The organism is Paenibacillus puerhi (genome assembly GCF_009846885.1).
GTDB classification, from domain to species: Bacteria; Bacillota; Bacilli; order Paenibacillales; family NBRC-103111; genus Paenibacillus_G; species Paenibacillus_G puerhi.
Genome location: NZ_WUWM01000041.1, coordinates 1 through 48,131, shown reverse-complemented (window position 1 = coordinate 48,131; position 48,131 = coordinate 1). Strand labels below are relative to the sequence as shown.

41 protein-coding genes are annotated in these 48,131 nt (G+C 55.5%); 7 read left to right on the top strand and 34 right to left on the bottom strand.

The window, feature by feature from the left end; translation table 11 throughout:
- Positions 1-625 precede the first annotated feature (625 nt).
- The 3 genes from GSF01_RS26395 to GSF01_RS26385 all read left to right on the top strand — a co-directional run bounded on the left by GSF01_RS26395 (position 626) and on the right by GSF01_RS26385 (position 4,005).
- A complete protein-coding gene (locus tag GSF01_RS26395; RefSeq protein ID WP_159888252.1) occupies positions 626-1,789 on the top strand; it encodes an epoxide hydrolase family protein in 1,164 nt (387 codons plus the stop codon).
- Between the two features lie 42 nt (positions 1,790-1,831).
- A complete protein-coding gene (locus GSF01_RS26390; protein WP_159888251.1) occupies positions 1,832-2,989 on the top strand; it encodes a winged helix DNA-binding domain-containing protein in 1,158 nt (385 codons plus the stop codon).
- A gap of 80 nt (positions 2,990-3,069) precedes the next feature.
- Positions 3,070-4,005, top strand: a complete 936-nt coding sequence (locus tag GSF01_RS26385) for a helix-turn-helix transcriptional regulator (RefSeq protein ID WP_159888250.1) — start codon at positions 3,070-3,072, stop codon at positions 4,003-4,005.
- 246 nt (positions 4,006-4,251) lie between these two features.
- On the opposite strand, the gene GSF01_RS26380 is transcribed toward GSF01_RS26385, so the two are convergent.
- The 30 genes from GSF01_RS26380 to GSF01_RS26235 form a co-directional block, all read right to left on the bottom strand.
- Positions 4,252-5,028 (bottom strand): PPK2 family polyphosphate kinase, encoded by a 777-nt coding sequence (locus tag GSF01_RS26380; RefSeq protein WP_159888249.1) that lies wholly within the window; start codon positions 5,026-5,028, stop codon positions 4,252-4,254.
- A 222-nt stretch (positions 5,029-5,250) separates the two neighbouring features.
- The gene (locus tag GSF01_RS26375; RefSeq protein ID WP_159888248.1) at positions 5,251-6,204 is read right to left on the bottom strand and encodes an ABC transporter permease; all 954 of its coding nucleotides are present in this window, start codon (positions 6,202-6,204) and stop codon (positions 5,251-5,253) included.
- 4 nt (positions 6,205-6,208) lie between these two features.
- Positions 6,209-7,282: an ABC transporter permease gene (locus GSF01_RS26370; RefSeq protein ID WP_159888247.1), complete on the bottom strand. Its 1,074-nt coding sequence runs from the start codon at positions 7,280-7,282 to the stop codon at positions 6,209-6,211.
- On the bottom strand, positions 7,279-8,802 hold the full coding sequence (locus GSF01_RS26365) for an ABC transporter ATP-binding protein (protein WP_159888246.1): 1,524 nt from the start codon (positions 8,800-8,802) through the stop codon (positions 7,279-7,281). The genes GSF01_RS26370 and GSF01_RS26365 overlap by 4 nt, the downstream gene beginning before the upstream one ends.
- 117 nt (positions 8,803-8,919) lie before the next feature.
- Positions 8,920-10,041 carry a BMP family lipoprotein gene (locus GSF01_RS26360; RefSeq protein ID WP_159888245.1) on the bottom strand — a complete coding sequence of 374 codons (1,122 nt, stop codon included), beginning with the start codon at positions 10,039-10,041 and terminating at the stop codon, positions 8,920-8,922.
- Between the two features lie 449 nt (positions 10,042-10,490).
- Positions 10,491-10,829 (bottom strand): 4Fe-4S dicluster domain-containing protein, encoded by a 339-nt coding sequence (locus GSF01_RS26355; RefSeq protein ID WP_159888244.1) that lies wholly within the window; start codon positions 10,827-10,829, stop codon positions 10,491-10,493.
- Positions 10,826-12,442, bottom strand: coding sequence for an FAD-dependent oxidoreductase (locus GSF01_RS26350; RefSeq protein WP_159888243.1), 1,617 nt, complete (start codon positions 12,440-12,442; stop codon positions 10,826-10,828). Before GSF01_RS26350 ends, GSF01_RS26355 begins: the two co-directional genes overlap by 4 nt.
- Before the next feature lie 174 nt (positions 12,443-12,616).
- Positions 12,617-13,993: an MFS transporter gene (locus tag GSF01_RS26345; RefSeq protein ID WP_159888242.1), complete on the bottom strand. Its 1,377-nt coding sequence runs from the start codon at positions 13,991-13,993 to the stop codon at positions 12,617-12,619.
- Positions 13,994-14,172: 179 nt separating this feature from the next.
- Positions 14,173-16,689: a beta-mannosidase gene (locus GSF01_RS26340; RefSeq protein WP_159888241.1), complete on the bottom strand. Its 2,517-nt coding sequence runs from the start codon at positions 16,687-16,689 to the stop codon at positions 14,173-14,175.
- Positions 16,690-16,716: 27 nt separating this feature from the next.
- Positions 16,717-18,297: a response regulator transcription factor gene (locus tag GSF01_RS26335; protein WP_159888240.1), complete on the bottom strand. Its 1,581-nt coding sequence runs from the start codon at positions 18,295-18,297 to the stop codon at positions 16,717-16,719.
- Positions 18,275-20,050 carry a sensor histidine kinase gene (locus GSF01_RS26330; RefSeq protein ID WP_328803709.1) on the bottom strand — a complete coding sequence of 592 codons (1,776 nt, stop codon included), beginning with the start codon at positions 20,048-20,050 and terminating at the stop codon, positions 18,275-18,277. The genes GSF01_RS26335 and GSF01_RS26330 overlap by 23 nt, the downstream gene beginning before the upstream one ends.
- A gap of 76 nt (positions 20,051-20,126) precedes the next feature.
- The gene (locus GSF01_RS26325; RefSeq protein ID WP_407945802.1) at positions 20,127-20,954 is read right to left on the bottom strand and encodes a carbohydrate ABC transporter permease; all 828 of its coding nucleotides are present in this window, start codon (positions 20,952-20,954) and stop codon (positions 20,127-20,129) included.
- A 66-nt stretch (positions 20,955-21,020) separates the two neighbouring features.
- Positions 21,021-21,863, bottom strand: coding sequence for a carbohydrate ABC transporter permease (locus GSF01_RS26320; RefSeq protein ID WP_201305490.1), 843 nt, complete (start codon positions 21,861-21,863; stop codon positions 21,021-21,023).
- 102 nt (positions 21,864-21,965) lie between these two features.
- Positions 21,966-23,291: an extracellular solute-binding protein gene (locus tag GSF01_RS26315; RefSeq protein WP_159888238.1), complete on the bottom strand. Its 1,326-nt coding sequence runs from the start codon at positions 23,289-23,291 to the stop codon at positions 21,966-21,968.
- Between the two features lie 169 nt (positions 23,292-23,460).
- Positions 23,461-23,982, bottom strand: coding sequence for a DUF2179 domain-containing protein (locus GSF01_RS26310; protein WP_159888237.1), 522 nt, complete (start codon positions 23,980-23,982; stop codon positions 23,461-23,463).
- Positions 23,979-24,893 carry an ectoine hydroxylase gene (gene thpD / locus GSF01_RS26305; protein ID WP_407945800.1) on the bottom strand — a complete coding sequence of 305 codons (915 nt, stop codon included), beginning with the start codon at positions 24,891-24,893 and terminating at the stop codon, positions 23,979-23,981. The genes GSF01_RS26310 and thpD overlap by 4 nt, the downstream gene beginning before the upstream one ends.
- Positions 24,894-24,908: 15 nt before the next feature.
- Positions 24,909-25,301 (bottom strand): ectoine synthase, encoded by a 393-nt coding sequence (locus GSF01_RS26300; RefSeq protein WP_159888236.1) that lies wholly within the window; start codon positions 25,299-25,301, stop codon positions 24,909-24,911.
- The gene (gene ectB, locus GSF01_RS26295; RefSeq protein ID WP_407945801.1) at positions 25,298-26,611 is read right to left on the bottom strand and encodes a diaminobutyrate--2-oxoglutarate transaminase; all 1,314 of its coding nucleotides are present in this window, start codon (positions 26,609-26,611) and stop codon (positions 25,298-25,300) included. The genes GSF01_RS26300 and ectB overlap by 4 nt, the downstream gene beginning before the upstream one ends.
- 28 nt (positions 26,612-26,639) lie before the next feature.
- Positions 26,640-27,146, bottom strand: coding sequence for a diaminobutyrate acetyltransferase (gene ectA, locus GSF01_RS26290; RefSeq protein WP_159888234.1), 507 nt, complete (start codon positions 27,144-27,146; stop codon positions 26,640-26,642).
- A 46-nt stretch (positions 27,147-27,192) separates the two neighbouring features.
- Positions 27,193-27,972 carry an ectoine/hydroxyectoine ABC transporter ATP-binding protein EhuA gene (gene ehuA, locus GSF01_RS26285; protein ID WP_328803708.1) on the bottom strand — a complete coding sequence of 260 codons (780 nt, stop codon included), beginning with the start codon at positions 27,970-27,972 and terminating at the stop codon, positions 27,193-27,195.
- Positions 27,969-28,691 carry an ectoine/hydroxyectoine ABC transporter permease subunit EhuD gene (gene ehuD, locus GSF01_RS26280; protein ID WP_159888233.1) on the bottom strand — a complete coding sequence of 241 codons (723 nt, stop codon included), beginning with the start codon at positions 28,689-28,691 and terminating at the stop codon, positions 27,969-27,971. Before ehuD ends, ehuA begins: the two co-directional genes overlap by 4 nt.
- Positions 28,692-28,696: 5 nt before the next feature.
- Entirely contained in the window at positions 28,697-29,350 is a 654-nt protein-coding gene (gene ehuC, locus GSF01_RS26275; RefSeq protein ID WP_159888232.1) for an ectoine/hydroxyectoine ABC transporter permease subunit EhuC, read from the bottom strand.
- 1 nt (position 29,351) lies between these two features.
- Positions 29,352-30,236: an ectoine/hydroxyectoine ABC transporter substrate-binding protein EhuB gene (gene ehuB / locus GSF01_RS26270; protein ID WP_159888231.1), complete on the bottom strand. Its 885-nt coding sequence runs from the start codon at positions 30,234-30,236 to the stop codon at positions 29,352-29,354.
- A gap of 455 nt (positions 30,237-30,691) precedes the next feature.
- Positions 30,692-30,874 (bottom strand): hypothetical protein, encoded by a 183-nt coding sequence (locus GSF01_RS26265; protein ID WP_159888230.1) that lies wholly within the window; start codon positions 30,872-30,874, stop codon positions 30,692-30,694.
- A gap of 741 nt (positions 30,875-31,615) precedes the next feature.
- Entirely contained in the window at positions 31,616-31,816 is a 201-nt protein-coding gene (locus GSF01_RS26260) for a hypothetical protein (protein ID WP_159888229.1), read from the bottom strand.
- Between the two features lie 175 nt (positions 31,817-31,991).
- On the bottom strand, positions 31,992-33,389 hold the full coding sequence (locus GSF01_RS26255; RefSeq protein WP_235941750.1) for an ABC transporter substrate-binding protein: 1,398 nt from the start codon (positions 33,387-33,389) through the stop codon (positions 31,992-31,994).
- A 106-nt stretch (positions 33,390-33,495) separates the two neighbouring features.
- Positions 33,496-35,265: a cache domain-containing sensor histidine kinase gene (locus GSF01_RS26250; RefSeq protein ID WP_159888228.1), complete on the bottom strand. Its 1,770-nt coding sequence runs from the start codon at positions 35,263-35,265 to the stop codon at positions 33,496-33,498.
- 195 nt (positions 35,266-35,460) lie between these two features.
- Positions 35,461-36,273, bottom strand: a complete 813-nt coding sequence (locus tag GSF01_RS26245; RefSeq protein WP_159888254.1) for a carbohydrate ABC transporter permease — start codon at positions 36,271-36,273, stop codon at positions 35,461-35,463.
- A 131-nt stretch (positions 36,274-36,404) separates the two neighbouring features.
- Positions 36,405-37,295 carry a carbohydrate ABC transporter permease gene (locus GSF01_RS26240; RefSeq protein ID WP_159888227.1) on the bottom strand — a complete coding sequence of 297 codons (891 nt, stop codon included), beginning with the start codon at positions 37,293-37,295 and terminating at the stop codon, positions 36,405-36,407.
- A gap of 148 nt (positions 37,296-37,443) precedes the next feature.
- The gene (locus GSF01_RS26235; RefSeq protein WP_159888226.1) at positions 37,444-39,060 is read right to left on the bottom strand and encodes a helix-turn-helix domain-containing protein; all 1,617 of its coding nucleotides are present in this window, start codon (positions 39,058-39,060) and stop codon (positions 37,444-37,446) included.
- Between the two features lie 241 nt (positions 39,061-39,301).
- Here GSF01_RS26235 and GSF01_RS26230 point away from each other — a divergent pair, with 241 nt between their 5' ends.
- Positions 39,302-39,907: an AAA family ATPase gene (locus GSF01_RS26230; RefSeq protein WP_159888225.1), complete on the top strand. Its 606-nt coding sequence runs from the start codon at positions 39,302-39,304 to the stop codon at positions 39,905-39,907.
- Here the strand turns inward: GSF01_RS26230 and GSF01_RS26225 are convergent.
- The 3 genes from GSF01_RS26225 to GSF01_RS26215 form a co-directional block, all read right to left on the bottom strand.
- Positions 39,870-40,439, bottom strand: a complete 570-nt coding sequence (locus GSF01_RS26225; protein WP_159888224.1) for an NUDIX hydrolase — start codon at positions 40,437-40,439, stop codon at positions 39,870-39,872. The genes GSF01_RS26230 and GSF01_RS26225 overlap by 38 nt on opposite strands.
- A 116-nt stretch (positions 40,440-40,555) precedes the next feature.
- Positions 40,556-41,584, bottom strand: coding sequence for an alpha/beta hydrolase family protein (locus tag GSF01_RS26220; RefSeq protein WP_159888223.1), 1,029 nt, complete (start codon positions 41,582-41,584; stop codon positions 40,556-40,558).
- A gap of 125 nt (positions 41,585-41,709) precedes the next feature.
- Complete coding sequence (locus GSF01_RS26215; protein WP_159888222.1) at positions 41,710-42,591, bottom strand: helix-turn-helix domain-containing protein; 882 nt, start codon at positions 42,589-42,591, stop codon at positions 41,710-41,712.
- Positions 42,592-42,720: 129 nt separating this feature from the next.
- On the opposite strand from GSF01_RS26215, the gene GSF01_RS26210 reads away from it, so the two are divergent.
- From GSF01_RS26210 to GSF01_RS26200, 3 genes are all read left to right on the top strand, one after another.
- On the top strand, positions 42,721-44,673 hold the full coding sequence (locus GSF01_RS26210; RefSeq protein ID WP_201305488.1) for a glycoside hydrolase family 127 protein: 1,953 nt from the start codon (positions 42,721-42,723) through the stop codon (positions 44,671-44,673).
- A 238-nt stretch (positions 44,674-44,911) separates the two neighbouring features.
- A complete protein-coding gene (locus GSF01_RS26205; RefSeq protein WP_159888221.1) occupies positions 44,912-45,772 on the top strand; it encodes an aminoglycoside phosphotransferase family protein in 861 nt (286 codons plus the stop codon).
- Between the two features lie 220 nt (positions 45,773-45,992).
- Positions 45,993-47,021 carry an aminoglycoside phosphotransferase family protein gene (locus GSF01_RS26200; protein ID WP_159888220.1) on the top strand — a complete coding sequence of 343 codons (1,029 nt, stop codon included), beginning with the start codon at positions 45,993-45,995 and terminating at the stop codon, positions 47,019-47,021.
- Between the two features lie 268 nt (positions 47,022-47,289).
- Here the strand turns inward: GSF01_RS26200 and GSF01_RS30495 are convergent, their stop codons facing one another.
- Positions 47,290-47,658: a phosphotransferase gene (locus GSF01_RS30495; protein WP_159888219.1), complete on the bottom strand. Its 369-nt coding sequence runs from the start codon at positions 47,656-47,658 to the stop codon at positions 47,290-47,292.
- Positions 47,659-48,131 lie beyond the last annotated feature (473 nt).

Genomic DNA, 48,131 nt, shown 5'->3' with positions numbered 1-48,131 from the left:
TCTTTCATGGCTACTGCCAGCTTTTCAATTTCTTGTTCATGTGTCATTCTGATCTCCGCCTTTTCGGTCCTTTGATATCTTTTACCCGATTTGTGCGGCTCTCAATTTTATGAGTTCAATCTATATAGACTGAAAAATATAGTGATAGACTAGGAAAATATAGTTGCAGACTGAGAAAATAAAGTATTTTCTTAGTGCTTAGGTTAAGATAAGTCTCTTGTTTAAGCACTACATGCTACCCGCGTACGTTCTTTAGTAGGTAATTGGAAATGGAATATAATGAGGAGGACGTAGCCCCCCGAAGGCGCAGGAACGTTTTTTTTATTAAACGGGCAGCATAGCTCAACGAACGACAACAGATAAGCTCATCGCTTCAGCTAAGCACTCAAAACCGTCATGGAAATGGGAATAGAAAAAGGAATCACTGAAACCTATGCTCGTCTCGCCGAACATCTGGAATCCGTTCTATAAATCAGCAAAGTCGTACGGTGGACAGCCGGCGGCTTATTTATTATTAAATTTTTTTGCCTTATGTTGCACCCTGACATAATGTTGTCAAGGTGGGTGGTTTAATATCAGTAATGTAAGCAAGACAAACGACAACCCATTCGAGGAGGAAAATCAAATGACCACTATTAACCCAAGTTCTTACGATGTAAGTGCAGCGATCCAACCATTTCATATCGCCGTGCCGCAGGATGATCTTGATGATCTTCGGTATCGCCTGTCCCGGACGCGGTGGCCTGAAGCGATGAACGAGGGCGGCTGGAAATACGGCGTTTCGCTCGACTACATAAAAGAGTTCGCTTCATACTGGCAGAATGAGTACGATTGGCGGAAATACGAGGCACAATTGAATGAGTATCCTCAGTTTATAACTACGATCGATGGAGCTCAGATACATTTCATACATGTTCGCTCGCCGGAGCCAGGTGCATTTCCATTACTGCTTACCCACGCTTGGCCCAGTTCGATTGTCGAATTTCTGGAATTGATCGGCCCGCTTAGCGATCCGCGCAACCACGGCGGCGATCCGGCGAATGCTTTCCATCTCGTCATTCCTTCCGTTCCCGGATTCGGCTTCTCTGGCCCGGTGCTCGGCTCGGGATGGAATATTGCCCGCATTGCAAAGGCGTGGGATACGTTAATGAAACGTTTGGGATATACAGAGTACGGAGCACACGGCAGCGACTGCGGCGCTCTTGTATCGAGAGAGCTTGGTATACAAAAGCCGGAAGGCCTTCGCGGCATACATGTGCTCCAGCTATTTTCTTTCCCTTCTGGAGATCCTGCCGAGATGGGGGAGTTATCGGAAGAAGATCAGAAGCGGCTCCAATTTCTGGCTAATTTCCATGAACGGGCGGGCTTCAATTCCATCCAATCAACCCGGCCGCAGACGCTCTCCTACGGGCTTGCGGATTCGCCGGCAGGTCAGCTCTCTTGGATAGCCGAGTTATTTAACGGATTCGGCGATCATGTGGACTTTATTGACAGGGATGCATTCCTGACTAACGTCACTCTGTACTGGCTGACCAATACGGCAGAATCGTCCGCCCGGTTATATTACGAGAACGCTCATCAACAACAGGAGCCGCAAGGACCGAATACGACTCCGACAGGAGTGGCAGTGTTCGGACATGACTTCAAATCGATGAAACGGTTTGCCGAACGCGACAATACAAATATTGTGCAATGGTCGGAATTTGAGCGTGGCACCCACTTTGCCGCTATGGATGCGCCGGATCTTCTGATTCCCGACATCCAGTCATTCTTCAGCCGAATCCGCTGAGATAAACCAAGATGACGATAAACGAGATGGGAGCTGTTGCACATGAAAAGAGTGGAAAAAGTAAGAATCAAAGAAGAGCAGACAAGTGAGCCTGTCAAAGTACTAGGCAAGCGTGCATTGAATCGTGCGTTGCTTGCCAGGCAAATGCTGCTGAGCCGTGTACAGCTCCCGGTCTTGAAGGTCATCGAGAAACTGGTCGGCATGCAGGCGCAAGCTCCGAATGCCCCTTACTTCGGTCTATGGTCCCGCATGGAAGCCTTTCGACATGAGGAACTTAGCCAACTATTGCGGGACAGACAAGTTGTGCGCATGGCACTAATGCGCTCGACCCTGCACTTGGTCTCCACCCATGATGCTTTACAGCTGCGCCCGTGGGTGCAGAGTGTAATGGACCGCAGTCTGAACGGCGCTTTCGGTAAGCAACTTAAGGGGATAGACACAGATGCGCTCTCCACCGCCGGGAGAGCATGGGTCGATAAGGAGCCGATGACGTTAAGCGAATTAGGGAGACGCCTTTGCGAACAGTGGCCGCAGCTTAACCCGGAGACTGCTGCGTCCGTGATTCGGAATCGGGTGCCGCTTGTGCAAGTACCGCCGAGGGGGATATGGGGCGAAAGCGGCCAGGCGGTGCATACATCAGTCGAAGCATGGCTAGGCAGACCTCTCTCTGCTAATGCTGAAACAGAGTGGATTATAAAGAGATACTTGGAGGCGTTCGGGCCGGCAACGATGAAGGATATTCAAGTATGGTCGGGAGTGTCGCGTTTAAATGAAAGTATCGATTCCCTTCGTCCGGAGCTTGTCACGTTCCGTGATGAACTGGGAGCGGAATTATTCGATTTACCGGATGCCCCCCGCCCAGATGCCGAAACACCGTCAGTCCCGCGGTTCCTCGGCGAGTTCGACAACATGTTGTTGTCTTATGCCGATCGCAGCCGTATTATCGATGAAATGTATCGCAAACGTGTATTCACTGCAAACGGGATCGTCAGGCCAACCATTCTCCTCGACGGTTTCGTCACCGGAACCTGGAAGTTGACTCGTGAACGATATCGTACTGTTTTGTGTATAGAACCCTTTCGCAAACTCTCTGAACAAGATCGGGATGCCTTATCATATGAAGGAAAGGGGCTTCTCCAATTTGCCGCATCCGATGCCCCTTCCCATGATATTTGTTTTCATTGGCCGGAAGGGGATTAGAAGGGTTCCAGTTTATGGTGTAGAATATGAGTAAGGCAGAACACACACATTTGCAGGATTCCCGGATTGGAGGTCGTCCCATGAAGTTGGATCGTTTACTCGCGATAACGATGACACTATTGAATCAGCCGCGCGTAAGTGCAACCGAACTAGCCAAACGCTTCGAGGTTTCGATGCGCACGATCTACCGCGATATGGAAGCGATCAATCAAGCCGGAATTCCCATTGCGTCTTTTGCCGGATCGGACGGTGGGTATGAGATCATGCCGGGCTATCGATTGGATAAGCAAGTGCTTTCTCTGGAAGATTTCTCGTCGATCTACTCCGCGCTGCGCGGGGTGCGCTCCGCAACGGATCATTCCGAAATAGACCGGTTAATTGAAAGAATTGGCGCATTAATGCCTGCTCATACGAAAGCTACAGATCAAGTTTATGTCGATCTTGATTTCAAGCCGACGCCTAACGATAAAGAGCATATCGGGCTCTTGCATCAGGCAATCAGAGATTTAGAAATCGTCCGGTTCATATATTTGGACAACAAGGGAGCGGAAACCGAGCGCAAGATCGAACCGATGGGTCTCTTTCTCAAAGGCTATGTCTGGTATGTGTACGGCTACTGCCTGACCCGAATGGACATTCGTGTGTTTCGTTTGTCACGCATCGATCTGCTAAGGATTTTGCCGGAGCATTTTGTTCGCCGGGATTATACACTGCAGGACGTTGAACGGCAATTTATGAGCAAAGCCGATTTTGCAAAAGTGCAGGCGGTTCTGAGGTTCCAGCCGGAGGCTAAAACTCGGATCCGTGACGAGTTCGGCTTCGACCAAGTTATAGTGAACCCTGACGAAACCTTGTCGTTGACCACTCACTTCTCATCCATGGACCGGGCGGTTCGGAAAATGATGAGCTACGGTAGTCTTGTGAAGGTGCTGGAGCCCCCGGCATTAATAGCGGAGATGCAGCGGGAGATCCGAAGGATGGCCGAGCTGTACGAGCTTCAAAACTTGCCTTGTTAGTCCGTTATAGAATCGAAAGGAAACTTCATAAAACTCCAAAAGGATTCAATTAATACCGAAAATTTTGATGCCAAAAAGCGTGTTGCTGATTCCGCTAACGGGGACGTTAGCTTAATGGCCAGCGGCAGTCTAGGACTTATTTTCTCGTCCTGGGCTGTCGCTGTTTCTTTTTCTAGGGTTAGTCAAATATTTTATTTTCTGCTGACCTTTTTCATATCATGCAAATTTAGTCCGCTCTTGACACGCCTACGACAGCTTCGGATAAGAAAGGGGAAGCTTCCTCATGGCGTCTGTGATTATGCTCAGCACGAGATAATCACGGAACCAGCGGTGATCGGACGGTATGATGAACCAGGGGGCATGTCTGGCGCTGCAATGCTCGAACACATCCTCATGAGCCTGGCGATAGGCTTCCCAATAGTCGCGCTCCGCCAGATCAGAGGGGTCGAACTTCCAGGCCTTGGCCGGATCGGCGAGCCGCTCGCGGATCTTGCCCAGCTGAAATTCCTTGGAGATATGCAGGAAAAATTTCAGAACGACGGTATCGTGCCCTGCAAGCAATTCCTCGAAATGACGTATCGATTCGAACCTCCGCTTGGCTTCCTTCTTATCGATCTGTCCGTGTACGCGCGTAATGAGAACCTCTTCATAATACGATCGGTTAAAGGCCGTAATAAAGCCCCGGGCCGGCGTCTCCCGATGGGCTCGCCACAGGAAATCATGAGCGGCTTCCTCGGGATTCGGCTTCTTGAAGGAAACGGCTTGGAATCCGTGGGGGTTGAGTCCGCCCAGTACATGTCGGATGGTTCCGTCTTTCCCGCTGCAATCCATACCCTGAAACACCAGAAGCAGCGAGTAGGTCTTCTGGGCGAATAATTGCTGCTGAAGCTCGTCCAGCTCTTCCCGCAGCTTCGCAGACTGCTCGCTCACATCCTCTTTGTTCTTGATCAAGCAGGTGTCGGCGGGGCTATAATCGCTCAGCCGTTTTTCCTTGCCAGGCTTCCATATGTACGTTTTGATCATCCCTGCCGACCTCCCGGGCTCAACTCAATTAGCAGAATCTGCTCTTGGACATTACCCGGCCGAAGCCGGCTTTAAACCTCTCCCCTTCAGCTTAGGCAGACTCGGCGCATAAGGATGCGTGCTTATCCGACCGACAAGCAGCAATCAGAAAAAGCAGGGCCTGCGCCCTGCTTGATCCGTACAGGATTGGGCGTCAGCCCGGTTCCTGTCATCTGCTATTCGTTAACGTTTGCCCGAATCGAACACTTCTCCCGCTGCCTTAGGCGCCTGAGACGACTTGGAGAATACCACAAGCGCGATAAGGGTCACCACATAGGGAAATACCTTTAAGATGATCGGCGGAATGACAGCGAGCGTCGGAATCACCTGGGAAACGTTCGCTATTGTGCTCGCGAAGCCGAAGAACAGCGTTGCCGCCAGCACACCGAGCGGCCGCCATTGACCGAAGATCAAGGCCGCCAATGCCAGGAAGCCCAGTCCCGCTACATTCCCGGTAAACTCTCCGGCGATCGTTACGATCAATATGCCGCCGCCAAGCGCAGCGAAAGCTCCCGAGATCATCACTCCGATGTAGCGCATCTTTCTCACATTCACGCCGGCTGCCTCCGCGGCTTGCGGATACTCCCCGCAGGAGCGCAGGCGAAGGCCGAAGGCCGTTTTCTTCAGGATAAAGGCGCTCAGAACGACCACCGCCAGAATGATCCAGGTCGTCAAGTAGGTCTTCGTAAAGAAGAGGTCGCCGATCACCGGGATCTTCGAGAGCCACTTTACATCGAAAGGCGAAAGCCCGTTCTGAATCCGGATATTGCCGCTTCCCGTCATATTCCGGGCCAGGAAGACGGTCAATGCGCCCGCGATCATGTTGATGGCCGTGCCGCTGATCACCTGGTTCGCGCTCAAGTTGATGCTCGCAAACGCGTGGAGCAGGGAAAATAGCAGACCCGCCAGCGCGCCGGCGGCCAAGCCGAGCCATACGTTTAGCGGACTATCCGGGTACAAGCCATGGAGCTTGACGATGACGAACGCGGTCACGAAGGATCCGACGACCATAAGCCCCTCCAACCCGATATTGACAATCCCGCTTCGTTCACTGAACAAACCGCCGAGTGCGGTAATGAGGAGGGGGATCGTAAACATGATCGCATACGGGAAAATCTGCTGAATCGTTGTCCACATACCGCTACTCCCCCTTCCCCTTGGCTGTGCCCGCAGGCTCTGATTTCCTTCTTCTGGCGATGAACCAGCGGATTAATCTATCCATCAGCACGCTCGTCGCCGCAAAATAAATGATAATCGCAATAATCGAATCCGCAATCTCGGGCGGAATTTCCGTCATGGCATTCATAAAGCCTCTGCCCGAGTACAGCAGCCCGAAGAACAGCGCAGCCAGCAGGACGCCGGCCGGAGCGTTTGCCCCGAGCAGAGCGACGGCAATCCCGTCGAAGCCTTGCGTCGGCAGCTGACCGATCTGTATATTCGTGGCGTTGCCCGTATAATGCGCCACGCCCGCAAGGCCCGCGAGACCGCCCGAGATGACCATCGACAGCACCACGCCGCGGTTCACCGCAATCCCCGCATACTCTGCCGCGTGCTTATTGTAGCCCACTGCTTTCAGCTCGTAGCCAAGCGTCGTCTTGTTGATAATAAAAGCTATGACGATCGCCGTAATGACGGCCAGAAACAAGCCCAGATTGATGTAGGAGCCACCGAACATCTCGGTCAACACCGGCACGCGGAGCGTGGCTGCCTCCGGCAGCGGCCTGGACTCTGTCTCCAGAAACTCCGCCTTCAGATAGGCGGGAACCGCGTAATAGATCGTCCAGTACGCGATCCAGTTCATCATAATCGTCGATACGACCTCATGCACGTTATACTTCGCCTTCAGCACTCCGGGGATCAAAGCCCATAGCATCCCGCCCACGATACCCGCAAGTACCATCAGCAGAAGCAGCAATGGTCTGGCTACATCGAGATTCAGCCCGACCGCCGTCGCGCAGAAGCCGCCGAACAGCATCTGCCCTGCCGCTCCGATATTAAACAAGCCGGTCCGGAAGGCGAACGCTACGGACAGTCCCGTAAAGATCAGCGGCGTGCCCGTAGCCAGCGTATTGCCGAAGCGCTCGAGATTTTTCAAGCCTCCCTCGAACAGATAGGTATAGCCGAGCAGCGGGTTGTGTCCCGTCACCATCATCAGTACGGCGCCTGCCAGCAGGCCGAATACGACGGCCATCAGCGAAATGGCGATATTCCTCATCCCGTTTCCCCCCGTTTAACGCCGGCCATCATGAGGCCCATTTCATTTTCTGTCGTCTCCGCCGTTAGCACCGTGTCTACAAGCTCCCCGTTGTTCAAGACAGCTACCCGGTCGGTCACATTCAAGATTTCGTCGAGCTCCAGCGAGACGAGCAGGACCGCATTGCCTTTGTCGCGGTGTTCGATCAGCCGCTTATGGATGTATTCGATCGACCCTACATCCAGTCCCCGGGTCGGCTGAACGGCTATAAGCAGCGTCGGATTCAGTTCGATTTCACGCCCGATAATCGCCTTCTGCTGGTTCCCGCCCGACAGGGATCGGGTCACCGACACAGCACCTTCGCCTGACCGCACATCGTAGCTTGATAAGATTCCCTCGGTGTAGGCGCGAATCTTCGGCTTATTCAAAATTCCGTTCTTCGAGAAGGGAGGCCGGTTGTAAATCTCCAGCACCATATTCTCCTCCAGCGAGTAGTCGAGCACCAGCCCCCGCTTCTGTCTATCCTCCGGAATGTGGCCGATACCGCTTTCAATGCGGCTTCGGATCGACAGGTCCGCGATGCTCGCCCCTTGGAATTCGATCATTCCCGACTCAATCCTGCGCAGTCCGGTGATTGCCTCCACAAGCTCGGATTGCCCGTTGCCGTCGACCCCCGCTATGCCGACAATCTCACCTGCCCGCACCTCCAGGGAAACGGACTTCAGACCTGGAACGTTCTTGGCTTTATTCACCGTCACGCGGTCCAGCTTCAGCACCACGTCGCCCGGACGGCTTGGGGACTTATCTACTTTAAAGGAGATTTGACGGCCGACCATCATCTCGGCCATCGTCTGCTCGCTTGTTGTCGCGACATCGACCGTTCCGATCGTTTTGCCGCGGCGGATAACGGTGCAGCGATGGGCCGCCGCTTTTATCTCCTTCAGCTTATGGGTGATGATAATGATGGATTTGCCTTCGGCAATCAGGCTTCGCAGGATGTTCATCAGCTCATGAATCTCCTGCGGGGTCAGAACAGCCGTAGGCTCGTCCAGGATAAGCACCTCCGCGTCGCGATACAGCATCTTCAAAATTTCCACCCGCTGCTGCATACCTACGGAGATGTCTTCAATCTTGGCATAGGGGTCCACATTAAGCCCATACCGTCTGGACAGCTCCTCAATGCGCTTGGCTGCGTTCTTGAGATCCAGCGTGAACCATCTGCGCAGCTCGTTGCCGAGCATGATGTTCTCCGTCACGGTAAAGTTGCTGACCAGCTTGAAATGCTGATGCACCATACCGATGCCCAGCTTGCCGGCTACGTTCGGATTAGCGATTTTGGTCTCCTGCCCGTTGACCTTGATGACCCCGCGGTCCGGCTGGTACATGCCGAACAAGATGCTCATCAGCGTCGACTTGCCCGCCCCGTTCTCGCCGAGAAGCGCATGAATTTCCCCTTTTTTTAGCTGCAGGGTAATATCGTCATTGGCTACAATACCGGTGAATTCTTTCCTAATCCCGAGCATTTCGACTACATAGTCCATCAATGTCTACTCCTTCCCAAACCGCGCCCCGGGTTTACCGGTTCAGTTTAAAAAAAGAGACGGCAGGTCCCGTCTCTTCGGTTGATTCGTTTCAATGGATGCTTGGCCAAACTCCGGTTACTTGATCAGAGAGCCTTTTTCAGCTGAGACTTTGATCTCGCCGCTCTTCAGCTTGGCCGTCAGCTCCTTCACCTTGGCAACTGTCTCGTCGCTCAGGTTAGGGTTCTTCTCAGGAATGCCGATGCCGTCGTTCTTCGCATCGAAGGTCAAGGTTTGGCCTCCAGGGAATTTGCCTTCCTTCTCTGCCTTGACCATGTCATAGGCTGCATGATCGATCTTCTTCATAGCGGATGTGAGGATAATCGACTTGCCGTCTTTGTATACGCCGTCGGCAAACTGATCGACGTCTACCCCTACGATCCATGCCGTTTTACCCGCATTGGCCCGGGTTTTCGCTTCATTAATAGCACCGACGCCGACGCCGCCCGCTGCCGCAAAGACAACCTTGACGCCCTTGTCAAACATCTGGGCAGCCAACTGAGAGCCTGCCGCAATATTATCGAAGCTGCCTTGATAGATTACGTTCTCCGGCTTGATGGTCAGCTTTGTGCCCAGCTTCTCGTTAGCGTAGTTGACGCCCTGCTGGAAGCCCCAGTTGAACTTCTGTACCGCCGGAATCTCCATACCGCCGATAAAGCCCGCTTCGCCTTCCTTCAGCTGAAGCGCGGCAGCCGCGCCGGCCAGAAAGCCGGACTCGTGTTCCGCAAAGAAGATCGCTACCGTGTTTTCCTTCACGACCGGCTTGTTGTCGCCCGCATGAGGAGCGCCGTCGATAATGACGAACTTGGCATCCTTATACTTGTCCTGCGCTTTGAAAATCGCCGTTTCAAACTTAAAGCCGGGTGCGCCAATAAATTTGAATCCGGCATCGTACAGATTTCCGATTTCCTTCAGATACTCCGCTTCCGTCGTTCCCGCAGGCTTCAAATGTCTGGTTTTCAGCCCGAAGTCCTTGCCTGCTTTCTCCAGTCCTTCCCAAGTGCCCTGGTTGAACGACTTGTCATCGATCGTACCGGCATCGGTTACCATGCCTACCTGGAACTTCGCCCCCGCTGCCGGGGTGCTTGTCCCTCCTGCGGGCTCCTGCTTACCTTCGCCGCCGGAACCGTTGTTGCCGCAGCCGACGACGGCCGACATCATCGCGCTTACAATGGCCAATGAGATTAACCCTTTTTTCATGTGATCTACCCCTTTTGTATAATAGTGATAAATGTGTTGCCTCTGAGCGCTTGGCACAGTCCTTATAAATTTACTCCAAAACGTGACGCCAGTACAACCCCCTGCCCGATTATTTTGAACAAGGTTCTAAACAGACGGACACATCCTTGCCACCGGGAACAAAGAGTCAGCCTTAATTAAGGTGATGAACTAAATATAAGTGGAACCCGGGAATTTGTAAACCGATTACATCTGTGTATTTCTGGAGATCGCTTCTTCCTATCCAACCTTTTCCCTTTTGTTACTATTAACCAATCGAGACCCGCTTACTCGAATAAAATTAAAAAAAGACCTCCTGGCTTTGCTATTACGCAAAGTGGAGGTCTGTTCTTCACTTGTTCTGGCGCCGTTGACGCTTGGACTTGTATTCGCATATTCCGTCAGACATCGATCCGTCCGATGCCGGCAGCCTAATGGGAAGCTCTCATCCGCTGAAAGATGATATAGGAGCCGTCCGCCGAAGCCGTCGACTTCCTCCCCTTGCCCCAGCCCACTTGCTCCCGGTAGCTGCCCAGCAAGCCTTGGGCGTCAAGAGCTTCTTCGTTCACAGCCGTGTTCTCATCCGCAAGCGGAGCCACGTAGAGGGCATCGGTCGGGCAATACAGCTCGCACATGAAGCAGCTTTGGCAATCGGATTGCCGGGCGATGACGGGAATACCGTCCTCCCTGCGCTCGAATACGTTGGTCGGGCAGACGGATACGCATTGGTTGCAACTGATGCATCTTTCCTTGCTGAGCAGCTCGATCATAGGCTTACCGCCTCCTTGATCTTCGTTTCGCCGGTTGCCTGCGGCTCCAGCGGCCGCGCCCATGGACGATCCAGCCCCCCGCTTACGATACGGTAGTGCTGGGCCGCATCCTGAGCCGGGAAGTCCTCCCGACGATGCATGCCCCGTGTTTCCTTACGCTCCAGTCCGCTGGCATACATCCATCTCGCCGTCGCCGTCATCGCGGCCGCCTCGCGGATGCGGACGGTATGGCCCTCTCCTGAGCTCAGACCTTGCTTGACTTCCTGCCATACCTGCTCCAGCCGGTCCAGCGATTCCTTCATCCCCTTGCCGCTCCGGAACCAGTTGCGGTCGTAAGGAAATACCTCGCTCTGTACGCTGCTCACGATATCGCGGACATCAGTCGCTCCGGCCGAAGCCGCAGCCTGCGTCGGCACTCCGCTAGCCTCGGACAAGCCCTTGGCCTTGCGCTGCGCTGCGCGAGGGCCTTGGCCAAGCGCATAGACGGCCGCGCCTTCGCCCGCCCAGTAGCCGGAGGACATCGCCCAGGCCGCGTTGTGGCTGCCGCCTCCGGTGAAGCCTCCGCAGATCAGCTCCCGCGTAGCTGCATCGCCGGCGGCATACAGGCCGGGCACCTTCGTCGCGCAGGTCTCATCGACGATGCGAATGCCTCCGGTGCCGCGCACGGTACCTTCGAAGCGCAGCGTGACCGGGAACTTCTGGGTAAACGGGTCGATGCCGAGACGGTCGAAGGACAGGAAGAAGTTCGGCTGCGCTTGGCGCATGGCCGCCTTGACTACCTCATCCGCCTTGTCGAGGAGCGCATAGACCGGCTCCTTCTGCAGCGTGCGGGCGATGACCGAACGGCCCCGCTGCGAGCCCGCTCCCTCGATCACCCGTCCATCCTCGTAGTAGAAGGTAGCCCAAGTATAGAACGCCGACTTGGTTACGGGCGAGAAGGCCGGAGCGAGCGAATACGCCGTGGAAAATTCCATGCCCGAGAAATCCGCGCCCGCCTCTGCGGCCAGCAGGTAACCGTCTCCCGTCAGCACATTCGTGCCCAGCGCCTTGCTCAGGAAGGCGCAGCCTCCGGTAGCGATCACCACGGCGGCCGCCTCCACCTTCCAAGGCTGCTGCGTCTGATTATTCACCCCGGCCGCGCCAGCTACGCCATGCTCGTCGGCTAGCAGCTCCAGCGCCGGACTGTGGTCGAGAATGCGGACGCCCGCCTTCTGCACCTTGCGGCGCATCAGCTTCATGTACTCGGGCCCCTGGAGACTTCGGCGATGAGGCGAGCCGGCCTCGTCCACCGGGAACGGGTAGCCCCAGGCGGCGATGCTATTGATGTTATCGTACGTACGGTCCAGCACGCGCTTCATCCAGCCCCGGTCCGCCAAGTAGCCGCCAAGCCCTTCCCGGCTGGCCATCGCCTCCTCGCGGGATTTCGCGTCGGGCTCCACATACCAGACGCCCGTCCCCGAAGGCGCCGTCGCACCGCTCGTCCCGCAATAGCCCTTGTCGACCAGCACGACAGCCGCTCCTTGCTCCGCAGCGGTCAAAGCCGCCCAAGCGCCCGCCGGTCCCCCTCCGATAATCAGTACGTCCGTTTGCAAATGAATAGCATGCTCACTCATTCTCATGCCCCCCGGTTGAATAAAGTTTCCCTGCAACGAGCAAAAAGACCTCCGGCTTGGCAGTGATGCCACGAGCTGGAAGTCTCCTCTCATAAGGTCGACCCTTAACATATTATTCTTAGTTAAATACTTGGTTATTAGAATATATCACCGAATGACCGGACCGTCAAGCCGTCAATTTGACGGCTTGACGGTCCCCGCCCGCGCAGGCAGCCGAAGCGAAAGCCATAGGATCAGGACGCCGATCACCGCGCAGGCAGCTGCGAGTCCATGCAGCTTGCCGGTCGTAATCCCATGTCCAAACGCAGCCCCGAGCAGACTGGAGGACAGAATGGTCCCCATAAATCGGCTCGTCATAAACAGCCCCGAAGCGATGCCCGTCTCTGACGTGGCCACGGACGCAAACAGTGCCGTCTGCAGGCCCAGATTATGAAATCCGCCGCTGATGCCCAGCACAGCAAGCACGAGGAAAATCCAGGCCGGGGAGCTGTCATCATGCAGCGTAAGCAGCAGCAGCGCCCCAGTCAGTACGATCAGAGAGCCGGTGATGAGCGGCGTCTTGGAGCCCTTCCGATCGATCCAGCGGCCGACAAGCGGCGTAACGAATACGCCGAAGCCCGAGATGGCCAGCATCAGCAGACCTACCTGCTGCGAGTCGAAGGCCCTCACCTGCTGCAAATAGGACGGGATGCCGAACATGACCGAATAAAACACAATATTGACCAGAATAAATTGCAGATAGACGAGCGTTACCTGCCGGTTGGCCGCCAGAAATCGCACATCGACGAAAGGATGACGACGCCTGGCCTCAAACACATAAAACCCGGCGGTCAGCGCAAGCGCTGCGGCCAGCAGCCCAAAGCTGACTCCCGTCTGGAAGGACAGGAAGAAGAAGAGCCACGTCACGATCAACACAATAAAAAAGAGAATGCCCCAGCCGTCGAGCGCCCCGGGCGCGGGCTTCTGCGCCGCTCCGTCCTTCGGCATCCAGCGCACAGCCAGAATGAAGGAAACGAGAATCACCGGGAAATTAATCAGGAATATCGCCGGCCAGTCGCTGTAATGCAGCAGAATGCCCCCGACGGAAGGGCCAAACGCGGCCGACGTGGAGGCGAAGATCGACATGACCCCCAGCGTCCTCGCCAGCTTGGAGGTCACCACCTGCCGGATGATCCCCATGCCCGACGGATACAGCGCGGAGGTCCCGATCGCCTGGATGACGCGAAAGACCATCAGCCAGCCGATACTGGCGGAGAACGGAGCAAGCATCGAGGATACCGTAACCAGCCCGAGCCCCGCTAGAAATAACCGCTTGCGCCCAAACAGATCGCCAAGCTTGCCCATCACCGGCTGGGCGACCGCGCTCGCGACATAATAGGTAGCGATCAGCCAGGAGATCGCGCTGTAGTCTACCGCGAATTCCTCCTGCAGCCTGGAGAACGCTACCGCAATCATCGACGTGTTCAGCGGATTCAGCATCGTGCCCAGCGCGATAGCCACTATGAGCCCGAAGTGTCCTTGCGCAGACCGTTCTGCCTTCGTTACTGCCATGTTCCGCATCAGCCCTCCCCATTGCTTGCATTTGCAACTATCGGGCGTATCAGCCTCGCAACAGGTGCGCTGAGCTGAAGCCGCCGATTGGTTGCACTCGACAAGTTTATGGGTATTAACCTAGCATGGCTCCCCGTAATTTGTCAATTGACGGGAATATACGGAAATAGGAATGCCCTTTATAAGGGGCATTCCGCATTCAAAGCCGAAACCCGCAGCGCCTGCAGCGATACCGGTACGCCTCGAGGGTTCACCAGGCGTACGGTCCTTTGCTCGCCTGGCAGCAGATCGAAGAAATTATCGCTGAAGCGAACGCCGCCGAGCGGCAAATCCAGCTTGATCATCCGCGCCAGCGCGCCTTGCGCCGTGATGCGGATGACCTGCTCCTGCTCGTCCGCCTCGATCATGAGCTCTGCCTCGGGCAGCTGCATATCCTTCGGATCGCGTAAATAATAGCCGTTCGCCGGCGCTCCCCAGTCGGCAGCCTCCAGCCGGATGTATATTTCCTCGGCTCTGCGTCCCTGAAGAACTCTCTCCTCTGTCAGGCTTCCCAGCCGTACGGACGTATTGGCCGCCACTTCGGCGGGAAAGACATGCGAACCGACGCGATGGCCCTGGAGATCATAGACGGTCAGCGTCACCTCGCCGCTATAAGCTTCCAGCCGGTCATTGACGACCCAGACCCGCAGATCCTCCCCCGGCTCATGGTCGATGGAGAGCAGCAGCGGGTGGTAGAACGACTTGGCATAATAGAACGAGGCCTTCGGCAGCAGCTCGTAGTCGATCAAGGACCAGCTGGTGCCCGGCCAGCTGTCGTTGAGCTGCCAGACAAGCGTCCCGCTCGTCCGCTCCTTGTTGCGGCGGTAATGCTCGATCCCGTACTTCAGTCCTTCCGCCTGGGTCAGCATCGAGAAGTTCATGTACTCCTCGATATCGTTCGGAATGCCCGTGAAGCCCTCCATCAGCAGAATCCCCTTCTGATGATTGGTGTCCTTGTTCCGGTAGGCCATCTCCACGCTGCCCCAATAAAACTCGCCGGGCGGCATATTCTTCTCCAGCGTATACCGGTTGGCCGACGCGTGCATGCCGAATTCGCTGCTGAACAGCGTAAAGTCCTTCTTGTAGTTGCGGAACGTAACGCCCTCGATGCTGTAGTCCAGCAGAGGCGGCTCGCCGAACTTCCGCGGATAGACCGACCCGTGCCATACTTGCCAGTTGTGGCGGTCGCCCACTTCGGGATCGTTTGCGTCGCTGCCTCCGAAAGGTGAAGACGGCCAGTAAGCCCGGCTGTCATCCAGCTCCTCCAGCACCTCGGGCAGCAGCTCATGATAGATAGCCTCGCCATAGAACGGGCAGGTGATATCGCCGCCGGCAGACTTCATATCATAGAGCCAGTCGATCTCATTATTGCCGCACCAGAGCGCCAGCGAGGCATAATTGCGCAGCCGCTTCACGTTGTAGACCGCTTCGCGGCGCACGTTATCCATGAAGTCCTTGTTGAAGTCCGGGAACAGCGCATTGGCAAAAGCGAAATCCTGCCACACCAACACGCCCTGCCGGTCGCATTCCTCATAGAAAATATCCTTCTCGTAAATACCGCCCGCCCAAACCCGCAGCATATTCATGCTTCCTTCCACCGAGAGCTCGATCAGCTCCCGGTACCGGCTGTCCGGAATCGCCCCGATGAAGTGGTCCGCCGGAATCCAGTTGGCCCCTTTGGCGAACAGCTTCACGCCGTTCAGCAGGAAGGCGAAGGCATGGCGGCCCTGCTCGTCCTGCAGCTGCAGTTCGACGGTCCGCAGACCCAGCGGCTCCCGGTAACGGTCTACCTCTTCTCCGCCGGCCAGCAGCACGACCTCCAGCTCGTACAAGTAGGGCTCGCCCAGGTCATGGGTCCACCACAGACGCGGCGCCTCGACCCCGAGCTCGAACTGCCCCTGCTTCCCCTGGATCTCGCCGTCGCATGACGATACAACCTCTCCTTCCCGAGAGACCAAGCGCAGCTCGCAAGTCCTCGGCTGATCGCGGCAATACACGGCCAGCTCCACATCTACAAGTACTCTTGCTTCGGCTGCCTCGGCCGATGCCGTACGGGCGAAGATGCTCTCCAGCCTCGCACGGCGGCTGCGCCGGATACGAACGCCTCCCCAGATGCCGACCGTGACCATGCGAGGTCCCCAGTCCCAGCCGAAGTTCATCGCTGCCTTTCGCAGCCAAGGTCGCTCCTTGGTGTAGGAGGACCACTGGAAAAGCTCCTTGTCCCGGTTATGCAGATATAGCGGGTCGAACTTCACCGCAATCGTATTTTTCCCTTCCTGCAGCACCCGCGTAACATCAAAGGCATGCCCCATCAGCATATTGTCCGTCCGGCCGATCTCATGCCCGTTTACATACACCGTAGCGAATGTATCCAATCCTTCGAAGAACAGCTCATGCTTCTCCTCGCCGTCCCCGATCCGGTATTCGAAGCTGGTGCGGTACCACCATTCCTTCTGCTCGATCCAGCGGCTCTTGGCGTCGTTATGGCCGTAGTACGGATGGTCGATCAAGCTGCGCTCGATGAGAGCCGAGTGCACGTCCCCCGGCACGCGGGCCGTTACCCAGAACCGGTCATCCAGTCCGGCCGCCGCTACCTCCAGCGGCTTCATCTGCCCGACGTCATAGTGCTGGATTTTCCACAAGCCTGTCAGTTCCATCCCGTTGTTCTCCCTCCATGCTTCTCTCTAAAGCGGCCGGCTCGCCACAGCCTGCGCCGCTTCCTCGCGGTATTCGCTCGGCGTTTTTCCCGTAAATTTCTTAAAGACCTGACTGAAATACTTGACGTCTTCGAATCCGACGCGAGCCGCGACTTCACTGACCTTGGCCGGAGAAACGGACAGAATCTCCATCGCCCGCCGCATCTTCTGCCGGGTCACATAGTCGCCGAACGTCATGCCGACTTCCTTCTTGAATACTTCGCTGAGATGATTGGGGTGCAGATGGACGAAGCGAGCGACCTGCTGAAGCCCCACATCCTTGCCCATATGCTCCTCGATATAAGCCATAGCCTTCTGCGCATGGGTGGCCTGGCCTTGTCCGAGCTGCTCATGGTACAGCTTCATGATGCCGTTCAGATGCTGATAGAGCACATCCACTGGGGAGTATCCCCGCTTCAGCAGCAAGCTTTCCTTCGGCGACGCCGCGGTCCCTTCGGCACGGCCCGTTGCCGTAAGCACCCGCTCCAGCCAGCGGTGAGCCGAGAGCGCCGCCGACCGGATCAATGACTCCAGCGATTCAAGCGTCATATCCGGATCTTCAAGCTGCTCCTGCACATAGCGCTTCACCCATGCTTTGAGCAAGACCGGATCATCCTCCAGCAATATCGAGGACAGTTGCTGCTCCTCTTCCTGGGTGCAGACCGTCTTGCCGCCCTGGCGCTTGACGATCCGGGCGTACTCCAGCATGCTCTTGCCGAGCAGCCCCTTGTAGCCGTAAACGTAGTCCGCCGTGGTGAACGAATGGTGCAGCTCCGCAGAAGAGGATACCGTATCGCCGCATGCGATGAACAGACTGCACTTTAGCTGACGTTCGATTTTCGCCAAAATCGCTTGATGCTCCGCCGCGTCTCCCCGAATACCGGACTCCAGCTCGACGGCGGCCACGATCCGGTTCTTTTGAATAAGCGTGTCGCAGGGGAGCAGTTCGCCCAGCATGTTATTCACCGCAAAGAGCAGCAGAGCTTCCGCCGAAGGCGAGTCCCCCCAGCCCTCGGCCGACACAATCAGCGTCTGCAGCCGCCGGTTCCCTGAGCTTTCCCTGTTAAGGCGAGGCAGGTACTGGGCCAGCAGCAGCGGATCCGTTCCGTCCGTCTCGCCCTCGATCACCCAGCGCTCGAACAATCGGTTGCGCACTTCCTTGTTCTTATAATGGTCCTGGTTCGAATGCCTCCACTTCTCCTCGATCCGCTGACGCGCCTTCAGCACCGTCTTCATGATCTCGTCCGGACGGCTGGACTTGAGCAGATAGTCGCCAACCTCCTGACGGATGGCTTGCTGCATATAGGCAAAGTCATCATAGCCGGACAGCACGATGACCTCCAGCTCCGGCAGCATCCGCTTCGCTTCCTCAGCCAGCTCAAGGCCCGTTTTTCCCTTCATCCGGATATCCGTCAGCAGAATATGCGGCCGCTCCTGCTTCATCCGCATCAGCGCTTCCTCGGCAGAGGCCGCAGGCTCCAGCAGCTCGATCCCGATTTCATTCCACTTGATGACCTTGGCCAGCCCCGTCCGGATAATCACTTCGTCATCCACGATCATGATTTTCATGCGGCCCCTCCAATCTCGGAATTTTGAAAGAAATACGCGTGCCGACCCCTTCACGGCTCTCGATCTGCAGCCCGGCATCCGGTCCGTAATGCAGCAGCAGCCGCTCATGCACATTGCGCAGCCCATAGCTGGCATCCGAAGCGGGCTCGCCCGGCGAGGACGGATGCATGCTGCTTCGGACCTGCTCCAAGCGTTCCTCGGACATGCCCGCCCCATCGTCCAGCACGATGAAGCTCATGTCGGCGCCCTGGCGCTCGACATGGATCGAGATTTGCCCCTTCCTGCCCTTCTTCTGGATCCCGTGAATCATCGCATTCTCCACCAGAGGCTGGAGCAAAAGCTTGAGCATGTATACGCTCCCCAGCTCCTCGTCCACCGTATAGTCCACTTCAAATTCATCCGGGAAGCGGATCGACTGGACGACCGCATAGTTGCGGATATGCGCCAGCTCCTGGTCGACGGAACAATATTCCTTGCCCCGATTGAGACTGAACCGGAGGAAGTCGCTGAGCGCCCCGACCATCTCGGCGATCCTCTGCTGGTCCTCCATCAAGGCAATCCAGTGAATCGAAGAGAGCGTATTATATAAAAAATGCGGGTTGATCTGCGCCTGCAAAGCCCGCATATCGGCTTCCTTCTTCCGCGACTCCTGAAGAATAAGCCGTTTTTTCAACGATTCGATATGCGTGCCCAGCCGGTTATAGCTCGCCGCCAGACGTCCTATTTCATCCGCCGCGCCGATCGGATAGGTCGGAAGCGGCTCGTCGGGATTGATCTTCGAGAGCAGGCGGGTCAACGCCCGCAGGGGATTGGTGACGCGCTGAACGACGAACAGGGTCAGCCCCACCGTGAGCAGGACCGATACGATCACAGCCGCTCCCGTCAGCACCAGGATAAAGCGGTTCTCCGCCCAATACAGGTCGAACGGAATGACGCCCACCAGCGTCCAGCCTGTCGCCTCATCCCGGTAGTGAAGCAGCGTCTTCCTGTCCTGCCGCTCTCCATACGTCAACGCCCCCGAGCCCGATCCCATGCTTCTGATAAGTTCAGCCGCGGGGAAGGGTTCCTGCTCCGCAAGCAGCCTTTTGTCGGTAGCGGACAGAATCTCGGCCTTTTCGTTCAGGAGGATGACCTGTCCCTGACCTTCGTTCAGCCGCGGCTCCGTCCAGTTGCGCGAGACGGCCTCTTCATCCAGACTGATGACGAGCCAGCCGAACGTCAGATCATAGTTGTTCACGCTGCGCAGCGGACGGATGAAGGATATCACCTGCCGAGAGCCTGCATAGTTTTCGATCCCGTACCGTCCGGTCCATTGCTTCTCCCGCACCTGGGTAAAGTCCAGCTTCAGCTCGGACGAATAGCTGGCCGATGTCGAGATCGGCTCCTTTCCATCCACCGGGTAGATGGTGATGCTCGAAATATAAGATTTGGAATAGACCAGATTGGTCATCGTGCCCAGGATGCGGGCTCTGGCCTGGGCGTCCTCGGCCTGTCCCTTCATCCCTTCCTGTATGTCCTGCTGGCCGATCAGATAGATGGACATATTCTCGACATCCTTGACGATGAAGCGAAGCTTGGCTCCCATCTGAGCCAGCGTATTGATGCCGGATTGCTTCGTCTTTTCTTCCGTACTGCGCGAAGAGATGATGTAGGCGAAGCAGCCGAGGGAAATTAGCGGCAGCAGCGTAGTGATCAGCATAAACAAAGATAGCTTGCGCCGCAGCGAATCGTTTATCCATTTCAATATGCCCATCCTTTGCTCCCCCCAGCTGTCCGATCCTCTCAAGCGCGCGGATTATGCGCTAGCCTGATTGTAAGCTAGCCCTAGTTTACCCCTTTACGGCCCCGGCTGTCATGCCTTTCATCACATGCTCCTGAAACAGCATATACACGACGATCGTCGGCAGCACAGCCAAGGTCATCGCCGCCAGCGTCAAGCCGAAGTCCGTCTGGTAGCCATCGGCAAAGTTAGCGATGCTCAGAGGCAGCGTCTTGAGGCTCGACTTGCTGATGAACACGAGGGCGAAGGAGAAATCATTCCAAAAATGCAAAAAGCTCAATATCGTAACCGTCGACAGCGCGGGCAAGGAAATCGGCAGCATAATGCGCCAGAAGACGCCCCATAGACCCGTTCCGTCGATGAAAGCCGCTTCCTCAATTTCCTTGGGGATCGTGGCCAAATAGGCCGTCAGCACGAAAATAGCCGTAGGCAGCGCGAAGGCCGTATAGGGCAGGATCAACGCCCAGTAGCTGTTCAGCAACGAGAGCTGCTTCATCATGATGAACAGCGGGACAAGCGTGCTATGGATCGGAATCAGCATACCCACGACAAAAAAGGTAAGAATCCAGCCCTTGAAGCGAAACCTCAGTCTGGCCAGCGCGTAAGCCGCCAGCGAGGTGATAAACAAGGTAAGAGCCAAGCTTACCATCGATACGAGCACGGAGTTCGTGAACGCCACTCCCATCTTGGATGATTTCCAGGCGAGTACGAAATTATCAAAGCCCCATGAGGAGGGAAGTCCGAACGGACGGCTGTAGAACTCGGCATTCGTCTTGAACGCGCTGATAAAGAGCCAAAACAGCGGATATAAGCTGAGCAGCGCATACGCCGTCAACAACACCCATAACAGGCCCTGCCGCCATTTTTTGATCGCGATGCCATATCCGGGCGCCGCAGCTCTCTTGGGAAGAACCGATGGATTCACAGTTGCCGCCTCCTTTCCTTATGCATTCGATTTGCGGTTGGTCAGCCATTGGCTGATGCCGATGAACAGCAGGCTGATCAGGACGATCGACGTCGAGATCGCGCTTCCGAAGCCGTACCGGTACGAAGAGAATGTCGAGTTGTACATGTAGGTGGCGAGCAGTTCGGTCGCGTGCGCCGGCCCTCCCTTGGTCATGACGTAGACGAGATCGAAGGACTTCAGGCTGCCGGAAATGCACAGCACGATCGCGACCTGCAGCGTCCCCCAAATCATCGGAAGCGTGATGGACACAAGCTTGCGGAATCCGTCCACGCCATCGATCTTGGCCGCGTCATGAATCTCACCGGGGATGTTCTGCAGCGCCGAGATAAACAGGATCAGGTACAGCCCGACGAAGCTCCAGATCAGAGGAGGCGTCAGCGAGAAGATCGCGATCGCCGGATCGGACAGCCACTGCAGCTTCCATGCGGATAACCCCAGCTTATCCAGAAGGAAGTTGAGAATGCCGATCTGCGGATGGTACATGTACTGCCACACCATCCCGATGACGACGGAGGAAAGCACCATCGGCATAAAGACGGCGGAGCGGATAAAGCGCTGCAGGCCGTTATTTTTGGACAGCAGAATGCCGAGCACCAGGGCAATCGGCAGTTGGCCGAATACGGAGGCCAGCACGAAGATCAGATTATTTTTCAGCGTTCTCCAGAAGATCGGATCCTGCGCAATTTCCACGTAGTTTTTCAAGCCGATGAATCGGGCCTCGCCGATGCCTTTCCAGTCGAAAAATCCGTAGTACGCCGACCAGATGACCGGAACGAACACGAACAGCGCGTATACGAGAATCGCAGGCGCCAGGCACATCACGATAAACCTGCGCAAATAGGGGACGTTCACGAAGCTCACTTCCTTCTCCCGAATGTAGTCAGCCCTCCATACGGAGGGCTGTCTGCCTGGTGCGATGCCTTACTTGCCGAGCGCGCCGGCTTGGGCATCCTGAATTTTCTTGGCGATCGCCTCCGGATTGCCGCCCATCAGCAGCTCTTGGAGAGCGTTGTTCGTTACTTCGACCGCGGCCGAGCTCAGCTTGGAGTCGTAGACGGGCGAGATTTTGACCGACTTCATCAGCTCATTCAGCTCCACAAACAGCGGATGGGCCTTCGACTTGTCCACCTCGATCTTGTAGCTGACAAGCGTGCTGCTGTCCAGCGTCGCCTTCTGACCGTCCGGACCGGCAAGTGCATAGAACAGTTGCATAGCGGCATCTTTCTTCGCTCCCGAGAGCTTCTTGCTGACGCCAAGACCTGTTCCGACTACGCCCGCTGTGGATTGCGCTTCCCCCTTGCCCCCCTCAACCGGCGGCAGGATCGTGACGTGCGTCACATCGAGCACTTCCTTAGGCGCATTCTTCACGACGTCGGCCATCGCCCAGCCGCCGTCGATGAACATAGCCGCTTTGCCTTGGAAATACAGCTGGCGCATCTGATTCTGATCGATGCTGTTGAAGCCTTCCTGGAACGCCTTGGATGAGCCCAGCTCCTGCAAAACTTTCAGCGCACTTACGAATTCGGGATCGGTGAACTTGGCCCCCTCCTGCTTGACTGCCTTGAGGAACCATTCCGTGCCGGTCACCCGGTCGCCGATGGTGCTGAAAATCGTGGACTGCGCGGCCCAGTTCGCTTTATTGCCGAGCGCAATCGGGATCACGTTGTTTTTATTGAAGGTATCTACCGCCTGCTGCAGCTCGGCCCATGTCTTCGGTACCTTGACCCCGTGCTTGTCGAAGACCGACTGGTTATAGTAGATGAAGGAAGAAGGCGCCAGGTTCATCGGAACCGAGTAGATCTTCCCGTCCACCGTATAGCCGTCGAAGGCGTTGTCGATAAAGTTGTTTTTCCACTCCGGCTTGCTGTTCAGGAATTCGTCCACCGGCTGAAGCAGATCGCCGCCCACAAACTCCTTGGTCATGGCATCCGGCCACATGACGAACAGATCCGGCATATCATTGGCGGCCGCAACCGTTCTTAGCCGTGTCTTCAGGCCGTCTGTCGGCAGACCTTCAACCTCCAGCTTGATGTTAGGATGTTTGGCAGTGAAGTCATCGAGAATTTGCCGCATAGCCACCGACTTGGCATCCTGCCCGGTCCAGTTATGCCAGATCGTCAGGTCGACCTTCTCCCCGCCTCCTCCAGCCGCCGCTCCCTGCTCGGCGGGCTGATCGGTATTTCCGCACGCGGCCAGTACCGATACCGCCGTCATCAGGCTGAACCCTATTTTCAAATAATGCTTCATTCTATTTGCCTCCCCTTTGGTCTTATCTTGTCTTTATTGTACGGCTTCCTTACGGTTTCAGTAAGGCGAATTCGATAAGGAGGAGGGTAGGAAAAGATCGGATATGAAAAAAGCGCTGCTCCCCTATAGAGGGAACAGCGCTTTCCGGCCGGGCTTGATGATGTTCGATTTACTTGCCGGTCAGCTTCGTCCAGAAGCCGCCCTTGAAGTTCTTGGGCTCATGCGAGATGACAAACGCCTTGGGCGCCAGCTCGGCGATGGTATCCATCAGCCTGCCGGCATTTTTGCGCCGCACCAGCACCTGCATCACCAGCCGCTGCCCGTCGCGCCCGTCGGCCGACCAGGAGGTCACGCCGTAGCCGAGCTCGCGCAGCTTAAGAGGCAAGGAGGATTGGGGGGAGTCGACGATCACCTGCACGACCAGGTAGCCCAGCGCCAGCTTCTCCTCGATCCGGCTGCCGAAGTAAACCCCCATTCCGAACCCCAGGCAGTACGCGGCCATATTGAACGGATTGCTCATGTTTTGCAGAACGAGATTGAGTCCCATCAGATAAATAAAGACTTCCAGCATGGACAGGAATGCGGCTACCCACGTTCTGCCTTTGATCGTCAGGATCAGCCTAAGCGTGAAGGTCGAGACATAGGCGATGTTGATCGCGATGATCGATCCGATCAAAGGCAGCGAGATCATGGCTGTTGCCGGGCTGCGATATACTCCGGCCGGGGCTTCTGTCCGGAATACGGGGCTTCCAGCCTGTTCTCCTCGCTGTTGAATACCATAAAGACGTTGCTGCGCGGCATCGGAGAGATATTGCTGTTCGACCCGTGCATAATATTGCAATCGAAAAACACGATCGAGCCCGCCTTCCCTACCGGCGTGTCGATGCCATGCTCGCGGACCAGGTCGGTTAAGGTGCCTTGGTCGGGAACGCCGTATTGCTGCCGCCGAAGGGAATCCTTATAGTGGTCGTCCGGCGTCTCCCCTACGCAGCTGATGAACTTCTTATGGGAGCCGGGCACGACCATCAATGGCCCATTGAACGAAAAATTATCCTCAAGCGCGATCGAACAGCTCAGCGCGCGCATCCTCGGCATGCCATCTTCCACATGCCATGTTTCAAAATCCGAATGCCAGTAAAACTCCTTGCCCGTAAAGCCCGGCTTCAAATTAATACGAGATTGATGCACATAAGTAGGGCCGCCCAACAAATAATCCACGATGCGCTTAAGCTTCGGATGGGAGGCCAGAGACCGGAACGTATCCGCATTCCGGTGCACTGCGAAGATCGAACGCACCTCGTCGCTATCCGGCTCCCGGATCACCTCGGGAGCATCGGCAGACCTCGCCTCGTTCCACATCTGCCCGAGCGCCTGCTTAAGCTGGGCCACTTCGTCCTCCGAGAAAAAAGATTCCATAAACAAGTAGCCGTTGCGCTCATAAAAGTCCGACTGCTCACGGGTTAGCAGACTGGACGGGCTCCATTCCCCATAGATGACGGGGTCCTTCCGCTCCAGAATCGCCGGCTTGCTGCTCATCCGGGACGGGTAGGCATCCTGGACGATACGGCTCTTCAGATCTGTTGTAGCTTTGGCCATCATCATAGTTCAACTCCTCCTCTAGGCTTGATTGGCAGTACTTGCCGGATAAGTTCCGTTCTCGTCGTGTACCTCTCGGCCGACGAGCGGGGGATTGAACACGCAAATCATGCGCAGCTGAGAGCTCGCGCGCAAGTAATGCTTCTCATGCCCATCGAGAGCGTACAGCGTGCCCGGCCGGATCGGGTATGTCCGGCCGCCGATCACTTCGATCTCCCCTTCGCCTTCCACACAATAGACGGCCTCCACATGGTTCTGATACCAGATCAGCGTCTCCGTTCCCGCTTTGATCAGCGTGTCATGCATAGAAAAGCCCATCCCATCCTTGGCAAGCAGCAGCCTCCGGGAATTCCAGGTCGGCGCATCGACATCGTCCGGAGTTCGGATAATTTGCTCGAGATGCTTGACGATCATTGTCCCGACGCCTCCTTTACCTGACGAGCCGTCTGGCGCTTCGCCAGCTCAGCCATCCCCTGCGCGAGAAGCTCCAGGCCCTGCTCCAGTACGTCGGATTCGATCGTAAGGGGAGGCATCAGCTTCGCCACCTCGCTGCGGGGGCCTGAGGTTTCCATAATCAGGCCCATCCGGAACAAGATCGCGCACAGCTCTTCGGCAAGTCCCTCGTCCCGGAAGGCGATCCCTTGGATCAGGCCCTTGCCGCGGATCGTGCCATGAAGCTCCGGATATCGCGCCAGAAGCCGCTCCAGACTTGTGCGTAGGGTCCGGCCGAGCAAGCCGACGCGGCTTTGGAATTCCGTCGTCCTCCAATATTCCAGCGCTTCCGTCGCGGCGATGAAGCCGAGATTATTCCCGCGGAACGTACCGTTGTGCTCGCCCGGATTCCACAGATCGATCTCCGGCTTGAGGAGCGTCAGTGCCATCGGCAATCCATAGCCTCCGATGGACTTGGAGAGGCAGACGATATCCGGCTCGATCCCGGCTTCGTCGAAGCTGAAGAACGTTCCGGTCCTGCCGCAGCCCATCTGTACATCGTCCACAATCAGGAGGATACCGCGGGCTTTGCACAGTGAAGCTATCTTCCTTAGCCATGAGCGGCTCGCTTCATTCAAGCCTCCTTCGCCCTGCAGCGTCTCCAGGATGACAGCCGCAGGCAGCGGAACGCCGCTTCCCGGATCGTCGAGCAGCTTCTCGATATAGGCGGCCGTGTCCGTCTCGGCTCCGAAGTACCCGTCATAAGGCATGAAGACGGATTGATTCAGCTCCACCCCGGCTCCCTGGCGCTTGAAGGAATTGCCGGTCACGGCGAGCGAGCCGAGGCTCATCCCGTGAAACGCATTCGTAAAGCACATGACCGTGGAGCGTCCCGTTACCTTGCGGGCGATCTTCAGTGCGCTCTCTACGGCGTTCGTACCGGTCGGGCCGGGAAACATGACCTTGTAGGTGAGCTTTCGGGGCTTGAGAATAATCTCCTGAAAGCGGGACAAGAACTGCTCCTTGGCGGCAGTCGCCATATCCAGGCTGTGCGTCACGCCGTCCTGCAGCAAATACTCGACCAGCTTAGCCTTTATCCGGTCATTGTTATGCCCGTAGTTCAAGGCTCCCGCTCCCGCGAAAAAATCAATATAGGCATTATCCGCTTTGTCCCAAAGCCTGGCATTCTTCGCTTTCGTAAATACCGTCGTGAAGCTGCGGCAGTAGCTGCGTACCTCAGATTCCATCGTATCGAACACCTGCAGGGATGGCAGCTCCAGCGTCGTCGTCATCGTCATGGTGTTTCCTCCTTTAGAATGGTCAGGATTTATGAACGGGCAGCGGCCCTATCGTGAATAACACTTCTTCTTCATGGCCCGACTGGGCCGGAAATAAAGAGGCGGGATACCCGGAAGACAGCTTGAGCTCGCTTCGGTACTCCTGGGCCAGCCGGATAAACAACCCTCGGGAAGCCAGATTCGAAGGGCTGATCGTCGCCTCCACATACCGGATATCCCGGCACGGCTCGCTTCCGAGCAACTCCTTCAGCAGCATGCGGCCCAAGCCTCTGCGCCGGGCCGAGGGGGCGACCGCGATCTGCCAGACGAGTAAGGTGTCCGGCTTGCCAGGCGGCCGAAATCCGGCGACGAAGCCGGCGATCCCCCGCTCTCCTTCCGCAACCAAACATGTTTCCTTGAAATAATCGCATAACAAAATATAAGCATAAGCCGAGTTCAGCTCCAGCGTACCCGCTTCCTGAACCAGCTCCCAGACCCCCGCCCCGTCTTCGGGTGCAGGCGTCCGGAATCTTACCGCTGTGCTTTGCATAAGACTCCTTTCCGCTAGCGGCTTTGGGCTTTCCCGCAGTTCCAGCTCACACTCCGGATGACCGGAAGCGTTTCAGAAAAGCCTGAAGCCGTTCGCTTTGGGGATTTTCAAACAAGGCTTCCGGCGGACCCTGCTCGACGATGCGTCCGTCCGCGCCGAACACGACCCGGTCGGCAATCTCCCGGGCGAAATCCATCTCATGGGTGATGAGCATCATAGCCATCTCGCCCTCCAGCGCAATCTCCCGGATGACCTCCAGTACCTCGCCCACCAGCTCCGGGTCGAGCGCCGAGGTGACCTCGTCAAAGACCATGACCTTGGGACGCATCACCAGAGCGCGGGCAATGGCTACCCGCTGCTTCTGCCCGCCGGATAGCTGGGAGGGCTGCATCCCGAGCTTATCCCCGAGGCCCACCTTGCCCAGCATCGACACGGCCTGCGCCTCCGCCTCCTCGCGGGTCAGGCCGAGTACCTTGCGCGGAGCTTCCGTAACGTTGCGAAGCACATTCATATGAGGGAACAGGTTGAAGTGCTGGAAGACCATGCCGATCTTCCCGCGCATACGGTGCAGATGCTTTTCGTCAGCTCGGACAAGCCGATCCCCTTCCCGCTTGTGCCAGAGCAGCTCGCCATCCACTTCAATCGTGCCGGAGGTCGGTTCCTCCAGCGTCATCAGCAGCCGGCCCAGCGTCGTCTTTCCCGAGCCGCTCGGTCCGATAACCGCCAGCTTCTCGCCCGGGGCAAGGTCCAGATCGATCGCCTTCAGCACTTCTACCTCTCCGTAAGTCTTGCCGATCTTGGAATATCTCACCATCTGCTGCATCATGCGCCAGCCTCCTTACTCTCCGGTCTTGCCTCCGCCGAAGCTCCGTTTTTGACCGGAGCGCAGCCAGGCTGCAGCGTCCAGCGTCTTTCCATCGCCCGGATCAGCAGGGAGGCCGGATAGCTGATGATCAGGAACAGAATGCCCACCATCGTGTAGGGCTCGAATACCCGGTACGATTCCGATACGATGTTTTTAGCTGTCAGCAGCAGCTCTACCAGCGTGATCGCCGATAAGATGGGCGTCTCTTTGAACATCACGAGCAGATAGTTCCCCATAACCGGGATCGTCGGCGGCAAGGCTTGGGGTAAAATAATCCTCAACCAGGTTTGGGTCTTCGAAAAATTCAAGGCGACCGCGGCCTCCCATTGACCTTGGGGCACGCCGTTGATGCCCGAGCGGTATACTTCAGACAAATACGTGCTGTAATGCAGCCCAAGTCCCAGAATTCCTACCGTAAAAGCCGACATTGTGAACGGCGTCAGCTTGGGCAATGTATAGTACAAGAAAAAGACTTGAACCAGCAGCGGCGTGTTGCGGACAAAGCTGATGAAGCCCTGAGCCGGCCAGGACACCAAGCGCCACCCGGAGGCAACCATCAGCGCCAGCACAAGCCCTCCGATACACGCCACCGCGAAGCCTCCGCAAGTGGCCAGTATCGTTATCCACAATGCCTTGACCAGCTCCGGCATGATCTCCAGCGCATAAGCCCAATCCCACATATCGCTCAAAGCCTCCCTACCGACGCCTTGCGTTCGATGAGGCGTATAGCGAATGCAATCAGCGCATTGATCATGTAATACATGATCAGCAGCAGCGCCAAGATCTGCGGCGTCCATGCGATATAGTTATTCCGCAGCACCATCGCTTGGTAGGTCAAGTCCGCCAGCGTTATAAAGTAAACCAGCGAGGTTCCCTTGACCAGCTCGATGAGCAGGTTGCCAAGCGGCGGAAGCATCCGGACAAAGGCCTGCGGGATGATGACGTAGAGCATACGCTGCCACGGCTTCATATTGAGCGCTATAGCGGCTTCCCATTGTCCCTTCGGGACGGCAAGTATCGAGCTGCGCACAATCTCCGAGCCATAGGCGCCGTAATTCAGCCCGAGCGCTAAGACGGCCGCGAGCAGCTTGGGCAGCTCGATACCGACAAAGGGCAGAGCGAAGTACAGCCAGAAAAGTTGAATAAGCAGCGAGGTTCCGCGGAAAAATTCAACGTAGATCGTCGACAGCCATCTGATCGCCCGCAGCCCCGATAGGCGCGCAAGTCCGACCGCTATGGAAAGCACAAGCGCAACACCTGCGGATAGCAGCGCCACCACTATCGTGATCCGGGCCCCCTGCAGCGGCAAGGGGAGCAGCTGCGTCCATGAGGATATCATCCTACTGAGCGCACAGCGCTTCGGCTGTGGCGTCCCCCGGCAGTTCTTGCTCGGTAAAGCCGAACTCGCTCAGAATCGCCAGCAGCTCGCCCGACTCCTTCATTTTCTTCAGCTCGGCGTTGAACGCTTCCTGGAAGGTCTTATCCGCCTGACGGAACGCCGTGGCTCCATAGCCCCGTACGCTTTTCCCGTCGACCAGCGGCTGTTCGAACTCGCTGACCCGCTCCAGCTGCTCATCTCCCGCCGAGTCGAGCATCGCCTGCAGCGCAGGTCCGGTCATTGTAATCGCTTGCGCGCGTCCTGCCTGCAGGGCGCTTAAGGCCGAAGCCTGGTCCGGGACAAGAACCATCTGATCCTTGGCTACTCCCGAGGCTTCCAGATAACCGATCTCTACCGCGCCGGTCATGACCGCTACTTTCAGCTGAGGATCTTTAGCTAGGTCTCCATAGCTGTGCAGCTTCTGTGGGTTTCCTTTCTGTACGGCAATCGCCTCGCCGATGCTATACTCCGGATCTGCGAATAAGACCGCCTCGCAGCGCTTCGGATTAATAAACATCCCGGCAGTTACCATATCGAACCGTCCTGCCTGCAGGCCTCCGATCAAGGAACCGAACTCGGTGAGCTCGCCATTCATCTCCTTGATCCCCAGCTTGCCGAGAACCGCTCTGGCAATTTCTACTGCTTCTCCCGTCAATTGACCGTCGGACGTCTTATAGGCGTACGGTTTCTCGTTGGCGAAGCCGATGGTAACGGCTCCTTGTCTTTTCGCCTTCGCTAACGTATCCTCGGTTCCGGCCTGCGGTCCAGAGCCTTGAGCCCTTCCCGCCGTCCCGGCTTCCTGGGTCCCGCACCCAACGACTGATGTGAGCAGCGTTAGAAACAGCATGATCGCTAACCCCCTTCTCAAGCAGCAACACAACCCCTCTTAAGAATTTGTTCGCGCGAACACTATTAATGCTAGCATAGCTTTCCAGGTCAGTCACACGGGCTCAGCAGTGTTTTTCCCAGATAATCCCTCCCCTCCTAGTCTGAGGGAGGATTACCCGCCCTATGCTCCCTTTTCCTCCCGTAACATGCGGGATCATATATCAAACGGCGGTTTCCCCGGCTGGAGAAGTATGGTATTCCGCCAGGAGCATACGTTCCCTTTTGCCATCCATATCGCTTCTTGTGCCTCCATCCAACCGATCGCGCGCACGCCAAAAAGCCGTCCTCGGCATACAGGACGGCCTTTATCGCTTATCCAAGCTAGGGCGAGCGCCCCGTCTCACAAGAGTCCATCCGAGTGGTTGAGAACGTTCATTCCTGTTCGGAATGGCTTTCATGACCCGGATGCTTCCGTTACTCCGCATATTCGCGGAGCAGCCGCTTCGTCTCATCCGCTTCCAGAAGGTCGGCGGGAGCCATGCCTTTCTCGATCCAGCAGTCCGTACATTGCTTTTCAGTGACACATTCGTGAGCCTGCTGACAGGTATAGCAAAACCGGAGATAGTTTTGCGTGACGATCGTTCCGTTGGCTTCCATTTGGATCCACTCCTTCTGTTTCTTATGGATCAAGCATAACACAGACACCGTTGGATTCATGTGATTATTTTCACAAAGTTCCGGGTACAGGAGGTGCGGGCTGTAAGTAGAGCGATCTGAAAGTCATGTAATCATGGAGCAACATAGAAACGGTGGCAGGGTTACGGTTAACGGAGATGTTGAACTGTTAGCGGTTGGGATGGACACAGATACGAAGGTAAGGGACATATTGGACCCTTAGAGCGACAATTTCTTGGTATTCCCGGCGTTTGGAGCCGCTTAGAGTACGCCATGAGGCTGTCGATTCATTGTGGACGGCAGCGCAGTTAAGTAAAGGCTGAACGTAACGGACACCACAGTCGCTATTTCACAAAAATGGGGCCTGTTCAAATTGTAACGGACACAGACGACCTTACTTACGTCAAAATCGCATAGAATGGGCGCAAATGCACCAAATAGCGTCATCTGAGTCCGTTAGATTTTCAATATCGCGAAAATGCTGCAAATAGAGACGCTGAGGTCCGTTAGCGAAAGCATAACGTTTCAACTCAGTTACTCACAATGAATCGACAACCTCCGCCATGTCCGTTAGCCGATCCCGATACCCATGCAGGTATGAGGGACAAGTAACGTTACTTCGGGAACGTGCTACTAGGGCATCTCGGCTTGAGCAGTCCGCTATGTAATCGCATTCAATAGCGGGAATGGGTGGTGTTCGGGGGCAATCGCGGCCGCCCGTCTTTATTGGGCGTATGCGTGGAGCTTTTCCTTCATTTCCTGCTCCTCCTGCTGACCGTGCTGCTCCTGCAGTTCGGCAGGCATCAATCCTTTTTCAATCCAGCAGTCTATGCACTGCTTTTCGGTGGCGCACTCGTGAGCTTTCGGACAAGTATAGCAAAAGTGGAGATAGTTTTTTGTCATAATGGTCTTGGGGTTTTTCATCTAGCTTCACTCCTTATCGTTCCTATGAGTTAAGCATACCACCTGCGCAACCGTATTCATGTGATCCACTTCACACAAGTCGAAAACTCGCCCTTGCCTGTGCCGGCTGCAAGCATCAAAACCCCCGGCTCCGATAGGGCCGGGGGCTTGGGTATGAGATGAGCTTGCGCCGCGCTTACTTGCCCAGCGTGCCTTGAAGCTTCGCCGAGTCGAAGGAAGGGTCTGCCTTCGCCTTCGTATCGCCGGCTGCCTTCACTTTATCGAGGGCCGCGTTGTAACGCGTATTCAGGTCCGCGATCACTTGATCCAAGTCGCCGCCCTGAATCATATATTTTGTAAACGCATCGGATTTCTTCACGCCTTCCACCTTGCCCTCGACGGTATACGTCGGAGCGGCCGGATAGATCGCGTCAAAGGCTGTCGGTACGAAGCCCTCCATGCCAGGAAGCTCTCCTTGCTTGGCATTCGCTGTAATATGCGGAAGGATCGAAACGCCATAGCCTTTCTCATGGTAGCCCGTTTGAACTTCGTCGCTGTACATGTATTCGATGAACTTCCAGGCCTTGTCCTTCTTGTCCGACTCCGCGCTGATGGACAGATAAGCTCCGCCGTTGACGAGCGATGCGCCTTTCTTGTTGCCGTCAATCGTAGGCACTGGAGCCGATGCCCACTTGATCTGCGCCGGGAACTGCGTGTTGTAGACCGCTGGCTCCGCCGAGTGGTTCACATACATGCCGATTTTGCCTTGGGCAAATTGCGCACGGAGCGGGTCGATATCGAGCGCCTCCGAGCCCGGCAGCATGCTGCCGTCCAGACGCATCTGGCGCAGCGCCTCTACCGTTTCTTTATAGGCGCCAAAATCATATTGGCCGGTCTTCAGGTTATACCCTTCCACTACGTTCGTGCCGCTCAGCGTAGCGATCGGATAAGCGACGCGGTCAAAGGCGGAGGAGCTTTTGAAGCTGCCGGCAAAGCCGTAAGCGCCCGTGCTCTTGCCCGCTTCCGTCAGCTTCTTCGCTGTATCGACAAGCTCCTGAAGCGTTGTCGGAGGGGACTTGATGCCCGCCTTCTCGAACAGGTCTACGTTATAAACCAGACGCCAGATTTGACCGACGTTCGGCAGGCTGTAGATTTTACCCTCGTAAATATTTTTCTCCTCGGCGAACGTGGAGGTGAACTTCGCTTTCATGTCCTCGCTGATGTAGGGATCCAGCGGCGTCAGGAAGCCCTTTTTGACCCAAGGCACCACTTTATTGAAGTCGACGCGAAGGATGTCTGGCGCCTGCTTGCTGGCGAAGGAGATATCGACCGATTGGTCGTAGTTATCCGCCATGACCGTCAGTTCGACCTCCAGGTTGTCCTTGTTCGTTTCATTGAATTTCTGGATGACCTGCTTGATATAATCCGCATCGGAACGGTCATTGGTCCAATAGGTGATTTTGGTCTTGGCTGCGCTTCCTCCTGCAGCGGCTCCCGAGCCCTGAGGCTGATTCTCCGCAGGCGAAGAAGAACAGCCGGCCAGCATAACCGTAGCTACGAGGCTTAACGCGATTGCATTTCCTTTCTTACTCAAAATAAACCCTCCCCCGTTTGTTTTAACTGGCTTACTTAGCTCATTATAGACCATGCTTCTTCATGAACAGGAAGGGTAAATTCACTTTCGAAGGGTGAGGAACCTGCTATCTTCCAGGCTCGGCCAGCTCGGCTGCAGGCAGCGTCAGCGTTACGGCCGTCCGTATGCCCGGCTTGCTCTGCAGCTCGATACGGGCGCCCGCCCCATAGTACAAGGCCAGACGTCCGTACACATTGGACAGCGCATAGGAAGACCTCTCCGCATGATCCGAATTCATCTGCCGGGTCACCTCCGCCGCATCCATGCCGCTGCCGTTGTCCTCCACGACCAGCCTCAGCTCCTGATCGTCACCGTCTATCCCGATATAGATAAACCCGCCCTGCTCCATATCCTTGAAGCCGTGCAGAATACTGTTCTCTACCAGCGGCTGCAGCAGGATCTTCACTACCGGTCTTCGGAGCAGCAGCGGATTTTTCAGCTCGATGACGAAGGTGAACAGCCCCTCATAGCATTTCTGCTGAATCTTCAAATACTGCCGGACATGCTCCAGCTCCTTCTCGAGAATCGTCAGCTCCCGACCGTTGTTCAGGCCAAGCTGAAACAGCTGCGACAGCGAGAAGATCATCTCCCTGACGTCCTGATGCTCCGCCGTCTCCGACTTCCATAGAATCGTGTTCAAGGTGTTATAGAGGAAATGAGGATCGATCTGGGCCTGAAGCACCTTCATCTCGGACTTGCGCTTCTCCTCCTCGGTCAGCTTGACCTCCACAATAAGCTCGTCCAGCCGCGCGAGCATCCGGTTAAAGCTGTGCCCGACCCGGCCCACCTCGTCCTCATACGGGCTTTCGAAGCGTACATCAAGCGCATCGCTTTGCTCCACCTTATGCATCAGCCCCTGCAGCCTGTACAACGGCCGGAGCAGCCGATCAGCCAGCCAGGTGGACATGAACAGCGCCAGCACGATGCAGACGGCCATAATCGCCATCACCAGCCACTTGATCGCGGCCATCGGACCCAGCAGCGCTTCCTTCGACTGCAGGCTGACCAGCGTCCAGTCCTCCGCCAATCGAAGCCGCGCATAATGGACGAGCAGCTCCGACTTTCCCTTGCCGAGTCCCAGATAACCGCTCGCAGACCCGGGAATATGCTCCATCAGCGCCTGGCGATCCGCCGCGCTGGCCTCCTCGTCCATAAACCGTACGGCCTGCTCCCCCTTGCCGTTCAAGAGCATGAAGCCGATCCGGGGGTCGCTGATGTTCTGGAGCATCAGCTCCCTTACCGCCTCCTCCCGGATATTGATGATCAGATAAACCCCCGCCGAGCTGCTCTCGACATACGGCTGCATCAGCAGGGAGATGACGCGAGCCCCCCCGGCAAACAGCTCGTCCGTATGGCTCTCGACCCAGATCGCGGGCGAGCCCTCCTCGAACAAGTCGAACAGCTCCGTATCCTGCAGCCTGACACGGGTATTCCGGACGGCCTGCGTCGGATAAAACTCGCCCACCGGCGTAACGATCAGCACTGAGTCGATAGACGTCTCCGTCAGCTTCATCTGGGCAAATGGCACCTGCAACGCGGTCAGATTCTGGTAATATCCTTCGATCGTCCCCGAGGCCACATCCTTCATCACTTGCCGGAACGGCTCGCTGATCATGATCGCAGACGAGGCTACGACCATACTTTTCAACCGCTCATCCAGCACCTGGGCGGACTTATTCAGCGTATTCCGGCTTAACTCGACCGCATTCTCCTCGGTCACCCTGGAGGCCAGGTAGACAGACATAAGGCCGGTGACCGAGGTGCATATAATCGCCAGCAGCACCAGAGCCGCCAGCAGCCTTTTTTTGAGCGACAACTGATACAGAATCCGCTGCATGGATGCGCCCCCCTCTTCCCTTATCTCGCAATTGCGTGTTCCCGCAGCTCTCGAGCTCAGCAACGGCCGGCTACCCCCTCGTGGTAACCCTGCCTGCCTCAGATCCCGACTCCTCCCGAATACGGCAAGAAAACCTGGCGGTTTCCCGTCAGGTTCTTTCCGTAATCCGGCATCTCGCCGGTTGGCTAACTGCGGTTACCCCTTGAGCGAGCCCGCGGTCATTTGCATAAATGATTTGTTGGCGAACAGATAGACGACCAGCATCGGCAAAATCGAGATGCAAGCCCCCGCCAGCATCAATTGTAGTTCAGCCGCGGCGCCGAGTCCATAGCGGAGATTGGACAGCCCGACCGTCAAGGTCTGCAGCTTCGGATTGCTCATGGTGAACACGTATGGCAGAATATATTCGTTCCAGGCATTACGGAAGGTAAACAGTGCCGTAACCCCGATCGCCGGGCGCAGCAGCGGCAGTATAATGCGCCAGTATACCGTATAAAAATTACAGCCGTCGATATAAGCCGCTTCGTCCAGATCTTTGGGAATTCCCTTGAAAAAGCCGATCAGCATGAAAAAGGCGGTCGCATGGGCGCTGATCAGGATCAGCACAACGCCCCAAAGGGAAGTATTCAGCCCAAGGGCGACCATCAGGTCAAACTGCGGACGGAGCACGACGGCGCCGATGGAAATAAACATCGTGCTGGCCTGCAGCCCTACGTACAGCTGCTTGCCCGCGAACTTCCCGCGGTCGACCGCATAAGCCGCCATCGTCGTGATCAGCAGCGTGCCGACCGTCGTGGCGAGGCTGACGAATACGCTGTTCCAGGTGAACAAGGCGAAATTCGCTTTTTTCCACGCTTCGGCATAGTTGGAGAACAGCCAATCCTTCGGGAACAGCGTTGCGCCGGCCGTTACCTCCAGATTGGTTTTGAAGGAACCGAGTATCGCTACGATGACGGGGAACAGCGTAAATACGGCGATGGCAAGCAGAAATACCCAGAGCAGCGTCATGGACGCATAGTGGAGCAAGCGGGAAGGCCCCGTCTCCTTATTGTTGCCCGCCGGGACGGTTTCGATAGTACTGGCAGTTGAAGTCACACGCGTTCAGTCTCCTTTCGAATGGATAGCAATCCAGCCGGATATTAGTACAGCTTGTTGAGCCTGCGGGAAGCGGCGAAGTAGAACAGCGTAACCACACCGACAATCAGAGCCGTCACGAAGCCGACTGCGCTTCCGTAGCCGATCTGCTGGACGTTCGCATTCGTCGTGGAGACCGGGAAGAAGAGCTTGTACACATAGAGGAACATGACCTCCGTCTTGCCGAACGGTCCGCCCTCGGTCAGCACCATGATGTTCTCGTAGCCCTTCAGAGACACCGTAATGACCAGCATCATAATCATCTGCAGGATAGGTCCCAGCAGCGGAATGGTAATATACCAGAACTTCTGCGGCGTATTCGCTCCGTCGATCGAGGCCGCCTCATACAGATCCTCCGAGATATTCTGAAGCCCGGCCAGGAACAACAACATGTAGTTCCCGATCGCTCCCCAGATCGCGATGATAATGACCGTCACCATCGCGTAATCCGGCCCCAGCCACTCGATCGGCTTGGAGACGATACCGAGCTTCATCAAGTATTGGTTCAGGATGCCGTTATAGGAGTTAAATACGATCCCGAATACGATCGACATAACGGAGGCGCTGATGATCGTCGGCATGAAATAGATCGCCCGCAGCACCTGGCGTCCCCGGATCGCACGGTTCAGGATCACGGCCAGCAGCAGCGACAGCGGGATCGTCACGACGATTTTCCCTGCCGCGTAGACGAATGTATTCACAACCGACTGCCAGAATACATCGTCGTTCATCACCCTCGTGAAGTTAGCCAGCCCGATAAACTGCGGCACCCCGTAGCCCGGGTAGTCATAGAACATATAACGGAGCGCCCACAGGATCGGGTACACCCCCAGCACCAGCGTGAACAATAGGCTTGGCACAATAAATACATATGAATGCAATGTCCGGTTCTTCACCTGCAACCCTCTCCCTGCTGTATCTGTTACCTTTATCTTAAAAGAAGAGCGGCATCAGCCGAGAGAGGGAATTTCACTTTGAGAGGGGGATAATGCTACTGTGTATGGCAGATCTCTTTCAGGGAGCATGCAGGCGACAAGAAGCCGTCTACTTGCCCGGCTCGTACAGCTGCCGGAATTCCGACGGAGTCATGCCCGTGTGACGCTTGAACAGTTCGCTGAAGTAAGGCCGATCCTCATAGCCAAGCTGAAGGGAAATTTCCTGGACCTGCATGCCCTGAATCAGCAGCTCCTTGGCTTTCTCCATCCTCTCGGAGGTCACGAACTGCGTGATGGTCATCCCCGTGACCTTCTTGAATAGATTGGAGAAGTAACTGCTGCTCAAATAAACCATCTTCGCATAATCGCCGACCGACAGATTCGCATCGATATGCGTGCGGATATAATCGATGACGTGATCGACCTGCTGGTTGGCCTCCTTGGTCTGCTGCCGTCTCACCCACTCGCAGCCGGCCCGGCAGAAATCCGTCATTTTGGCCTGCAAGCCTGTCAGCGTGGCACCGGAATCCCTCTGGATATCCGCCAGCTTCTCTTCCAGCTCGGCCATATCGCCGTCAGCCATCTTCTCTGCAATCACCCGGTTCATCATGAAAGCCAGCTCGTAATATACGGTCTTCAGCGAGCCAGGGTCCGGGACCTCCCCCTCCCGGCGGCTTTCGGCGAAGATACGCTCCAGCCACTCGAGCGCCTTCTCCTCATTGCCCAGACGGATATTGTACAGCAGTTCCTTCTCCAGCTCCGGCTCCGGCCTCCGGGAAGGCGTGCGTCCGGCATGTAGATTGCGGAAGCTGTAGACGCTGTCGCCGCCGGTATAGAAGCTGTAAGACAGAGCAGTTACCGCCTGCTGATACGATAGCGCGATATCTTGAACCTCCCGCACCGGCGATCCGATCCCGATCGACACCGTATAGTGCGAGTAGCGGGCAATATGCTCACGACAGCGCTCGGCGATTGCCTCCGCGTCCTCGCGGGCGGACGGGTTGATCACGGCGACGAACTGATGCAGATTTTCCCGGAACATCAGACCTTTCGTGCTGCTGCCGATCGTTTCTTCGATAATATTCTGAATCGTGAAGCGGACCAGCTCCACCTCCTGGATCGGCAGCGTCAGACTCAGGCTGGCAAAGCGGTCGACCTCGATCAGCATCACGATAAAATCATGCCGTTCGAGATCGATTTCCAGAAAATTCCATCTCTCTTCCACACTGGTCAAGCTGGAAGGCACCTGAAGCAGCATCCGGAAAAATTCCTGACGCAGGACAGGCATGCTCTCGCGAACCTTGCTCTCCATATCCTTCAAACGTTCCAGACGGACCAGCTCCAGCATAACCGATTGCTTGGCCTTCAGCACGACATCGACAATTTGCGAAGGCATGAACGGCTTCTGGATAAAGTCAAAGGCCCCCAGCCGAATGGCTTGCTGCGCGTATTCAAAATCACTATAGCCGCTCATAAAAATAATACGGGACAACGAGCTTTCCTCTAGGATAAGACGCGTCATCTCCAGTCCGTCCATCCGCGGCATACGGATATCTGTCAATATAATATGCGGACGGGTACGGCGGATCAGCTCCATCCCGTCCTCTCCGTTGGAGGCCGTCCCGACGATCTCGATGCCATGGGCCGGCCAGTCGATCTGCTTGACAATCCCGTTCACGACAGTCCGGATGTCATCGATGATGCATAATGTGATAGGCTCTGACATTCGTGCGCACCTCCTGATCCTGCTGCTTGCCCCTCAGTATAAGGGAATCTTTTCCCTAGGGACAGCCCCTAATCTCACTATCGGACGGGGACAAACCTGCGTTTTTGGCTCACAGAATGCTAAAGAAAGTCATCTGGTAGTGTTTCCCTATCAGCCGGTTCGTCATGCAGGCGATGACTGGAGATCGGCCACCGGACGCTTTATAATGAAAGCAGTTCAATGCCAAAAGGAGCCGCTGCAAATGACCAAACCTGTTCTCGTTTTCATCATCGGCCCAGCAGGAGCGGGCAAGACGACTGTCGCCAAAGCGTTGGCGCGCAGCAGCCGCACGCCTTTATTCGATATGGACACTTTGCTGCGCCCGGCCGCAGAGAAGATCATGTCGCTGGCGGGACTGGATCCGAATGACCGCGACTCCCAGGTTTACAAGACCCGCTGCCGCGACCTCGGCTACCGGATCACGATGGATGCCGTGCTGGAGAACTTGGAGCTTGGCCTATCCGCGCTGGTGGTCGGCCCCTTTACCAAGGAGACGGAAGACCCCGAGTGGCCGGAGCGCGAGCTTGCCCGTATCGGGGCCTCTCTTCAGGACGTGGAGCTGAAGGTCATCAGCGTGTATTTGCCTGACGATCGCGCCTACCAGCTGCGGATTCAACAAAGAGCCTCCATACTGGATGTATGGAAGCTCGAGAATTGGGATAGCTTTCGTCCGTCGTTACGCCGCAGGGAGATCCATTGGCCCATCCCGTCTTCGGCCCTGCTGGATTTCGACAACTCCGGGCCGCTTACTCCGGATAAGCTGGAGCAGCTTAACCGGCTTGTGTTCGGAACAAGCCGTACCCCTTGATCTGGTCCCACGCGGGCTCCTTGTCGATCATCAACCCGGCGGATCGTTCCTGGAGCCCGACCTCAACGAGCCAGCGGGTAAAGCTCGCGACCGGCATCGTCTCCATCTCCTCGAGGCTGAAGAAGCCCGCGCCGTCCACTTCCACGCCGTCGGGCTGCGGCTCCCCGGAGACGTACTCCATCGCAAAGGCAATATACACATTGTGGATGCTGCGAGGCTGATCGCGCAGGGCGACAACGCTTTTCACCACGGCCGTGATCCCCGCTTCCTCCTGGACTTCTCTTTCCACCGTCTCCTGGATTGGCTCCAGCTGCTCAATATATCCGCCGGGATTCGTCCAGTTGCCCTTGCCCGGCTCCTGCGCCCGGCGGACGAGCAGCACCTTGCCCTCCCGGATAACTAAAGCTCCGACACCGATGCTATAATCGCCCCAATGCACGTAGCTGCACCCGGTGCACGCTTTTCTAGGCGTGCCGTCTACGTCCCGGATCTCTAGAGCATGGCCGCAAGCCATACAAAATTTCGCTTCCACAAACGCCACCTCGGTGTATAGAGAATAAACAACCTGCCCATTGTACCATAAATTCGTCCGTTATAGCCCGGATTCGCCTGCAGCCAGGCGGCTTGCTTAAATACGTATTCCTCTCCTTACGCGTCGCCCCGCAGCCGGTCCGCCAGCCAGTCGAAGGACGCTCTGCCGGATATTTCATGACGACCGGGGAATATATCCGAGCGGAACCGGTCCGGTGCACCCAAGCCGCTGTAAATGTTCTCCAGCTCCGCTATCGCTGCCCGTACATGCTCCACCGGAAAGATCGGATCGTTCTCGCCCGATTCGACGAACAAGCTGCGCGGAGCGATCAGGCCGATCAGCTCCGGCTGCTCGGCATCGCGGAGAATGCCCGGCAAGTAATTGTCGATGCAGTGATTCATCGCCAGGATGCTGCCGCGGAACGTATTCGTCCATCCGGTCAGCACGGCAGCTTGTATCCGCTCATCCAGCCCGGCTGTAAAAGCGCCGATCAGCCCGCCTCCGGAAAATCCGAAAACACCGAGACGCTCCGGGATAACGTCCTCGCGGGACTGCATATAATCCAAAGCGCGCATAGCCTCGTATACCCGGATACCGGCCAGCGTCTTGCCATGCATCAGCAGTTGGGCAGATAAGGTTGCGCAGGAGCTGTAGTTCGGATTCGCCTTGAGCTCGGCCGCCAGGCGGCGAACGCCGAAGCCCATGATTTCGGGGATCACGACTAGCAGTCCACGCTTCACCAGCTCGACGGCAAAGCGGTTGTGAATACCGGGAGCTTCGAGCGGCACCCCGTCCGCATCGAGTCCGGCCGCATCCCGCTGGCCGCCGCCATGTCCGTGACAGGCCAATACGGCGGGCCAAGGTCCCTTGCCGTCCTTCGGCACGAGCACCATGACCGGAACATGCACGGCTTCCATGGTCGTATACGCTACCCGCTCCAGAATAAAGTCGCCGTAATCCTGCACGTCCAGCGTCACGGGCTGCAGCGGAGCCTTGTCCGTCGGGAACTCTCCGAGCGCTAGCCTCAAACGGCTCTGCAGCTCCTGTCGACCCGCTTCTGAGTAGAGCGCCCCCGTTTTATTCTGCCTTGTCAGCTCGCTTTGCTCAACCTGCTTGTTCAGAAATGCATCGGTCGTCCAATCCATCGTCTCTTCCACTCCCTGTAAATTCATTGATCTGGCGAGTATTATACCTTGCTTTCTCTACTGAAAAAAGGGGGTCAGCATGCTTTATGTAGAGGTATAAAGCTGCATCTAGAGGTCGCTCCCGCTCACATCGAAAACTGCTTGCGGAACCGGAGCGGGGTTACGCCGACTTGCTTCTTGAAGCAGCTGGTAAAATAAGGGGTGTAGCGGAAGCCGACCTGTTCGGCGATCTCGGCGACGGACCACTCCGTCTTGAGCAGCAGCAGCTTCGCCTGCTCGATCCGATAGGCCGCAAGAAACTCCATCGGCGTGCAGCCGTAGCACTGCTTCATGCATCGGGTGATGTAATTCGGATGAAAGTGCAGCGCGTCGGAGAGGGACACATTGGTCAGATCCTTCCGGTAATTTTGCTTGAGGAACGCTTCGGTTCTCCCGGCCAGCGCCGCTACCTGTGACGCTTGATCGGCTGAGCTTCCCTGGTCCATCCGGCGAAGCAGCTCCAGAAAAAGCTGCTGCTCCTGCCAAAAAGCGACGGAACGCGTTTCGACCGAAAGCTCCAGCAAGCGCTCGACGGAGCGGTATAAGTCCTGCGCATCCCTGATGAAGCAGGACTTGGGAATAGCAATCGCCGAGCGGTTCACATAGGGGAACGCATCCGTTGCCTTGGACATCAGACCGGACTGCTTCATCGAGCTTAAGGGCTGCAGCTCCTCCCATTCGCCCATAATCTGAAAATGAATCCAGTAAAAGACGGTCTCCTCCTCGCAAGGCTGAGCCGAGTAATGATAGCCGTCAGGACTTAACAGAAGGGTTTGCCCCGGAAGGAGCGTCCACTTCCGATCCCCTTCCCCCATGTGCAAGACGCCGCTGACGACGATCAAAAGGTCGAATATGCCGAGCCCCGTCCGGCTCGGATGCTGCCAGCCGGGCTGGTAGACGGATTTCCCGCATTCCAGGTAATAAGGAAGAGGCGGAGCTTGGATGGATATGAGCGGGGAATCGTTCATCCGCCTTCACCTTTCTGTGTGAAATATTATAAAAAACAAGTTGAGCTTCGCTGTATTTTTGCTTTATTTTATCATCTACAATAGGGATGTGGAAGACCTACTATACGATTCGAGGAGTGTTAAATAGCCATGAGCAGCTCATTCCAGACCATCAAGCCAAGCGTACGGATTGACGATCCTTTTTGGACGCCTTATACGGCTCTGATCCGCGACAAGGTTATTCCTTATCAATGGAAGGCATTGAACGATCAGATTCCCGATGCGGCTCCAAGCTATGCCATTCGGAACTTTCGAATAGCAGCGGGCCTCGAGGAGGGCGAATTCGGCGGCATGGTGTTTCAGGACAGCGATCCGGCCAAGTGGCTGGAGGCGGTCGGTTACTCCCTGGCCGCTCATCCCGACCCCGAGCTTGAAGAGCTCGCCGACGGGCTGATCGATCTGATCGTGGCCGCCCAGCAGCCGGACGGCTACTTGAACACGTATTTCACCATAAAGGAACCCGGGTTACGGTGGACGAATCTGCACGAATGCCATGAGCTTTACTGTGCCGGGCACATGATGGAAGCGGCGGTTGCTTATTATGAAGCGACCGGCAAGCGGAAGCTGCTGGACGCGATGTGCCGCTTCGCCGATTATATCGACTCCGTATTCGGTACAGAACCGGGCAAGCTGCCGGGCTACGACGGGCATCAGGAGATCGAGCTTGCGCTGGTGAAGCTGTACGAAGCCACCGGCGAGGAACGGTACCTGCGCTTAAGCCAATATTTTATCGATCAACGCGGACAGGCGCCCGATTACTTTGTGGAGGAATGGGAACGGCGCGGACAAACATCGTATTGGCGGCAAGGCAAGGTTCCCTCTCCCTCTGCGGCCTATAACCAGAGTCATCTGCCGGTCCGCGAGCAGAGCGTGGCCGTCGGCCATGCCGTGAGAGCCGTCTATATGTATGCGGCTATGGCCGATCTGGCCTTGCTGAAACAGGATAACGAATTGCTCGAGGCGTGCCGCCGGCTGTGGAGCAATATCACCACCCGGCAAATGTATGTGACCGGCGGCATCGGATCCACTCACCATGGAGAAGCCTTCTCCTTCGACTACGATCTGCCCAATGATACGGTGTATGCCGAAACCTGCGCGTCCATCGGACTTATTTTCTTTGCCCGCCGCATGCTGCAAATGGAGCAGAAAAGCGACTACGCGGATGTGATGGAGCGCGCGCTGTACAATCTGGTGCTCGGCAGCATGTCGCTGGACGGTACGCGGTATTTCTACGTCAACCCGCTGGAAGTATGGCCCGAAGCCTGCGAGAAAAACCCCGGGAAGCACCATGTGAAGCCCGAGCGGCAGAAATGGTTCGGATGCTCCTGCTGCCCGCCGAATGTAGCCAGGCTTATCGCCTCTCTGGGAGACTATATTTACTCGACCCATGGCAGCAAGCTGTTTGTCCATTTATTTATCGGCGGCGAGGCCGAGCTTGTCGTGGAGCAGGAAACGGTAGGCATCCAGCAGCAGTCTGCGCTTCCTTGGAACGGAAACGTCGGCTTCCGGCTCCGGCTCCAGCGGCCCAAGCGGTTTACGCTCGCCCTGCGGGTGCCTGCCTGGTGCAGCGGAGAGGCTCTCCTGAGCATCAATGGCGAAGTCTGCACGGACTCGATCCGCATCGTGAATGGCTATGCCGAGATCGACCGTATATGGACCGACAGCGATCAGATCGAGTGGACGCTGCCTGTGCGCGCTCAATGGGTAGAGGGCCATCCCTCCATCCGAGCCCTGGCAGGTAAAGCAGCCATTCAGCGCGGCCCGCTGGTGTACTGCCTAGAGGAGCTGGATAACGGCGCCCCCCTCTCCTCGCTCACGCTTGCCTCCGGCTCCGGGTTGACCGAGACTTTCGACCCTCAGCTCTTCGGCGGCGTATACGTGATCGAGGGGGAGGCCGCGAGGGATGACGCCGGTTCCTGGTCGGAGGAGCCCTATCGTCCCTTGCAGCTGGAAAGCCGGCCGGCCGCGTTCCGCGCCGTCCCTTACTTCTTATGGGGCAACCGCGGTCGGGGCGAGATGTCCGTCTGGAACCGGGTTCAGTAAGTGGCAGAAGAAAATAAAGGGATGTACATATTAGGCCTAACTAATATGTAGATCCTTTTATTTTTCGGACTAAGGAAAAAAGCATGAATCGTGGATCGATCGTTTCGCTAACTGGCAGCATAGTTGATTAAAACAAAACAATATCTTGTAGCCCCTCTAAAATCACCCTATTATTTAAGGAAATGAAATAGTGAAAATTTACATTCCATCTAACTGTGGGTCCAAGGGGAAATGAATAATGTTAGAAAAACCGGACGTTACCAGTATCATCCATACTCTTTATGAAGAAGGCATCATTGATAGGAATGTTATTGCAACTAATAACAGGAGCGGAACTACCGATGGTATTGTTTATTTTCTTTCAGAGCATGATGAGCCAAAATACGTTCTGAAAATTGACCATCCGCATCAAATTGCTTTGACCGAACAATTTCTTGGGACTTATCGGCATCTGGAACTTTTCCCCGAAATTCTCTATACGGATCCTGCAAAAGCGTATCTCGTGTATACATACCTTACAGGGACAACTCATTATAATCGTGGATTAAAAATAAATTGGCTGACAATCTTAGTGAAAGAACTTTTCAATCATTACGAAAAATATGTACAAACGGACCAATGGGGAAGGCTAGAATCTCCGATTCCATCTTGGCGTGAGTGGAACTATCGCAGTTTAGTGGATACGAGAAATGATTGGGGAAGCCTTTTATCCATCGAGGATTTCAACAGAGTAGAATCCATATTTGAGAACATATCGAAGCATGAGGATCAACAAGTAAGATATTTGCTGCAAGGGGATACGGGTGTGCATAATTTTGTGTTTTATGAACACTCATTGGTTGGTGTTATCGACCCAGCACCGATGATTGGTCCTCTGCTATATGACTTCACTTACGCTTTTTGCTCTTCTCCAGACGATCTAAACCTAGAAACTTTAATGGCAGCCTTTGATTTGCTCCATCATGAGCCTATTGAAAGATCAAGGTTGATTGAAGAAGTCATCTTTCAACTTTATTGTCGAATCGGAATCTGTATAAAATTCCATCCGCATGATTTGGAAGATTACTTAATAGCGTGGGAATATTGGAAGTCGGTGTAACCGATTTACGGATTGCCGCCATCAGGCCGAGTGGGGCTGTGCCGTTCTCGCCACGCTTGCCAAAGGTTCGTTGTCTCGTGAACGTTGGGAGCATTATGTCGCCCAGCAGCATGCGAACAAGTATGTACAGGATAAAACGAGTTACCCCATCCACAAGAGGACTAGAAACAGAACAATCGCCATGGAGCAAGCAAACGGAGAAATACGGAGGTTGGGAGAAATGAATATTAATCTCGAAACGCTGATCTATGCCTTAAGCCGACGGTTCAATAAGGATATCATCTCGGCCGACTGTCAAACCATGCCGCTACAGGGCGGTACTGTGGGAAATGTGTACCTGGTAACGGGGATCGTCGAAACCGCGGATGGCGAAAAATTGCCGTACCGTATCGTTCTGAAAATTCAGAAGAAATGGGAGCGTTACGGCGATCCGGGTTCATGGCGCCGGGAATATGATCTCTATACGTCTGACTTGGGAGCGACGTTCTCTGATGCCTTACGCTGGCCGGCATGTTATCACGCCGAGATCAATGCCGAAGAAAATGAATTCCAGCTATGGCTGGAATATATCGATGGTGTAACCGGTTTAGACTTGACCGGTGACATGTATGAACAGGCTGCGCTGGAGTTAGGACGCTTTCAAGGCAAACTGTATGCGGAGCAGCCCGCTGTGCTGCAGAGCCTGACTAACCTAAGCCATGCGGATCTCATGAAGAATACATATCAGCATTACCGGTCATGGCCGATTGTCTACGATTATATACGCTCGGAAAACTGCGGATTCCCGCAGCACGTGCGTCAAATGCTCATCGATATCGATGAGCACGCAGACGAGATACTCGCCCGCATCGAAAAATTGCCCCTCGTGCTATGCCACCGGGACTTCTGGGTGACCAACCTGATCTATGCCGATGGGAAAATCGCACTCATCGACTGGGATACATCCGGATGGGGTTACTTGGGCGAGGATCTCGCAAGCCTGATTGCGGATGAAGCGGATATCGACCACATGGTCGAATACTACCAGCGATGTGTCCCCGCGTATTACAAAGGCTTTGCGGAGTATGCGGATGTATCCCATATCGCTGATCATTGCGTCTACGAGATGATCCTTCTCGTATTCGGGTACAGGCTTGTGGAGTGGTATCTCCACGCAGAGGACGATGACGAGAAGACGAACCTTGTCCATACGCTCCAAAAAATCTATGAAATGAAGACCAGCCCTCACTCGAAAGAAAACCAATTTTAGCGAGGGATTCGAAGTTAGATACGTCTCTTCATAAGAGTAACGGAAAAGAGAATGAACAAACCGAATTCGATGACCTAGGCTGCTTGGCTTCAACCTCTGCAATGCTTTGCCAAGTCTTCCTGCAGCATTGTTAGAGTCACTTCCGTTATGACTAGATCGCCTAGTGGTTATAATCTGATAATGTATTGAACTAGCTTCTCCGGTTAGCGTAATGCCTTTAGGTAAAAACATCGTGGGGCGTTAGTTGACTACCTTAAATCTTGTTCAGTTACGATTCAAGGTTTAGAAGAAACTGTCGGGTGACTTGATAGGCGTCTTCCCATCCCATCTTAGCATAGAATCGAAGTCCGTCGAGTCCTTTGAAATAATAGGCACCAATCAACCGCTCTTTAAAATTAGGAATCGTGATGCTAGATTCCGCTTGGTAGTCTAGATACGTCTGGATTACGCCGTTGCTAGGCATATGCCGATCTAGAATCACAAGGTCAACCAGGGAATCGCCGTACAAGCAATTGCCATCAATAATGCCTGTAATTCGTGTACCGTCCGACAAAATGTTCCACTGGTGAAAATCTCCGTGAATAAAGTTCCTGTGTGGTTCGCCAGTACCACATCTAATAGCTGGAAAACGAACCATGCTCTCGATAAAGTCATAGTGGATATTGGACTTCTCAAGCCCACGAGGATTGGATACTGGAGTTTGGCTATTAGGTTACGTGATATATGAAATAAAGATTTTGGGTGGCTTCACTGTTTTGTCCGACATAAATCATCATGCTCCCTAATTATTTGTCTTTGTCCCATCCTACGAACCAAGCATCTCCAACAAATTCATTCCAACAAAGAATCAGACCTTTTGCCTTTACCCTCCATTCGCAGAATAAGTTATCTGAACCAAATATTTCGTACAAGAAACCATCATTTTGTTCATTACGATCAAATTTGAGAATCTCTAGTTCCTTAAAATCAGTACATTCAATAAGCGTAAGCGTCTAACAAGAAGGTGTATTCCAACTCAGTCTAGATTTTGAGACAATTCCGTTAGAGTAGTCGTTGGAGTTTTTCGACTCTACTCGAAAAACTCTAATGGGAGTGTGTCCAATTGCAAAC

Excerpts from the sequence above, each read along its gene's own strand:
- GSF01_RS26395 (WP_159888252.1), top strand. The coding sequence starts at position 626 with ATGACCACTATTAACCCAAGTTCTTACGATGTAAGTGCAGCGATCCAA.
- GSF01_RS26390 (WP_159888251.1), top strand. The coding sequence starts at position 1,832 with ATGAAAAGAGTGGAAAAAGTAAGAATCAAAGAAGAGCAGACAAGTGAG.
- GSF01_RS26385 (WP_159888250.1), top strand. The coding sequence starts at position 3,070 with ATGAAGTTGGATCGTTTACTCGCGATAACGATGACACTATTGAATCAG.
- GSF01_RS26380 (WP_159888249.1), bottom strand. The coding sequence starts at position 5,028 with ATGATCAAAACGTACATATGGAAGCCTGGCAAGGAAAAACGGCTGAGC.
- GSF01_RS26375 (WP_159888248.1), bottom strand. The coding sequence starts at position 6,204 with ATGTGGACAACGATTCAGCAGATTTTCCCGTATGCGATCATGTTTACG.
- GSF01_RS26370 (WP_159888247.1), bottom strand. The coding sequence starts at position 7,282 with ATGAGGAATATCGCCATTTCGCTGATGGCCGTCGTATTCGGCCTGCTG.
- GSF01_RS26365 (WP_159888246.1), bottom strand. The coding sequence starts at position 8,802 with ATGGACTATGTAGTCGAAATGCTCGGGATTAGGAAAGAATTCACCGGT.
- GSF01_RS26360 (WP_159888245.1), bottom strand. The coding sequence starts at position 10,041 with ATGAAAAAAGGGTTAATCTCATTGGCCATTGTAAGCGCGATGATGTCG.
- GSF01_RS26355 (WP_159888244.1), bottom strand. The coding sequence starts at position 10,829 with ATGATCGAGCTGCTCAGCAAGGAAAGATGCATCAGTTGCAACCAATGC.
- GSF01_RS26350 (WP_159888243.1), bottom strand. The coding sequence starts at position 12,442 with ATGAGTGAGCATGCTATTCATTTGCAAACGGACGTACTGATTATCGGA.
- GSF01_RS26345 (WP_159888242.1), bottom strand. The coding sequence starts at position 13,993 with ATGGCAGTAACGAAGGCAGAACGGTCTGCGCAAGGACACTTCGGGCTC.
- GSF01_RS26340 (WP_159888241.1), bottom strand. The coding sequence starts at position 16,689 with ATGGAACTGACAGGCTTGTGGAAAATCCAGCACTATGACGTCGGGCAG.
- GSF01_RS26335 (WP_159888240.1), bottom strand. The coding sequence starts at position 18,297 with ATGAAAATCATGATCGTGGATGACGAAGTGATTATCCGGACGGGGCTG.
- GSF01_RS26330 (WP_328803709.1), bottom strand. The coding sequence starts at position 20,050 with ATGGGCATATTGAAATGGATAAACGATTCGCTGCGGCGCAAGCTATCT.
- GSF01_RS26320 (WP_201305490.1), bottom strand. The coding sequence starts at position 21,863 with ATGTGCCTGGCGCCTGCGATTCTCGTATACGCGCTGTTCGTGTTCGTT.
- GSF01_RS26315 (WP_159888238.1), bottom strand. The coding sequence starts at position 23,291 with ATGAAGCATTATTTGAAAATAGGGTTCAGCCTGATGACGGCGGTATCG.
- GSF01_RS26310 (WP_159888237.1), bottom strand. The coding sequence starts at position 23,982 with ATGATCTCGCTGCCTTTGATCGGATCGATCATCGCGATCAACATCGCC.
- thpD (WP_407945800.1), bottom strand. The coding sequence starts at position 24,893 with ATGATGATGGCCAAAGCTACAACAGATCTGAAGAGCCGTATCGTCCAG.
- GSF01_RS26300 (WP_159888236.1), bottom strand. The coding sequence starts at position 25,301 with ATGATCGTCAAGCATCTCGAGCAAATTATCCGAACTCCGGACGATGTC.
- ectB (WP_407945801.1), bottom strand. The coding sequence starts at position 26,611 with ATGACGACGACGCTGGAGCTGCCATCCCTGCAGGTGTTCGATACGATG.
- ectA (WP_159888234.1), bottom strand. The coding sequence starts at position 27,146 with ATGCAAAGCACAGCGGTAAGATTCCGGACGCCTGCACCCGAAGACGGG.
- ehuA (WP_328803708.1), bottom strand. The coding sequence starts at position 27,972 with ATGATGCAGCAGATGGTGAGATATTCCAAGATCGGCAAGACTTACGGA.
- ehuD (WP_159888233.1), bottom strand. The coding sequence starts at position 28,691 with ATGTGGGATTGGGCTTATGCGCTGGAGATCATGCCGGAGCTGGTCAAG.
- ehuC (WP_159888232.1), bottom strand. The coding sequence starts at position 29,350 with ATGATATCCTCATGGACGCAGCTGCTCCCCTTGCCGCTGCAGGGGGCC.
- ehuB (WP_159888231.1), bottom strand. The coding sequence starts at position 30,236 with ATGCTGTTTCTAACGCTGCTCACATCAGTCGTTGGGTGCGGGACCCAG.
- GSF01_RS26265 (WP_159888230.1), bottom strand. The coding sequence starts at position 30,874 with ATGGAAGCCAACGGAACGATCGTCACGCAAAACTATCTCCGGTTTTGC.
- GSF01_RS26260 (WP_159888229.1), bottom strand. The coding sequence starts at position 31,816 with ATGAAAAACCCCAAGACCATTATGACAAAAAACTATCTCCACTTTTGC.
- GSF01_RS26250 (WP_159888228.1), bottom strand. The coding sequence starts at position 35,265 with ATGCAGCGGATTCTGTATCAGTTGTCGCTCAAAAAAAGGCTGCTGGCG.
- GSF01_RS26245 (WP_159888254.1), bottom strand. The coding sequence starts at position 36,273 with ATGACGCTGCTCTGGGTATTTCTGCTTGCCATCGCCGTATTTACGCTG.
- GSF01_RS26235 (WP_159888226.1), bottom strand. The coding sequence starts at position 39,060 with ATGTCAGAGCCTATCACATTATGCATCATCGATGACATCCGGACTGTC.
- GSF01_RS26230 (WP_159888225.1), top strand. The coding sequence starts at position 39,302 with ATGACCAAACCTGTTCTCGTTTTCATCATCGGCCCAGCAGGAGCGGGC.
- GSF01_RS26220 (WP_159888223.1), bottom strand. The coding sequence starts at position 41,584 with ATGGATTGGACGACCGATGCATTTCTGAACAAGCAGGTTGAGCAAAGC.
- GSF01_RS26215 (WP_159888222.1), bottom strand. The coding sequence starts at position 42,591 with ATGAACGATTCCCCGCTCATATCCATCCAAGCTCCGCCTCTTCCTTAT.
- GSF01_RS26210 (WP_201305488.1), top strand. The coding sequence starts at position 42,721 with ATGAGCAGCTCATTCCAGACCATCAAGCCAAGCGTACGGATTGACGAT.
- GSF01_RS26205 (WP_159888221.1), top strand. The coding sequence starts at position 44,912 with ATGTTAGAAAAACCGGACGTTACCAGTATCATCCATACTCTTTATGAA.
- GSF01_RS26200 (WP_159888220.1), top strand. The coding sequence starts at position 45,993 with ATGAATATTAATCTCGAAACGCTGATCTATGCCTTAAGCCGACGGTTC.
- GSF01_RS30495 (WP_159888219.1), bottom strand. The coding sequence starts at position 47,658 with ATGGTTCGTTTTCCAGCTATTAGATGTGGTACTGGCGAACCACACAGG.